The sequence below is a fragment of the Bacillus sp. ok061 genome, from assembly GCF_900108285.1.
Classification (GTDB): domain Bacteria; phylum Bacillota; class Bacilli; order Bacillales; family Bacillaceae_G; genus Bacillus_A; species Bacillus_A thuringiensis_S.
In genome coordinates this window covers 1-57,671 of record NZ_FNUW01000031.1, presented here as the reverse complement: position 1 = coordinate 57,671, position 57,671 = coordinate 1, and the positions used below count along the sequence as shown (strand labels likewise).

Here is a 57,671-nt window from a genome sequence, read left to right as displayed (position 1 = left end):
TAGTTGTAATTCATCTTGAATCGAAAGATTCATAAAAAAACGTCACCCTTTCCTATGATTCTACAGAAAGAATAACGTTTTTTTCGTTTTATAGATACAATTTCTCTTTAGTTTGATGGGCATGGTGTGAAGTGATAATAAAGTTGTTTCTATAGTGTTTAAAGAAATGAAAGTATGATTTTAATGAAATACATGCTATTGATTTCATGTTATTATCTTGCTGTATTTATTTTCTTATTCGTACAACTATCCCCTTATTCACTTTTAATAAATCTTCAACTGTTATTTTCACTAAAGAATTAGGTGAACCTCCTCCAGTAAATACATAAGTCAATTCTGTTACTCTAGGATCAATTAAAAATTCAGCTCGATACCCAAAGGAAGGGACACCTCCTGCTGGATAACCGGTTCCTTCTAATACCTCATTTTCCGTTGCTAACCGTGGTCTTGCTATATTTAATGCCTTACTTACTCTAGATGTACTGGCACGATCTTCCCCTTTTACAATTGCTACAATTAAATTTCCATTCTGATCCATCATACAAATATTTTTTACAAATTCTTCTTTATACGCATTAACAGCTTTAGCTGCTTCCTCAACAGAATGACAAGATTCGTTCAAAATTAAATGTTCCGCATTAATCTTAGTTTCATTTAAATATTCTTTTATTTTTAAATCATATGGACTCATTTCAATTTACTCTCCTTTACTTAACCTTACTAACTACCTATTCGAAAATAATGCTTGTTTCCCTGCATAAAAGGCAAATTAACTCTATAGGGGTACCTCCAATGCCTATTAAGCTAAAATTTTATAGTACCCCCAGTACGAAATTTTGTACTAACTTATAACAAAGAAGCTCATTTTCTCGTTTTGGGGTAATTCTAAATCCTTAAGTTGATGGGCATGTATGGTGAACCCTATTAGTGGTCCTAATCTTATGTATCAAGGTCTTGTTTAGAAATAAATTAACTCCACGTTGGCAATACATGCTATGGATGGTATTAATTATAAGACTTGTTTTACCTTATTCGCCAGATAGTTCCTATAGTATTTATTCTGTTCTTACTTACAAGAATGATGATACATTCATTTCTAGCCGAAACCCTGTAACCAGTATTCTTACAAAAAAACGCATGAAGTAATTCGAATATACAGAAGGAACAAAATTGAATACTAAAGAAGATACAGATACCCCTAGTTCAGAACTAGCTGCTGAGGGAAACAAGGTGCAGATATACAATTATGAAAAGCAGAATGGCAAGAAGGTTTCATTTTATACAATCATTATCTACATTTGGCTTATTGGCGTTATCCTTTTAAGTGTTGCTACCATTTTAAACTAAGACACCAAAGTGGATACTTTCTAATTGAAATTAACACATTAATGATTCACCTAAAATATATTTAATAATCATATTTGTTATAAATTTTGATGTCACAAAATCATTAGGTGAATGGAAGTAACGAATTTCTTGAAATAACTGTATAAAAGTAGGTGTTTTCTTATTTGAAAAAGGTACTATTTTTTAGTTTTTGTTGTATATCTTGTTATGTATAGAAAAGATGAAAAATGAGCTCAAGGAAAGTATACTTATTATAAATAAACAATTCGAAAATGCATGTACATAACCTGTAAAAGAGGCCTTTTCTAAAGTAGTTTTTAAACTATTAGAGAATATGATGCTAATGCATACAACCGCTAAAGAATTAGCTAAATACATAAAAGTTGTGAACAGTCCTGAGGCAACTCCAATATAATTTTGAGGGATTTTGCTTAAAATGGTGTTCGCTAAAGGTGTTGTAGCAAATCCCAGTGCAAGTCCGTAGACAAATAAAAGCACTATATACTCTACAGTAAATAAATTATGCGCATCAATTAAAAGTAATTTAATGAGTATAAATGTACAAATACTCATTATCAGTGCACCAATTTTTAATACCATTAAGCCAAAGTGATTCACTATTTTGGAAGATAAGAGTGAAGTAATGAAGAAACCTAGACCAATCGGCAAGAAAATCAAGCTCATATCTGTCGTATGATAATGTAGGCCAAAGTGTAAAAAGTAGTTAAGGATAAAGAAAAATGAAAACATACTCATATAAATTGTCAGTACTGAACTAATTCCAATTACAAATAACCTATTTTTAAATACAGATAAATCTATAAGCGGTGATTGCTCATTCTTTTGTTTATTTCTTTCAATAAAGATAAAGAAGGTAAACACAAAAAATGATAGGATAAATATACTTATAATCCTAGGATTCCAACCATATTTTTGTACTTCAGATAATGGGTAAATAAATAATAATATACTTATCATTAATGAAATTGCGCCAGTCCAATCAATATGTTTTGAGTGTTCTCCTTTAGATTCAGGAATAATAGGTAGTAGTAAAAGTACTAGGATGCCGAATGGCACATTACATAAGAATACAGTACGCCAACTGCTATTAAATAGGTTCCAGTCGACTAATAATCCACCTAATATTAATCCAAAGGTGAAAGCAATTCCAATGACAGCACCATATAGACCGAAAGCAAGATTCTTTTCTTTTGATGGGAAAATAATTTGAATGATTGATAGAATTTGTGGCTGGATAAAAGCTGCTGACAAACCTTGTATAATTCTAATAGTAATTAAAGATAATGGATGTGAGCTAATTCCACCAATAAAAGCTGTAAGTGTAAACATAAATATACCGATCAATAATATTTTTCTTCTCCCGTATATATCACCAAGTTTACCACCAATTATTAGAGACGATGCCAGTCCAATCGAGTATCCAGAAAATATTAATTGTGCTTGTGAGAAATTAATGTGCAGTTCAGATTGCATAATGGGTAGTGCGATCTGAATCATATAGGTATTCAAAGAGATTAGTAGTGTTGGGAACAAAATAATTGCTAAATAAAACCATCTAAATGAAGAATACGCATTTGTTTTTTTTAAGCGAATCACATTCATAAATGCAGCTCCTTTATATAACTAATTTTTGCTTAATATAAAAACAAAACTTTTTATTTCTAAGTAATCATTTGACTGACAACTAGTCAAATGATTAAATAATGGAAGGAGGCGATAGAAACTATGACTAGAGTAACAAAAAGTGCATCAGACAGACGAAATGAAATATTAGATGTTACAGAATCCCTTTTCAAACAAACAGGTTATGAAAAAACCTCAACAACAGATATTACTCGAACACTAGGAGTAGCACAAGGCACATTGTATTATCATTTCAAATCAAAGGAAGCGTTAGTTAATGCATTAATTAATCGCCAACTAAAAAGTATAAAAAAACAATTTATTGAAGTAATTTATAATGATTCACTTTCTACTTACGAGAAAATTGCATGGGTCTTTGTGTATGAACTTGATGATCCAACAGGGCACATTGAGATTTTCAAATATTTACAACACGATAATAATGCGATTCTTCGTCAAATATTACATATACAGACGATTTGTCAATTTACACCAATTTTAACAGATTTAATTATTAAAGGTAATAAAGAGGGGATTTTTCATGTTGAAAATCCCACACTTACAGCAGAATTTTTCCTTTCAACAATTCACCATTGGGTAGATTCTTCATTATTCAAATGGACTCCAGAAGAGCGAATTGCAAGGGTTGTATCTATTCAACCAACATTTGAACATTTATTTGGTGTTCCAAGTGGGAAATTTGACTTACAACTTTTAAGGGAAACCGTGCAAGCTAAGTTTAGTTATTGAATAGCCTCTTTGTAATTGATATGAATTATCAATTACATTATATTATACATTTATGACTGACAGTCTGTCAAAAATATATGGTATTTGTTACGAAGTGCGATAATCTCTAATGGATTTGCAGCTTATAACGCTTCTGTCATTGATGATGCTCTGGTTAATAAAAATATAAATTATAAAATTTATCAGTTTGATAACTTAATTTCACAGAGTAGCAAAGGATGAACAATTTGAAAGAGCTATTATTCCCTCCAGACCAAAGAGAAATAGAATTACCACAAGACAATGAAAACGATACGTTTTTAAAAGTGGGAGCTGTAGATAGTAAATAAATTTTGAAAAAAAAACCTGTATTAATAATGCAGGACATTTCTTTTCTTATTTTCTTAAAGGAAATGTAACTTTGATTCAAATCTACAGTATTCGGTAAGTTTTTAATGTTTTTTCTTGCAAATCACTTTCTATTTGTTTTAGAATAAAAAAAGACCGAACGGTTTTTTAGGAGGATATTATGCGTAAAGGCGAATTAACTAAACAAAAGATTTTAGAACGTTCCTCTGAACTTTTTAATATTAAAGGGTATAGTGGTTCTTCGATGTCTGATATTATGCGTGAGACAGGATTAGAAAAAGGAGGGATATATCGGCATTTTAAAAGTAAAGATGATTTAGCGATTCAAGCTTTTCAATACGCTACTTCAAAATTGGGAGAGCGTTATATCGAAGAAATAAAAAATGCACCCAATACTATTGAAAAGTTAAAAGCATTCATTTCAGTATTTAAGTCTCTTTTCCATAAAGAACCATTTTCCGGAGGGTGCCCTATCATGAACGTAATGCTAGAAGCAGACGATTATCATCCTCATTTAGCAGAACAAGCAAAGATTGCAATGAATCAATTATTGGGAATTATTGAATGGATTATTACAAATGGAATAGAAAAAGGAGAGTTAAAGCCAGATACTCAAGCGAAACAAATTGCTATAATTTGGATTTCTTCCCTTGAAGGTGCACTTGCTTTATCACGATTGTATCAAGACATGGAGTATATTAATACTGTATCTTCTCAACTTTTTATTGAGTTAAAAAAATCACGGCCACATGAGCCGTGATTTTTACCGCGAATAAGAGACCGAACGGTTTCTTATGGAGAGGGGGGATATCTTTGATTATTAAAAAACTGTGATGTATTTATGCGGAATCATGGTAGAAGAACACACATAATCCAAGTTATTAAAAGGATTTTCTAAAATGATAACTTAACTGTGATATGTAATGAAGGGGGATGGGTATATGAAAGAGGTTGAAACAATCGTAATTGGTTCTGGTCCTGGAGGATATATTGCTGCTGTGCGTGCTGCTCAATTAGGACAAAAAGTAATCATTTTTGAAAAAGATAAGCTTGGAGGAGTTTGTTTAAATATTGGTTGTATTCCGTCTAAAGCTTTAATTACAGCTGCACATCGATACGAATCGATGAAACATTCTGGAGAAATTGGTATTTCAGCAGAAAATATCACAATTGATTTTTCTAAAGTACAAGAGTGGAAAGGGGATATTTTAAAACAATTAAATGAAAATATAAGACTCCTTTTAAAGGCAAACAAAGTAGATGTTGTCAAAGGAGAAGCATACTTTGTTGATACCAATATACTACGTGTAATGGATGGAAATTCCGTTCAAACTTACACATTTAAAAATGCAATTATTGGTACTGGATCTAGACCTGTAGAGATTCCAGGTTTTAATTATACAAAACGAGTAATTGATTCAACTGGTGCATTAAATCTACCTGAATTACCACGAAAATTAGTGATTATTGGTGGTGGAGTTATTGGTGTTGAACTTGGTACTGCATATACTAATTTTGGAACGAAAGTAACTATCCTTGAAGGCAGTTCAGAACTATTGACTGGAAGTTTTGAAAAGCAAATGACTACAATCATATCCAACAAATTAATGAAAAAAGGTACGGGAATTGTGACAAATGCTATTGCAAAAGGTGTGGAAGAAAAAGAAAACGGAGTAATTGTAACATATGAAACGAACGGTGAAGAAAAAAATATTGAAGCTGATTATGTATTAGTAACAGTTGGACGTCGTCCTAACACGGATGGACTTGGTTTGGAAAACGTTGGAGTTAAAATAACTGATCATGGTCTTGTTAAAGTTGATAAACAATGCCGTACAAATGTCTCTAACATTTATGCGATTGGCGATATTATCCCGGGCCCACAATTAGCACATAAAGCCTCATACGAGGGGAAAATTGCTGCAGAAGCAATTGCTGGTCATTCTTCTGAAATAGATTATCTTGGAATTCCTTTAATTGTATTCTCAGAACCGGAGTTAGCTACTGTTGGTTATAATGAGAAACAGGCGAAGGATGAAGGTATTGATATAGTTACTGCTAAATTCTCATTCGCAGTTAATGGTCGTGCACTTGTACTAAATAGTGCTGAAGGTTTCTTAAAGCTTTTAACTCGTAAAGATAATGGCTTAGTGATTGGTGGGCAAATTGTAGGTGTAAATGCGTCTGATATAATTGCGGAGATTGGTCTTGCCATTGAGTCAGGGATGACAGTGGAAGATATCGCCATGACAATCCATGCACATCCAACATTAGGTGAAATTACTATGGAAGCCGCTGAAGCATTACTCTATAAATTAAAAATATAAAGATTTGATAGTTTTGCCGTCTTAGTAATTTTTAATAATAATTTTTTTGTTAAGAAAAACAATTGAGAGGAGAATATGTATGAATCAATTTACTAATTCAACTTTGAAAGGTGAGAACTATAGTGCGATTCAAGTAGGGGAATGGAATGATCTACTCCAGTATAAAAACACTAATCCATTTGATGTTCCTGGAAAAGTGTTTCTCAAAGATATATTACAATGCACAGGGATGGAAGTCTCTCTTAATGTTTTTCCTTCAGGTGTTTCAATGCCTTTCTATCATAAGCATAAGGAAAATGAGGAACTTTATATATTTGTAAAGGGAAAAGGACAATTTAAGATTGATGATGAAATTCTTGAAATAAAAGAAGGTACTGTGATTAGAGTAGCTCAGAAAGGAGAACGAATCTGGCGTAATAATTCAAAGGAGCCCCTTTACTTCATCTGTATTCAAGCCAAGACGAATACAATGGAAGGAAGTAACGTTGATGATGGAATCACTTTAGATAAATCTATTAAATGGTAAAAAATAGGCATGGTTTTAATACAAAGATAAACCTGAGTTTATTTTATCCTCAAGAGATTTATCATTCCATGGGTCGTATAAACGTAAGATAGGTGGGGAAATAAAGTGGAAAATAGTAAATTAATAGTGCACTGTAAACAAGGTAAGTTAGCCGGAACTTTAGAAAATATGGCTTTAGCACTCTATAATATTCCTTACGGTTCTGATCAAGGAAGATTTATGCCAGTTGGAGAACCTGATAAATGGAGTGGATCTAGAGATGCAACTAAACCTGGATCTATATTTCCTCAATCACCTAGTAGACTTGCTAGTATTATGGGTACAAAAAAAGAAGAATGGAATCAAAAGGAAAGTTCCTTCACTTTAAATATCTGGACAAAAGATAAAAATGAAAAACGACCTGTCGTTTTTTGGATTCATGGTGGTGGTTGGGTGACTGGTGGTGGTTCCTTGCCTTGGTATAACGGAAGTGAATTGGCTTCACGCGGAGATGTGGTTGTTGTTACTGTCAATTACCGATTAGGAGCTTTAGGGAATTTATTTCTACCTGGCATATCTGAAGGAAACCTTGCATTAAAAGATTTAATAGCTTCTTTAAATTGGGTAAAGAAAAACATTAAATTTTTTGGTGGGGACCCTGATCAAATCACTATAGCAGGACAATCGGCTGGTGCATGGTATACTGTAGCATTGATGGCCTGCGAAAAGGTAAAAGGTATGTTTAACCGTGCAGCAATATTTAGTTTTCCTGGTGGGATTAAGGCCCTAAATGAAAATTCTTCACTAGAACTATCTAATTTACTATTAGAAAGATTAGGAATTAATGAAAGTACTAAGGAACAAATTTTAGACGTGCCAATTGACAAAATGCTTTCATCGCAAGCAGAGGTTTTTACAATAATACAACGTAGAAACAATGAGTTGGTATCCTCCCCCTTCTTACCCATGGTAGACGGCGTGTTACTAAAAGGAGATATCATTAGTGAAGCGGTTCGAATTTCTGGTGGTAAAGTAAATGTTATAGCTGGTATTACAGCTGAGGAAACATCAGCATTTTTTCATCAGACTGATATGAGGAATAAAGATAACTATTTTGAACTTATAGATACAAGTTCGAATGCGATTTTTGGTTTACCAACCAATTTGTTAATATACAATCTAAATAAAGTCGGTAGTGAAACCTATGGTTTTAAATTTAAATATCCTTCACCTAATTCTAATTTGTTAGCTTGCCATTGTATTGATTTGCCATTTGTATTTGGAAATTTCAAAAAGTGGGATGATTCGCCAATGCTCGAGGATATAAATTTAACAGAAGCTCATAATTTATCAGAACAAGTCCAAGGATACCTACTAAGGTTTTTCAAGAACGGTTCACCTAATGAAAATAATTTATATTGGCCTAAGTATAAAGGCACTCAAAGAAATGTACTTATTTTTGATAAGGAATTAAAGATTGAAGAATCCTTCTAAAAAATTACATTTCAAAAGGTTTTTAAATACTGTCTTGTATAGGGAGACAATGGGAATTAAAGATTTAGAGAGAAAAATTATCTCTCCTTTTTATTAAAACCAAGAGTTGAATAATCACATAGGAATTTAACTTAAATATACGCGAACTCTAGTGGAATTGATAAATGTATTTGCCAACAAAACAAAGAAATACTAATCTTATGAGGAATGGAAAGTGGGCACTCAATAGGGATGTGCCTATTTTTCTTGTCTAATACCTTATCTAAGTCCTTTCACAATTTCATCTCAATACTATATGAAAATTCATTACACGGAATAAAGCAATTAACTTTAATAATCTACCGTTTGTTGCACAAAAGACATTAGGTCCTACTGTTGGCACAACAGATCATAGCATACAACAAAACGACTAATTCATAAAAAGGGGTAGTTAATTATGAAGAGATTATGGGAACAAGATTATCAAATAGCTGAGGCAATGGGGACAGTGTGGACTAATAAGTATGCTGAAGGGTATCCAGGAAAGAGATACTATGGTGGATGTAGACAATGTAGAGAACTTAGCTATTGAGCGGGCAAAGCAATTATTGGGAGTAGATCATGCGAATGTACACCCACACTCCGAGGCACAAGCAAATATGGCCGTCTACACTGCTTGTCTGAAACCTGTTGATACACCATATCCATCAACTTAAAGTATATGTTTATACAAAGGCATATCTTTCTATGTAGTTTTTTATTATCTTTTATAGATATCATAAAAGTAGGCATATCAAATAAAACCTGATGGATTTCAATTTTTTTACTATAACTATGCTACCTGATGAATGGAAGTGGTATACTCATAAACAACACCCAAAACATACTAAAAATACCATGAACGGTCATTATTAATTATCGACAGATAATTAAAAGGAATTGGTGGAAGAAAAAAAGCTGACAAAATGCCAATCTTTTTTGTCTTTAGAGTATAAAACCTTGTTGATGAATTGAAAATTATTAAAATTTATCACACATGAATTATTGAACAATTAGCCTTGAATAAAAGAAGCTTTTAATTAGCTGTGATACCTGACAAACTTGCTCCTCGAGAAGGAAATGCCCGCCGCAAAGAAGATGGGGTTCCACATTGTACAGCTCCTTGCTAAAGGCAACAGCACCATTCAACGTGAAAATAAAATCATTTTTCCCCAGATAACTATCGCTGGGGGCTGCTTCATGCGCAGATACTGCTGCCAAACGGGATATTGCTCTATATTTTTTCGATAATCGTAGGCAAGTTCCAATTGAATTTGAGCATTTCCCAGGCGGTCCAATAAGAGCTGATCCATTAAATAGCTGTCCGAGCTGATCAGATTCTGGGAGCAAGCACCGGTTAGATACTGCTTCTTTGTGAAATCAAAGGTGAGCAGGGCTCCCAATGCTGCTTCAGTTTTGGGATTTCTGTCTTTCCATAACAAGAGAAATGTTATGGAGCGTGTATGTAAATTCATCAGGAGCAGGCAGGCTACTGTTTCCAAAGCCGGGATAATCAGGTGCAATGACATAAAACTGGTCAGACAAAAGAGGAATTAGGTCCCGGAACATATGGGAAGAGCTCGGAAAACCATGGAGCAGCACAATCGCTGGATTTCTGCGGCTTCCTGCTTCCCGGTAAAAAATACGCAGGCTATCAATTGTAGCAATGTGGTAACTTACCATCTATACATCTCCTCTCAGCCTTTAGTGGCCCTATATCTTTTTGTATGCAGATAGGGAGGTATTTAACATTTTTTTCGTTACTCCATTTTTAATTATTTTATCATGTTCTATTGAAACTAGATTCCCGTTAATTGAATAACTCTTTTCAAGAATATGGTCCTTTAGTGGAGTAACTTTATTGCTACTCAACAGTTCCTTAATCCGGCTTTCAGTTCAGATCTTCTTTTCGCTATAAAAACATCCCTTTAGATAAACAGATCCAACGCGGCATTAAAAATATTCTTCAAATCCTGGAACCATAAGTTGGCCGCAGACTTATGGTTCATATCATAGGTCTTTATTTTTCTTAAGTTGATGGGCATGTATGGTGCCCCCTTATAGAGCAAATAAACAAAATTTCAATATTGCCAAGGATGAATATTCACAGACAGCCGAAATTGAGCAGCGGTGTGTACGCATTTTAGCCAACCTTCGGCATTCACCCAGCCCCCTTACGACTATAGGCGTTTCAAAAACTGTTTGTACAATTAGAAACTGCATATATTTTAGGAATTTAAACTATATATTTTTCACATGATAAATTTCGGAATTAAGTAAATTTATTATAGCTTTTAAATCCTCTCTTATTAACGAAAATAAAAAAAGTTCAGCAATGTAAAATTGCTGAACTTTTTTTATTTATTCTTTCCTATTCTTCCCAAGCTATCTTTAATAGTTGTTTCCCCAAGTTGTGTATATAACAAAGCTGTATCTTGACTGGTATGCCCAAGTTGCTGCATGACTTGTAATGAATCCTTTTCTTCCATATATAATTTGTTTGCCAATGTATGTCTTAATTTATGGGGAGACATTCTTTTACCGTAGGCTTTAGTATATTTTTCTACTATATCTTGGATAGCTCTAACCGAAAGTGGCTGAGCAGTATGTTTATACTTCGATAAAAATACATTTTTTAATTCTTTTCCTGGGGCATATTTGTTATCTCTAATTTCCATATATTTTTCAAGATCATTCAATGCAATGGGGGTAATCCATACTGAATCTTCTTTATTTCCTTTGCGGATTACATCAATTAGTCTTTCTTTTAGGTTTATATCCTCCATACGAAGATCCGCTAATTCACTTACACGAATACCACTCCCAAGAAAGAGGGAAAGGATAGTTACATCACGATCTTTATCTCTTAGGAAATAGAACAACTGATGTTTTGTTAAAGATTTTTCATGTTCGTACTTAACGTAATTCAAAAATTCTTGATCGTCATCATTATGAAATATCTTAGATCTCATACGTTTTGCACGGGCATTTAATGTTTCTTTATCTTTATGTATTTCAATTTTGGCCATTACATTTCTATAAAAATAACATTCTCCTTCATCATTCTCTGATAGGGAAGTAAGGTACTTGAATAAAGACTTTAAGGCTGAAATTTTTCTATTAACAGAGGAATTCTGCATGTTTTGTTGTAGTTTTAGAAACCTCATGAAGTTCTCAACATCTTTTTTCTTTAAATTTTCCAAATCAGAGAAGGATATGTCTTTAGTGGGCTTAAATTCAATAATTTGCTCAGATAATAGCCAGTTAAAGAAGACTCTAAAATCATATACATAATTCAGTAGGGTTGAGGGAGAGGCATCATGCAATTCTTTGTACTCCACAAATTCTTCTATGTAAAAGGGCATTTCATTTAGATTTTCGTATAATTTTTTACGATGTACGGATTTTTGACGTTGCTTGCTGTAATCCATAAAAATCACCTCATATATACTATAACAGAAAACAGAAGCGAACACAAGTTCGCGTTAAATTCAATTTTTACACAGACTTATTTACATAATTAAATTATGATATACTGAAATATACTTTAAATTGAATGGAATATTGTAGTTGTTCAAATAAACATTATAGATAACCAAGCGATAAATTTGTACTAGGCTATAAAAACTACATATAAATTTATACCAAAAATGAATACATGAAAACAGTTTAAAAGTCGTTATTAAATATGAATAGGTTAATTTATTTATGATTATCAGGAGTTAATTAGATTAACACAAGAAAAACTTTTATAAATTAAAATGTAGTTCACTATAAAAATTGGTTATGAGTAATTCAGCATCAATATAATCTATATAAAATATGTATTATATTGATGCATGCAAATAAACGAAACCAATGAACCCGACCTTGATATCCCTAGATACCACATTAGATTTTTATATAGATATCTTATTGTTCGTAAAAACGGTATTTCGTGCGAACTTATTTTTGATTAGAAAAAAGAGTAGTACTTTTTGTATGTCGAACAATTAAGATGGCTTCCTGCCATCCCTTGTTCGAAGTCCATTCATCTCCCACCTACTCTACTCCTTCCTCTATGAGCCTTCACGCTCCTTGAGGAAGGAGTCTTCTTGGCTAAAATGATAAATCATACTCAAGCTGAATCTTTACTCCGGCTGTATGGCTGCATCCTCCTGCACCTGGATAAACGAATGAAAAGGGATCTGGCAGTTAAAATGCAGTTGAATCTAGGATACGAATACGCTTGAAAATAGAAGTGTATGGAGAAGAGAGCAGCTTAGCTGAAGATAACTTTTGGTTGAGAAGTTTGGCTAATACTTTCTGTAGAAACTGCACAGCTGCAGCGTTAAATCGTTGATTCAGTCCCGAAGGACTGATACTTCTGTCCATGCTTCTAAACAGCTAGATAACTGAGTTAAAGACGTCGTAGCGATATTTTGATTCATCCATACACATAAAGCGACTAAATCTTTTGCTTGGTATTTACTGGTTCGTTGAACAAAACCAACATCTCTAGCAAAATCTCGTAAGATATTTGGGGATGAGAAGCTTTAAATTTCTTGAGCAAATAATTGGAGTTCACCTTGAATCGAAAGATTCATAAAAAACACCATCCTTTCTGTATGGAGTGAACCCTTAAAATGAGACGAAAAAAAACACCTCTCTAAATCGTAAGTATCAGTTATGATTTTAATGGAGGTGTTTTTCTTATGGGGAAAAAGACGCATTATCCCGCCGAAATAAAGTGGAAAGTAGTTGAAATGAAACACCAAGGATTCAAAAACAAAGAAATTATGGATGCCTTAGGAATTAAACATGTGGCTCAAATTAAAACTTGGATGAAATGGTATCGTGAAGGCGAAACCTATCGGTTTGAACAGTCTATTGGAAGACAATCTGCACATGGAAAAGGCTTAAAAAGGTTAACAGAACTTGAACAAAAAGAATTAGAAATACGTTATTTAAAGGCAAAGATTATATTGCTGGAAAAGTGCTAAGAAATCTTAAGGAGGTGGGAGGAAAAGAAGAAATAATGAAAATGATAAAGGAATGGCAATCAATTTTTACAATTGCAGAACTATGTTCCATATTTAATATTTCACGTGCTACCTATTATGATTGGAAAAAGCAGGAGAAAACAGTAACTAATCATGAAGAAAAAAACCGTAATAGAAATATGTCAACATCATAAATATCGGTATGGATATCGTCGAGTTACAGCTTGTCTACGTGCTCAATTTAACATCGTAATGAATCATAAAAAAGTATTACGTATCATGAAAAAATATAACGTATTATCTCGGGTTAGAAAAAAGAAAAAGATATTTGTGCTTGGTCATGAACCAGTGGTAGCTAAAAATAGAATACAACGGAGATTTAAAGCTACTAATCCTAATGAAAAATGGTTCACTGATATCACGTATTTGATGTTCGGCAATAAGACTCTTTATTTTTCATCTATTATAGATGGGTTTAACAATGAAATTGTAAGTTATAAAATAGGTGAGACACAGGATGTTTCTCTTGTATTAGATACTCTAAAAGAGGCTTTAAGAAAGCGAAATGTGATTGATACGATTTTACATTCGGATCAAGGAAAAGTGTATACATCAAAACAATTTTAAACATATGCCACAGAAAAAGGCATTATCACAAGCATGTCTCGTACAGGAAACTGCCATGATAATGCCCTCATAGAATCCTTTCATTCTCATTTGAAATCCGAAGGATTCTATGCGCAAAATATAAAACAATCGAATAATGCTAGTATAATACAAACTATGGATGAATACATCCACTACTATAATAATGAACAGATTCAGAGGAAATTAGCTAACATGTCACCTATAGCTTATAGGAAACATGTTGTCTAGGTGTTTTTTCTTTGTCTCACCAAATGGGTTCAGATCACCTATGATTCTACAGAAAGGATAGCGTATTTTTTCATGTTAGGGGGTATTTTGTTTTGTTAGCTTGATAGTGATGGGGTCTCGCCACATCGCTATCCCTTTATTAAAATATTCACAGGAAATAACTTCAAATTCTTAGATTGAAATGAACCTCTAGACAATTACACCATATGCTAATTTAAATACTTTCTAGGAAAGCAGGTGAATACTATTCCTTCAGTTGTAGCAAACCTTGTCGTACAAAATAGTGCTGGTTCTTTCAATTTAGGCGATTTTTATAATGTTTCTCCAAAAGAGAATACAAAATCTTATAATAGTTCAGGGGCGTCAAATGTGGGTTTTGTTGTCAATACTTTTAGCGGTGTTAGCGCAACAGATACATTTGATGCTGATGTTGCAGACCAAAACCAAGTTGGAACAGCCTAAATTTATTCATTTACCTCTACCGACCTGAATAAAATTCAATATTCCGTTTATACTATAACTACATCTAGAAACACATCCCTATTTGGAGAATTTAGCTTTTGCTAGCTGCTCTTTTTTATATTAAATTTCAATGTCACTCCTATTACGACATTTTCATATGTTATCTTGTAACCACCTCTTTTCAGACGTGAGCTCGTTCATTTTATTCCTAAAAAACCTTCATGAAATTCTAAGCACTATACACTCCCATAAAGAGCGCTGTTCCAAGGTGCTCTTTTTTCTTTATCTGCATAATTACCATAATCCCGTACATACTATTTAATAAGCTGCTTTCTTAACAACGTTTGTAACCCGGAACATTTTGGTAATGAAGTAGTTGGCTTTTGCTAGCTGCTCTTTATTTGTAAAAAAGCACTCAATTAGCTAGACGAACATATAATATTTTGAGTTCCTTTCTATATAAAATAGTCGTTATAAAATAGGTCTCGTCACGAGAGTACTTTACTAAGTGCTCTTTTTATGTTCCGAATTAATATAAAATGAAATTTTTGTTTAGTTTTCTTTTATGCATGTTATTTTGATATTTGTTTATACTATAGTTGTAACTTTTTGTTACAACATATATCTGTATTGATTAAAACTTCACTTTATCTCATTCACACTTTTTTAAGACAAGCATATAGTATATTGACAATTAAAATTCTTTAAAACTCCTCTTTTAAAGACCTTTACTTAGAGTGCATATATTAATGCACTCTATTTTTTGTAAAATCAATTATCAAATAGCGTTTTTGTTAAATTATTTTCACCTTTTGATTGGCCAAGCATATATTATTGTATGGACATTCTCCATTCATAAAAATCTACCTTTCTTATCAAAGAGCATGCTTATATGCATGCTCTTTGTTATTTATCACTAATTAACGATTTTATTAACAATTTGTCACATTCAAACCAAACAAGCATATATTGTTGTATGACTTTCAACTAATATAGACTATTTTTTTTAGAGCTTACTGATATGTAAGCTCTTTTTTTAAATAAAGATTTTATTCATAATTTTCACATAATCTAAAAACATACATAAGATATATTGCTGACACTGTTCAATTTAATATAAGTCTTGGTCAAAGAGCGCTTTCCTGGGCGCTCTTTTTATGTTTAAATAAGGATTTTATTAAATTACTTTTCTTTGTTTCCGTACGCTAACTTGTCATAACATGTTTCACAATAATGATTGCCGGATTCCGTCTTTACACCAATGATGATTAACTTATCGCACTTTTCACACAATACATCCAAATTTTCACGTTCTCTCATGATTTCCATCTCCCTTTCTATTTAAATAACATTTTATTTATATCTTAATCCAAATATTAAAATTTTAATTTAATTGGCAATGTGTTACAATATCACCGATACTCCTTAAAGAGCTATCATGTTATTAAACAAGAAGTTCTCGATTCTTAGTTCTCAGCCCCTTGGAGCGCACCCTAAGGGGCTAAACCATTATAAAATAAGAATTTTATTAAGTTCCATTAACATTTTTATTTCCTGCGAATATAGTATTATCATCCAAGTGAATACAAAAGTTGCTCTGGACCAGCTTCCTTGTATTCCTTGTGTTCCTGTTATAAAGAATCCGTATATAAACAGCGGGTTCTTTTATTGTTTCTAGATAAAATAACTATTTTGTTTGACTTTTTGACTGTTCAAATGCTTGTTTCTCACAATCTATACACGCTATAATGTCATCAGACTCATCGAATTGATAAATAGATTTCTCTTCAATATTCTTGTTTTGAAAACAAAGATCACAATTGAATTGTCTTTTCTTATCCACGTTTCCCTAAGAATTTAACTATTTCTATCATGTCTTCCCAAGCTGGTGTACCTTGACCAAATTTAATAGTTACTGAATTCATTTCTCATTCCCTTCGTATAGTATATTTAAGCTTAGCTTTTCTTCTACATAAGAGACTTGCAACTAAATACTTGGACGTCTCAAGATATTTCTAGATAATGGTCTTAGCATCATTTGGAACAATTCTGCATTCCCCTGTGGATTTACCACACGAAAAGAGTGTTTCTCAGTGAACACGCGGGGCTCCCTACTCGCAGGCTGAGCAGGCTGAGCCTCGAACCTAGATGTTAGTTAGCTCTAGGGCGGCTTTTGGTTCAGGACTAACTCTCATACACGAGGTTGTTGGTCGGCGTACACACTAGAGATATCTCGAGATGTCGCAAGTTTCAAACTTGTGACCCTATTCCGTTCTAACGTACTAGGGTCTTGGTACAAAATTGAAATTTTTGTGATTTCTTGTGGGACTGGTTCGATAAACATTACGTTATTACAACGAATCCCATTCGCTATAATTTTCCTAAATTCAATCATGATTAGTCCTTTTGACTTTAAATAATCACATGCATCTTTCACTTGTCTTTTGGTAAATCCAAATGTTTCTGCTAGTTGTATATAACTTTTTTGTAACTTATCCGCTTTGAATTTTTGTTTATATCGAATCTCATGGGTTTCTTCATCCCTTAGTTCCGTTGGTTTATACCAATAAAACACTTCACTCAAAACTGATATAGCAACCATGTACGGCTTACCATTATCTAAAGTAAGGTGTTTAAACCACCCTTGATCCATCGTATTGCCACGTAAGTTTATTCTTGCGATTTTCATCACATTGTTGTTCATTCAGTTCACCTTCTTCATTAGACGCTTTCTCTTTCGCATAACGCTATATCGCCTTGAATCTCAATAATTTTGTATCCTGGATAGCGATCAGGAGTTATGTACTCAATCGCCTTTTCTTTTTCTTCTTTTTCGTTTCGCACGCCCTTCCACACCCACGCCGGAAGGACGACTTTTGATTGATTTTTATCTAACATAGGCTTTTCTCCTTAGTTTGCTTGTTTTATTAAATTAACAGCTTGTTCCTGGGGTTTATCAAATACAACTTTTAACGGTTGGAACAACATCGATGACATTTGAAGCACCTCATTTTGTTCATTTGTTAGCACTCCATTCTTGCAATACATTAAAACTACACCGTCTTTCATTTCTACATTCCTCCTTATTTACTGATAGAAAACTTATGGTATAATAGAGGTAGCTAATTTTAGGGAATGTTTTCTCTATATCGCTCGTTGCTATAGAGCATCTTTTATTTTCAATAGCTTACTTTCTGAAAGTCTGTTAAAATTTAGTTACCGATATGTGTAACAACTAGCCTGTGCTTCTGTACGGGCTTTTTTTTTGATGCTTTCACGCATCAGAATACCCAGGAACCTTTCAATAAGGTGGGGGACCGCTATCAAATCCCTGAATTTTCCGACAAGCGAGAGCTTGTCCTATCTTAATTAAGATTTTGGTTGAAACTTAATCCTTTCAGCACTTGTTTTATGCAGTAATGTACTTATCCAAAATTGGTTTATGGTACTTTTCTTCGGCTGCTTTTCACGCTTTTATAGCATCTTCTTTGTCGATGAAACGTCCTAAATGTTTGTGTTTGCCGTTAACGTATATCTGCGCTACCCATTTCTGACTTCTTTCTTCCCAATACAAACCTTTGATTCCTGATTTGTTATTTGAAGACACTTTTGATGTTAAATTAAGTAACTGTGCTTTTTCGCGCGCTAGATACCCGCACGATTGGGTTATTCCGCTATACAAACTGACGGCTATTATTTTTTTGGTATTACCGCAATCACATACACACTTCCAAACTACCTTTCCGCCTTTTGTTCGTTGACCTGTATCTCTAATCGCTGTCAATCGTCCAAATCGTTTACCGGTTAAATCTTTTACTTTTCTCCCCATTGTTTTTTCTCCTTACATTTTTTATACGAAGTTCAAATTTGATTACTTATTTAGCTAGAGTTATAAACTCCTTATGCATTTCCTCAACCTTATCTGCGCTGTTATGTACACCCTTTGCTCTTAAATCCTTTATGATCCACAAGAGGTTCTTTTTTTCGTATTCATCTCGTTGTTGTTTATTCATCGCTTTACCACTTTATTTATCTATAACTCTACTAATTTGGTATAATGTTCCTATAAACCAGGATAGGAGGTGATACCATGGATAAGAAAGAGATCGCTAAAGATTTAACTATTGCCTTTTTCCAAAACAAGTCAGGTTTAATCCGTTCTGTTGATGACGCTGTACTTGTATATGAAAAGTTCTACGAAGCTGTACATAGATCAGCTTCACTTGTTAGTTACACAGATATATTGCCTGAAAATTACATTCGTAATGACAAATAACTTTCTGTAAGAGTCAAGGCTACCACTTCGACTCTTAACTATTAAGAATGATCTGTCTAGCTTCAGCTAAATCTTTGATTACTAACGCTGTTTCCACATCGTTACAAACCTTAGTTAATTCATTAATTCTTTCTAATAATTTTTGAGCTACCTCACCTTTGTGTAATTGATTTGTCATTTTTGTTCCTCCTTTATATACCGTCTGTCTATCCAATCCATTAAACGAATGAACCCGGCAAGTAAAATGAATATAACCAGAATCAATAAACAATGAAAAATCATTCGTAAATGAAAGTGAGTTTTGGCTTTATGATGGGGATGCCATCAGGTACTATCCTTATTTTAATAATTTTATTGGGATTGCTGATGTAAGTTCAGCTAATGAAAAAGAGCCAAGCCGTGTAGTATTTGAGTTTTATAATTTAATAGGTGATTTATCGTATGTAACAAGTGCCACTATCCCTAATAATAGACATTCTGTTTCTCAACCATTTTCAGCTCCGATAAATTCTCTAGAAGCGGATACCTATTCTGTAAAGATCAAAGTTATAAACGCAAAGGTAGATCCAAATAAAATTAAATTTACTCATGTAGAATAATATGATAGTGTTCAAAATGAATATAATATAATTCAACCCAAAATCTAATACAAAAAGATGGTTCAAGTCGGAGGAAGGCACCTTAGGGTGTCTTTTCTTTATATGGCGTCCCACCCACATTTTAACGAAAATATACTCTAAGCAAATTCCGACAAAAAATGAGCCGGATTTTCTACTCTAAGAAAAATCCGGCTCTTATTTTTAGACTTGTTGTAAAGGACGAAGAGATTCTAACGTTGTAGTATCTTTTATATTAAATCGATACTCACCTAAAAAGTTGATATGCTCCCATCCTAGTGGTGAGATATGTTTTAATAGTTCTTCGTTAAAACCATGCGTACTTCTTAACATTTCTACAGCTTTTCTTAAATATACGGTATTGCATATAATGATGGCATTAATGAGAATACTTAATCCACTTGCTCGTTGCAACTGAGCTTGGAGAGCACGTTCACGGAATTCCCCGTATTTCCCAAAAAATATTGCTCTTGCTAGTGAATTCATTGCTTCCCCTTTGCTTAATCCTCGTTGAACTTTTCTACGTAACGTTTTATCTGAAAGATAATCTAAAATAAAGATATTCTTTTCAATTCTACCCATTTCTCTCAATGCCTTTGCTACTTTATTCTGGCGAGTATAAGAACCTAACTTTCCCATAATTAGTGCACCGGACACTTTTCCTTCTCGAATTGAATGGGCTACACATAAAACATCATCATAATTTTCATAGATCAATTTCATATTCACTTGTCCCCGTATAAGACCTTCTATATTTGAAAAATCTTTAGGTGAACCAATTGTATACAATTTAGAACTGGATAAGTCCCTTAATCAGGGTGCAAAACGGAATCCTAACAGGTGAGTTAAGCAAAATACTTGGTCAGTATAGCCGGTTGTATCCGTATAATGCTCTTCAATCATTAAAAAAGATTCATGATGAAGTAACCCATCAATCACATGTATAGCATCTCTTGCATTCGTGTTAATAACTTTTGTGTAAAAGGAAGAAAATTGATCACTTACGAATCTATATATAGTCGCTCCTTTACCAGATCCATAATGTGGATTCGAGCTAGCACTCAAAGAGGATACCCCAATTTGACCGCATTCCGTCCGATGATGAAGTAGTACCGTCACCCCAGTAAGAAGCCAAGGGTAGCCGATGTTGAAAATTAACCAATATTGCTTGTGCACGATTTAATGCATCATCGTACATACGCCACTGACTTGCATTAGCTAACTGATGATAAGAGATATTTGGTGTAGCCTCTTCCATTTTCGTAAGTCCAATATTTGTTCCCATAGCCATAAGTGAAGCAAGAGAAATAATGATTTCTTCCCCTTTAGGTGGTTTGTTTGTGGATGCGTGAATAAATTGTTGCTCGAATCCTGTCCAGTTCGCTACTTCTAGAAGTAGGTCTGTAAGTTTAACCCGAGGTAACATGTGATAGAGTTTGGCACTTAGTTGTTTGGCTTCCTCTCGAGTATCCTTTTCCAAACGCTGGAGGTGTAGGTTTCCCTTGTCAATATCAACTCCATCTAATGAGTGAGCATTGTTAGAGAATGTTTCAATTCGCTTTAATAGAATTTGTGTTCGTTCCGCTATATACTCATCGGCATGTGTAGCAACTGCTAAGTGCGTTCCAATTTCTTTACTATCAATCCAATCTTGAGATGGTACTAAGTATTCATCAAAATCTTTATGCTGCCGGCTTCCCACAATAGAAATATCTCCAAAACGTACATGATTCCGTAGTTGGGTAAATGCAGCTAATTCATAGAAATGTCGATTAATGTTTCCATCTTCGTCGTATATATGTTTTTGCATCTGTTTGAAACAAAAGCTAATGGGGCCCCTTGTGATACTTTACGTTTTCCTGAGTCATTTAGACGTCTAAAGCGTTTAATACAGACTTAGCATAATTTGTAGACTGAAATTCTAAGGCTCTAAGTAATGTAGGAGTATATTTTCGTAGGTAATTGTATCGGCTTTCTAATAAATCAAGATAATCATAAATTATAGGTCGAGACAGTTGTTTAGCTTCCTCTACAGAAGCTACAAATTTACCCCAGGGCATGACTGTTTCTAATACCACAAAAGGATTCACATTTTCTTCTTTAGCTTTAATTAATGCAGTTCCTAAGTCTGCATAATGAAGAATTTTTTCATTTAGCGCTTTTCCGTTTTTTTTTATGGATCTCCTCTTGCTGCTTTCTTCCCTTTAATTGAAGATTCATCATTTGTTTATCATGAATCTCAAAAGCTTAATCAATTAAATCCTGAGTTAAATCAAATAGATAAGCCACCAGCGACCCACTTAGTTTTTTCTTTTGTGAAAAGGTTAAAGATGATGTTAGCGTCTTAAATATGCTTTTCTCTGCTCGTTTACGTGTTTCCCATATTGCTCGTTCTATAATTGCCATCGAAGTAAGTATAATCTTCCAAGTACGGAGTTCTTGAAATGCTGTTTCAATAAGATATGTTGTATTTCCATTATTTAATGCATATGGTTGAAGAAATTCAGATAACTTTCTTATTTAGCACTGCAATCTTACCCGAAGGTACAAGTTTTTTGAAGTAGGAAATAGCAGGTGGTGGAGATTTAGATGATATTTTTTTTGATGTAATGGAAGAGAAATTTTGGTACATGGATGACCTTATTTTTAGGGATATTTTACACGAAAATCGAACTGAAGTGGTACAAAAAGAAGAAATGTACATTGATAATGTTAGAAATGCTACATCATTAGTTGGAATAAAAATCCATGCTGTTGTTTATCAATAAAGAATTTGAGGCAATAAAAAATCTTAATATTTCTCAATATCTATTTTTTCTAGAAATTGTATATTTTAGTTAGGTTACTGTAGTAACCTAACTAAAATATACATTTGAAAAGGGGAATGAACATGGAAACAAAAGCGACAGTAGAGATTGCAAGAGTAAGATCAAGTAAAGAACCACAACCAGGACAAAAAAATCGCTCAAGTGGGAATTTCAGTACTGAAAATCTCCCTGCTGGAACAAAATATTTAAAATGGGAGATTGAAGGCGGCGGAAATCCGGATTTTATTAGTTTTAATGTAATGGAAGATAAGTCCGCTGCAACAGACCCTACTCATTTCTCTGGTGTATTAAGTGGCAATCGAACAAGTGTCGTATCTAAAAGATCTCTTTATATTGCTAATCCTAAGAACGCTACGTCTGAATTTACTGTAATCGTATCTGCTATGGTTAAATAAGTAAGATTGACAAAAAGAAGAGACTAGAAAATATTTCTTAGTCTCTTCTTTTTATAGTTTATTTCAATTAATAATCTAATTTAAATATCATTCCCAACAAACCTTTTATTTTCATTTGTTTAAATGTATACTTTTATTTTTTAGTGTTCTTTTATAAAAGAAAAGACACTCATTTGAGTGCCTTCCTCCGACTTGAACCACGTTCATTTAATACAAATCTATCCGTATTACCCCTTTGGTATACGTTACGTGTAAACACATCCTATAAAACAGAATCGTCTATATACACCAGATTGTTAGTACACAAAATACAAGAGATTTGAGATTAGTATTAGAGTGACGCCCTATCTTCTAAAATAATTGATATGTTACACCTTTGAAAAGAATCTGCTTTATAGAAGGTATCTACAATTGATATTTTACTACGTGTAATATTTATTTTGTGTATTTTTTTCGAATATGTATAATTGCATAAAGTTTATGAGAAAAAGAGAGTATACTTTGGTATTGTGTAATAAAGATATAGCCCACTTACGGAAATAGGTGGGCTATTTTATACTGGTGAGCTTGTTTAAGTAATCTAGAATAGATTCACCTGTATATTGTGAGGGTGCCAGAAGGGTATTAATGATAGCGCCAAACTTTGTTCATATTTCTTTACATCTTCCATAGTTTTAAATATTAACACATCAAAAACTCCTTTATTTAATCAAAATAACGGAAACTTAGAAAAAGTATCCCCCCTTTGGTCAGGTTATTTAAAGCAATTTGGCTCCGTTGCAAAATGGATATTGACCTGCCTTTTGAAGAGGAAGATCAATATGAATTACAGACATCTGGTAATTTTGAAAATAGGATTTCAGCTTTATTAAATGCTTCTTGGGGAAGAAATGAAGTACACACTCCCCTTCAACTCGCTCAATATGTAGAGATCATTGTAAATAAAGGAATAAAATACAAAAAATTACAGAAAGATCAAATCTTTATCCTTCAAGCTTTTGGAACGTATTATGAAACGGAATGAGCAACAATATACAAGAAATTAAAGACTTACCTTTTAACGTTTCTGGTAAAACAGGCACAACAAGCTCCCAAAAAGATAATGGAGAAATCGTCAATCACTCACTTTATATCGCCTATGCTCCTACTCAAAAATCACAAATTGTAATTTCTGTCGTTATTCCTGGTAGAGGCTTCGCTGCAAAAAGTGCAGCTCTTATTGCAGCGAATATATTGAAAACTTGAAGTACTCTTCACAAATAAAAGAAAGCAAATTCACATCTGTGAACCTGCTTCTTTTACCATGTTGCATCTATACTCTTTATTTTCCACATAACCAGTATGACCTTCCATTGTTTGTCTAACCCTAGAATTTATTCAGCATGGAATTGTTGTATCGCTTCATCCACGTATACCCAGCCTTTCCATCCCAAATGAATAGTGTCTTTTAAAAAGTACTTGTCATATTCATGACTAGTAAAATCTGCAACTGGAAATCCCGATTTCTCAACTTGCTCTCTAACTTTCTTATAATAAACATCACGGCGTTCCTTTGGGAACCCTGCGTAATCATACCATGGTCCATTTACAGGAACAGAAATGAAAAGTGGTTTCACGTTCTTTTGCTTAAAAATATCTAAAATTATTTGCAAATCTTCATATTCCGGGGACTCATCATAAGATTCATTTTCCTTATATCCCTTTAGTCCCTGTAATTTCTTTTGAAATTTGTGTTTATAGTAATATGTATTTTCAATTCCAAATGTATTTGATGTAGACCCTACTTTTCCAGATTGCTCAGCATGCTTTCGTGTTTCTTCCCAAGAAAGCGAACGTAGTTCCATATTTTTCTGTTCTTTCCTAGGTTTAATGTTAAACATAGAGTTTATTAAATCTTTATGGTCAAAGATGTTTCGATTTAGATAGGCAATAGGTTTAAATACTGCCGCCTTTATCTTATGAGCTGTATCATTGTATACAATACCCTCTAATGAATTTTTTAATATATGATCTTTATGAACAATATTAAAGTCTAGTAACCGTTTTGCAATTTTCTTTTTCATTTCAGGTTCAATTTCATCATTAAAAACGAAATGATATGTCTGCTGTTTAGAAAAATTACTAGTAAAATTATCTTCTGTTACACCCTGTTGTGTAAACCACTGTGGTGAAAGAATAAATACTGCTTTCTTTCCTTCTAATTGATTCATTGTAGATGAAACGTTTAAAATATGAGCAAGACTTTGCGTTCCACCAGTCCCTATTAAAAATGGTGTAAAACCTTGAGGATTTACCTTAAAATAGTTAGATGGATGATATGCATCCATCCGGGAAAATTCAGATGAACCATACATCGGTAGAAACTTAGAGTTTTCTAACATTTTTTGTTGTAAGAAAACCCCTTGTAACTTTTCTTTTTGTAAAGAGGTCGCAGCATCTTTTACCTTTTCATTGCTAATGAGTGATACTAAATTTCTAGATGGAATGAGCAGTATAACTAAAAAGATGCAACATGCTAAAATCATTGGACCAAATTTATGCTTCATTTCTTAGCTTTCCTTCCTGCAAAAATAATAATATTACTTATACTCCAAATTCTACTAACTAGTTCCTGCATATCTATTAATAATGTTATTCCTTGTTTATGACACTCCACCACTTTTATTCTTCTCCTTTAAATAAATAGAAAATATCCTGTTCTATTTATTATTTATATACCTCTTTTTCTCTCTTTAAAAATTTATCGTTTAACAATATCAGAGTTACATATTCTTAATTTAACTAATCTTATAAATTTGGTTTCCTTAATGAAAGAACCTTTGAAAAGGTTTTTTTTCTATAAATCTTTAAGTTCCTCTCTATTTTGCTTGTAATAAATCTAGCGTATGAGAAAGCAAACTTTTATCTCCTACCTTTCCATGTCCTGGTACAACCGATTTTATATTTCTATATCGACTCATTACATTTCCAACTGACCCTACCCATACATCTACAAATGCATCTACAACATTTCCTAAATCTTTCGCATCTGTTGATTTTACTAAACACCCGCCAAATAGAATTTTATATTGTGGTAACCACACTGTAATATTATCCTCTGTATGCCCTTTTCCTGGATAAAATGTTTCTACTTTTATATTTCCAAACTTCATATTTGTCATGTCCTTTAAATCCGCAATTGGTTCTTCATAACCATTTTTCTTTGCTAGTGTAGCTGTTAGAGCTGTACTATGTACCTGAATCCCTTTTTCTTTTAATGTTTTAATTCCTCCAATTCGGTCTACATGAGCATGCGTTATAATTGCATCTGTTATCGGTTTATGAAATTTCTTTTCAATCTTCTCTATTAATTCTTTTGTAAGCTTGTCATCCCAAGAAGAATCAATAAGCACTATCCCTTTTGAGGTGTTTAGAACTAAGCCATTTGAAGGTACTGCTTCCCCATTAAAATAAACCATTTCTGTATGGACCCATACATGGGAATTTAACTGAGAGATTGAAATAGCACCTTCTTGATTTTTAATTATCTTTTGCTCAACTTTCTCTGCAGCTTGCGCTGGGAATGCCGCACTAGCAAATTGACTTACTCCTAATAAACTTACACATAGCCCTACTTTTAACATCATTTTCTTTTTCATTTTTATCATCCCTTTCTTGACATCTTACTTCTTTAAAAAAGCTATTACGCTTAATAGACAATACATAAAATAAAATTGTTCCTGTATTTACAAAAAAAGTAAGAACTTTTAAGATAAGATAGATTCTTACTAGGTGTTGGCTTGGAATAAAATTTGATTAAAAATGATTTAAGAAAATCCTGAAGTATCAAAACTGAATGAATCTCGATTTATTATGTTACTCCATCATAAAAAATAGAATCATTATTAAAAGTTATATGCTGTATAGGTATGTGAACGATTCGGGGTATGAAGAGCCATCCTTTAAATTAATTCCATGTATAAGGGCTACATAGCTAATGTTCACTATAAAACCCAACCTAAGATCGATTATGTTGGGTTTTATGTAATTGTCTTTATATAATTTCATTGGAAATTAAACATTATTTATAAAATCTATTAAATTGCCTATAACAGACGTTCAAATTACATTTTTTGAAGTGTGGTCCTTGAAACCTAGAATCATTCACGTACCCCTAGCAGATGACAGTACTCTCTCTTACGAAAGTAATCCTGTATCTTTTGCTTTTTGCACGGCTTCTTCTCGATTTTTGACTTCTAGCTTGTCATAAAGAGTAGAGGCATAATTTCTAACTGTGCCATTTGATAAGTAAAGTTTCGAAGCAATTGTTTTATAACGGATTCCTTGAGACAAAAGATTCAAAACCTCTAACTCGCGTTTCGTTAACCCATACTCTTTTCCATCTGACTTCAATCCGACTGACTCTTCCTCATCATTTCCATCCCACATCTTATGGAACAAATCTTGGTCAATCATCGTGCCTCCCCGATAGATGAGGCGAATCGATTCAGCTAGTTCACGAGAATCTATGGATTTCAGCAAATAACCGTCAGCTCCATTTCGTATGATTTCCTTCGCCCTTTTGGTATCCTGAAACGTTGAAAGAATGAGGACACGAATGTCTGGCCATTTTCCCTTAATTATTTTGGTCGCACGAATCCCATTCAGATTGGACATCTCTAAATCCATTAATACTAAATCTGGTTTCAGTCTTTCACACAATTCTACAGCCTGTTCTCCATCTTCAGCCATTCCCACTACTTGCAAGCCATCCTGTCCATCCAAAATTGTATGAAGACTTTCTCGAATAAAAGAATGATCATCGACAATACACAAGCGGATTGGTTCATTGGACAATTGTACAAGTCTCGGTAACACACATGAAATTAACGTCCCTTCTCCTTTTTTAGAGTAAACAATAACTCTCCCTTGTAACTGACTCACGCGCTCTTTCATCGCAGTTAATCCGAAGCCATCCTTCCATTCCTCTACCCCGCAGCCATTATCCTGCACATCCAATCTTATCTGTTGCGGCTCAAAATGAAGTGACACAATGATTTCAGTGGAGTGTCCATGGCGAACCGCATTTGTTAATGATTCCTGCAAGCTCCGGTACATTGTCAGTTTTGATTGCTTGGAGACCATATACTCTTCCCCTATTATTCGAGTACGTACATTTACTTTTGCATGCTTCTCAAATTCCTCTGTTAATTGTTGTAATGTGACAGTTAAGGAAAGCGATTCTTGTGGTAAGTCCATCTGATGCAAATACATTCTTACTTCTTCCATACTGTTACGGGCCAATTGTAATAATGAGTCGAGCTTTCGCTCTCCTTCTTTAGTCTTTAATTCCGAACGTAATGTTTCCATCCCCATAATAATTGAGGTATAAGAATGCCCCATCGTATCATGTAAATCTTTTGAGATCCTGTCACGTTCCTCCAATAAAGTAATCCGCTCAACTTGAGATACGTACTGTTCCAATACATGCTTTTGGTTCCGAATCGTTTCACTTTGACGGTAATTGACAACTAGTAAACGAAAGGAAGAACCCACAGCAAAAGCCAGACCAATTTGTAGAATAATTACCCATACATCTATTCCACGGGAAAATATTGCAATGAGCAACGGAAATAAAACAATTGTGATAGAAGCCGACCAGCGGTATGATTTATGAGCACTATTTGCCGCAATCATAAAAGTAGGCATTAAAAAAGCAAGGTACGCTGACGGAAATAATAAAGTTAAGTAGAAGCATACTCCGCCAAATAAAATTATCTCAGTAAATAGATAATAGCGATAACTGAACATTAAACAAATCCATGGTATTGAAAATGAAGTGACTTCCCAAAGGATAATGATCCAAAGCGGTATAGTCAAATGGTCTCGGTGTTGGATAGTCGTTACCATCAATGATAGCCAAATGATAAAACGTATACAAAGTAATATCCAATCATACCAAAGCCATAGTTTCAAGGTCTTAAACAAATTATCACCCCTTAATAGCTTTAAACATGGAACGCGTGTACATTCCAATTGTTCGAACTAAGCTGTTTCCAATACAAATACATATCCAGATGAGAATACACCCAACAATCATGACAAAAATAGCCTTCTGCCATGAATTCACAACAATTCCCAATAAGTATATATCAAAATATTGAAAAAGCAATGGTGTTAAAGTAAATGCAAACGGAGCTACGTACAATATAACGGCACATATAAGGCTAATCACTCCAACAAAAGATTTTTGCATGAGCCAAAAAATAGCTCTCCAATTGCTACTATTAAGAATTGCCTCTATCGCTTTAATCCATTTATCCCCTTCATTTTTTGTCATTGGCAAGATTGGCTCTATCGATATACCCGTATAAACTTTCGTCTGAATACGTTCATACTGGACAAACGTGCGAGTTGTTTGCAGCACCCATGCCAACAAAGGAATACCTATAAAGATAACCGTCAGCACCAATGCAAATGTCATACTGACCAAATAAAAGAAAAAATAAAATAATCCAGATCCAAAGGTAAACAACAAAAAGTAGAAATCTTGCAAGCCTTTTTGAACAGATTCTTTTGTCATTAGATTCTCTCCTCTATTTTCTTTTCTTTGCTAATACCCTATGAGTCGCCCTTCGATTCTAACTTTTCATCTGTCACACACAGTAGTGTCAAAATGTCATAACTTGTAGGTCGTGGGTATAAAACTAGCCGTACTCCGCTCTATTTTTTATGTGATGCATGAATATGACGAAAGGTCACTAGTTACTATGACTTGCTACTTGCTATACTCGGTTCATATACTAACGAGCTGACAACTCGTTGTGCAAACAAGAAATCTTCAATCTCATAAAGGAGGGTACAAAAATGAAAAAAGCAATCAACAAACTGGGGCTCGTAGCAATTCTGCTCACTTCTACAAGCATGATTTCTGCATGTTCCCAACAATCATTAGAAATTGGAAAATCAAAGTCATCGACACTTGCAACCAATATCAAAATGACGAAAGCACCTAATAACAAAAAAGAAGTAGAATCTTTTGCTGATCCGTTATTCAAAGATAAAATGAAGAAGTACAATGTGAACGGTTCAAGTTTTGTCGTCGTCCATGATGGAAAGGTCGTCGTCAATAAAGGTTATGGTTATGCAGATAAAGAAAAGAAGATTCCCGTCAATAAGGACACGGTCTTTCAAATCGCTTCAGTCTCGAAAACTTTTACCGCCTTGGCCGTGATGCAACAAGTTGATAAAGGAAAGCTTAAACTAGATCAAGATGTACAACAATATCTCGGTGGATTGAAAATCCCCAATAAAACAGGAAAACCCCTCACCCTATTTGATATGTTGACCTATACCAGCGGCGTAGACCTGCCCGATATCACAACGCTAATCGGGCCTGAATATGTAAATCAAAATATATCTATTAGGGAATTTCTACCTAAACATATGCCGACAGTGGTACGGCCGCCCGGTGAAGCTTATACGTATGACAACTTTGCATTTTTACTCGCAGGATTTGCAGTGGAGAATGTTACAGGTACATCTTTCTCACGATATATGGAAAAGAATATTTTCAAACCATTAGGCATGAAGTCTACAAGTGTGCGCTTTACGCCTGACCTTCTCAAAAGAATGGCTACACATTACGGTCCCACTGGCGATCCTCATCCAATAAATGGGCACGCTCCAACTGATGGACCACAAGGAAGCATTTTGTCCACCGGGGAAGACATGTCAAAGTACATGATTATGCAGCTACAGAATGGAAAGTTTGAAGGTAAAGAAATCGCAAGTAAAAAAAGCATGGATATGATGCATACCTACCAAGTTTTCGCAGATAAGACGATTCCTATTGCGACAGTTGGATTTGAAACATATTTCAATGACCTTGCCAACGGTCAACATGTCGTATTAAAGGGCGGGAATATGCCAGGACATTCTTCATTGATGGTTTTGATACCTGAACAAAAAACCGCATTCTTCATGTCTTACAATAATGATTCTATGATGAGTCGAGAAGTGTATGAAGCGTTCATGGACCATTATTTCCCTGCTCCCAAGGCGGAGAAAACAGTATATTTATCGTTAGAGGAAAAAGAATCCAAAAAATACTTGGGCATGTACCAAAACACACGTGCGTTTGCGATCCGTACCCACTTTACCTATGAAAATGGAACGTTGGTCATGGAAGATGAAACAGCTGGCAAACAGGTCCTGAAAATGATTCACCCTTTGTTGTTTGAGGATCCAGAAGGAAATAAGATTGCTTTCCAAAAAAATGCGGCCGGAGAAATCGCATATTTTTATTACACCAGTCCTAAAGGCCTAGGCATTGTTGCTCAATCTCAGAAAATCAATATCAAACCACCTTTTCCAGACGTCCCGCAAAAGAGTAACTATAGAAGCCATATCGACAATCTTCATGCTTTAAACATCATGGATGCTAAAGCAGATAATCTATTCGATCCGATGGGCACGATGACACAAGGAGAATTTACGGATGCCTTGCTGTTAGCACATGGAAGGAGCATTTTCCCGGGTCAAGCCGAAGGGATTAAGAAGCAATTTATAGCAGGCATACCAGGATATGACCGTGCGAATCTGATTAGCAGACAAGTTGCAGCAACCATTATTCAAAACTTGAAGCAGCTTCAACCTGACCCAGCCAATCATGTGAAATTGCTCGACACTGCGGATGCCTGGGCGGTCCAGTCCATTCAATCCCTTGCCTCACAAGGAATCATAGACCCTGATACTACCATCAACGCTGACGGATCTTTTACCTTCCGTCCGAAGGATCTGTTACTGCGTCAAGAAGCAAGCGCCTTGCTCGATTTGGCTTTTGGCTATTATGCACTGCCTATTAAACAGAAGTAAGCATTCATCCAAACATGAATTATGGAAAATGTTTAGGGGGAGTATCCCATCAGCATAAAGATAGAGTAAAATTGTATCCATAAAACGAAAAAATAGTCCGTTCTTTCTGTAGAATTATAGGAAAGAATGGCGTTTTTTGTCTGCCTATTTCAGTGTCTGATGAGCTACAAGTGGGCCGTACCAGTCTTCTTACAACCGGGGGCAAAATGGCATTTCCTATAGTAGAGATGCTACTTTGCTTCTTCATATTCTTTCATTATTTTATAAAATGTGTTTTTCTTTAATTCTAACATTGTCATAAACATAATAGCTGTTATTTCTCCGTTCTTCCATTTTGAATGAGTTTCTTCTATTATACTTATTTGTTGTTTGCTTAAGGTCAAAAGGTTCACTTGAGGACGTCCTAAATGCTTTCCTTGAGATTTAGCTACCGCAATACCTTCCGTCTTTTTACGTTCTTGATCTGCAACATAGGAAAGCAAAGATAAGAATTGGTCTTCCATTAATCTTCCCATATCACCCATCTCGCGAAATTTACGACTATCAAACAGAGTTTCATTTTCTAAAACCACAATATCAGCTTGTAATTCCCTTGTGATGTATTTCCACTCAGAAATTACTTCATCGTAGTTACACCTCATACGATCTAGGGCATCTATATAGACAATATCACCTTGACTTAATATTTTTCTTAACAATTGATATTGCGGGCGATCAAAATTTCGTCCACTTGCTTTATCGACAAAAATGCGTCGAGCTTCCACTCCTCGTTCCATCATCTTATGTAACTGACGTTGTTCATTTTGTTCTTTTGTACTTACACGTATATACCCATAAATATTTTCCATTTTTAGTATTAACCTTACATTTTTTACCTCAATTATACCATTTTTTCTTATAAAGATATTCGTTAAAAATAAACGTTTATAAAAATATTTATACCACCTTTATAAACTTGATATTCCAATGTTTAATAGATATAGACCTACCGTTTAAAAAGGTATACCTTTTTAAACGATTAAAGAATTTCAAATTAATAAAGTAATCTTTAAGACCACCTTTATGTTTTCGCATTCACCAATAATAAGTATTATGTAGATTTTATCAATACCTAAATTCCTTTAAAAAATATATATTTTAGTAAATGATGCTTATTGGAAAAGGGGCTATGAATATGAAGATAAAAAAGAGACTATTGGTAACAACTATATATCCAGGTCAGTTATTTAGTACTGCAACTTTACCCGAAGGCACGAGTTTTTTGAAATGGGAATTAGCAGGTAGTGGTGATTTAGATGATATTCTTTTTGACGTAATGGAAGATAAATTCTGGGACATAGATGACCTTATTTTTAGTGATGTTTTACACGAAAATCGAACTGAAGTAGTACAAAAGAAAGAACTGTACATTGATAATGTTCGGAATGCTACATCATTAGTTGGCATAAACATATATGCTTTAATTTATGAATAAAGACGCCGTAACATTTCTCAATACCCATTTTTTTCTACAAGTTGTATATTTTAGTTAGGTTGCTGTAGTAACCTAACTAAAATATACATTTATTATGAAAAGGGGAATGGATATGGAAACCAAAGCGACAGTAGAGATTGCAAGAGTAAGATCAAGTAAAGGACCACAACCAGGACAGAAAAATCGTTCAAGTGGTAACTTTAGTACTGAAAATCTCCCTGCAGGAACAAAATATTTAAAATGGGAGATTGAAGGTGGCGGGAACCCGGATTTTATTAGTTTTAATGTAATGGAAGATAAGTCTGCTGCACCAGACCCTACTCATTTCTCTGGTGTATTAAGTGGCAATCGAACAAGTGTCGTATCTAAAAGATCTCTTTATATTGCCAATCCTAAGAATGCTACCTCTGAATTTACTGTAATCGTATCTGCCATGGTTCAATAAGTAAAATCAAAAAAGAGACTACAAAATATTTTTTTAGTCTCTTTTTTATCTGTTACTTCGTAGTTCTTTCTATTTAACTTGTTTAGACAGAATAAGATTTTTTGATACTTTTGGGGGAATAAAGTTTCTTATGTAGACGGACACGGGAACCTATTACATAAAGAATACTCCTGTGATTTTCTCAATATAGGTGTATCTTATGATTAATTAAGAAAATTAGAATTTATGTTACACCTGTATGAGGAAAGTTTTTTTGATTTAATAGGGAAAAATACTATAGGGAGGAACAAAACATGTCTTGGAAAAAGAAATTAGGCGAGTGGTTTCAGCCGCTCTTGGTTTATCTTTAATCGGTGGGGGGACATATGCTTATTTTAGTGATCAGGTTGTGACAAATAACGGATTAGCCGCGGGGACATTAGATCTTGCTATGCAGCCTACCACTTCTCTTAATTTAGATAATTTAAAACCTGGGGATAAAATTTTAAAGAAATTCAATTAAAAAAATAGTGGTACGTTAGATATTAAAGATGTTCTAATGAAAGTAGATTATACCGTGAACGATTTAAAACGAGATAATCAGGAAGACGATTTCGGTAAACATATTAAAGTACAATTTCTTTTGGATTTGGATCCAGCTAAAAGTCCTGTATATAAAACAACCCTTGCAGAATTAAAATTACAAAATCCGGAAGTCACGTTTCTTAAAATATTCCTTGCAAAATGTGCAGATACGGGTGGATTAAAGGCGGGTAAGATGGATTGGTTCTGGATAAAGTTTATCTTTGAAGATAATAATATGGACCAGGATATGTTCCAGGGAGATAGTATTGCGATGAAAACGGAGTTCCAAGCGAATCAAACAGAAGGACAAGAAAGACAAGAAAGATAATATTGCAAGGCCCCATATGGAAAATCTAAGACTTCTAAGATCTAACATTTTAGAAGTCTTACTTTGAAGTGGTACAGTAAAACTGGAACACAGTATAGATATAAATTATTCTATATGAGAGGTGTTTCAGATGAAAAAACAGTATGATGAAATGTTTAAAAAACAATGTGTAGAATTGGTGGTTAAAGAAGGGCGCACAATTTCCAGTATTCAAAGAGAATTTGATTTAGGTAACGGGACCCTAAATGCATGGATAAAGAAATATTCTTCCCCATTTTTGGATAATGAGAAATCTGATATGGAAGAACTGCGTTCTTTACGAAGAGAAATCCAGGCTTTAAAAAAAAAATAAATTTCTAAAAAAGGCGGCAACCTTCTTTGCCAGCAACCAAAACTAACACGCTTTCAATTTATCAGACAATATCATCAACTATTTGGAGTGCGCTGGCTTTGCCATCGATTACAAGTTTCTGTTAGTGGTTTTTACGACTATTTCCACCGCAAGCCCACTGAAAGTCAGAAAAAACGTAAAAAGACCGCGGCTTATATTGTTATGCAATTTAAACGTTTAAAATGTAGAATGGGCTATCGAAAACTGTTCCGTTACCTTGTAAACAAAGGCGTTATGGTGCTTTTATTTCAAGTAAGACAAGCTTTATGCGAAGCTGGATTAAAGTCAAAAGTTGTTACGTATTATAAGAAAAGAAAGCACGAACATCATACCTTTCCAAATGTACTAGCGCGCTCATTTCAACCAGGAAAGAAAGAAGTTCCAGCTGTTGTATGTGATATCACAGAGTTTCGTTTAGTGAATGGGCTGAAAGTATATTTTTGTGCAGCATTAGATATCGGCACCCGACGGGTGCTGGGTGATTCGTTGGATACTCACCAAGATGCTCAATTGGTAAAAGATACAATTCAGCAAGTTAAACATGCTTATGGAGGTCAAAAGAGGATCTTATTTCATAGTGATCAAGGATCTCAGTTTAGCAGTTATAAGGTTACTGATTTTTGTAATCAACAAAAGATTCAACAAAGTATGTCCCGCAAGGGAAACTGTTGGGATAATGCCGTGATGGAATCGTTTTTTAGCATCTTTAAACGCGAATGCTTACATGGAGAAGAACTGATTTCTCTCGCTCAAGTAAAACAATTAGTGGCTGAATTTATTTATATGTACTATCATTCCATTCGCCCTCACTCATCATTAAATGGCTTGACTCCATATCAATATTCAAAATCAATTGCGTAATCTAATTGATGTTCCAGTTTTTCTTGACCAGGTCAAAAGGTGTTAATCCTAGCATCTCCGATTGCATGTCTTGGTATGAACCTAACATGTATTTGGTCTGATAGTTGCGCTTACCTAAATTCATGTGTACTTCCCATTTAACCGCACTAAATCTATTTTTACTTTGCCTTTGCTTCTCTAATCGAATAACAGCACGTCTACGAACCATTTTCATTACGTTCCCTCATTTCAGTGCAGTTGCGATAGGTAAGACTTTGAAGTTATCTCCATCTTTTCCCCCGCTTAACACTGTACGTACGACTTTCATCGCATACAGCGTCCCATCTTATTCTTCTATACTAAAGCAACTAGATTACAAACAATGTTGTACTCACCAACGTATTCATTCCCCTTTCTTACGAAAGATCACATCATCTTAATCGATCCTGTGAGTTACATCTAATTAATTTAATTTTCAAAGAACAAGACTAGGGACTATCCCTCCACATTCGTTACATGCTTCGTTGGTACTGTTCCCCCACCTTCACAAGAATGAAGCAATTTCGGTTCGTTAGAACCTTATATGCACCTGTCTGCTAGTAGGCTTTGATGACAGTTTCTTGCTTACCACGTTCCAATTGACTTAGCTATACATATATCATTAGGTGCTTGCTTTAAGCCTGTTATCTTTACACCTTCATCGTTAGATGTTCCGAATTTCATATCATTTACTCTTACTTTTCGGTAGATAACGTCGTCATTGACGACATACACATTTCTAATGTATTAAGCGTTTAGACCCGTACATTCGCAAGTTCGCCAGTCCATGTGGACATTCTCACCATAGATATTTTGTAGCATCCCGACCTATCCATCACCATATGATTTTTCACTTAGTTTTTGTTCAGCCGACTTCACCTAGCTACATACAACTTGTGACTACTATCACGCCTTGCATGTAGGAGTATCAGATAAGTAGTTTCAGCTCAACCTGACGGCTTTCATTCCTACTTTCAGTCAATCAGTTGTTGTTATCAAATTGATAACCCTCCTATTTCGTGTTTGTACACTTATGAGGAAACGTGTCGCACAAATAACGCTTTTGTTAAGTTTCTAATCTTTGTATTCCGTTACAATAACCTAAGCAACACCTATATCTTTTTTCACTAAATCTTCTAGGAACTCAAACGCTTCAAATTCTCCTTCATCCGCTCTTATATCTTCAAATTTCTCTTTTTGTTTTTCATTTCGTTCCCCTCATTTCTTATAAAATTGAAATTGTATTAATATCCACTTGCTTGACGTTCAAAGTTTCCCTTATTTTTCTCTTTATAGGGGTCACCATACATGCCCATAAACTTAAGAATTTTATAGCACCCCAAAACAAAAAGTCATGAGCTAATGAATTGACCCCCAATTGTTAGACACAGTTTAACAATTGGAGGTGCATTTTTTATGGATAAATTTTCTTCAACAGAAAAAATCCAAACAGTAAAACGATATTTAGATGGTACAGAAAGCGGAAAAACAATTGCTAAATCTATAGAAGTTACTCCTAGCTTACTTCGTGAGTGGATTAGACGATATGAATCTTCAGGTTAAAATGCTTTTAAAAAACGCTATACATCCTACTCTACCCAGTATAAACTAAACGTACTTAATTATATGAATGAACACGGGACATCTATCAGAGAAACAGCGGTACTTTTCAATATTCCGTCTTATGAAACACTTCAGAAATGGAAAATAGCTTATGAAACAGGAGGATTGGATGCCCTACATTCAAAGAAAAAGGGGCGTCCAACCATGAAAGATAAAAAAACAAAACCAGTAGTAGAGGACTCAATAGAAGCACTACAAGCGGAAAATGAGCGTTTACGTATGGAAAATGCATATTTAAAAAAGTTGAATACCTTAGTTCAAAACAAGAAATAATCACCAAACAAGACAAAGCCCAAGTAATCTACGAGTTAAGGCATGAATTTCCTGTCAAAGAGTTACTTCAACTCGCAAACATTCCACGTAGTACGTACTATTACTGGATCAAACGGTTCAATCGTCCTGATTCAAATGCGGAGGTAAAAGAACTGATTCAAGCTATTTATGATGAACATGGTGGGTGTTATGGGTATCGGCTTATTCGTGATGAACTGATGAATTGTGGACAAAAAATAAATCATAAAAAAGTGTATCGCCTTATGAAAGAAATAGGGTTAAAATACCTTGTTCGTATGAAAAAATATCGCTCTTACAAAGGGACAGTTGGGAAAATTGCGCCGAATATTTTAAATCGTAACTTCCAAGCCGACAAACCAAATGAAAAGTGGGTTACAGATATTACGGAGTTTAAGTTGTTTGGGGAGAAGTTATACCTATCACCAATGTTAGATTTATTTAATGGTGAAATTATCACGTATACAATTGGTTCAAGACCGACCTATTCCCTTGTTTCAACAATGTTAGACCAAGCCATTGAACGTGTAACAGATCAAGACAAACTCCTCATTCATTCTGATCAAGGGTGGCACTATCAAATGAAACAATACCGTCATTCTCTTAAGCAATGTGGCATAACACAAAGTATGTCTCGCAAAGGAAACTGTTATGACAATGCCGTTATTGAAAATTTTTTCGGTATCATGAAATCGGAATTTCTGTATCGAAAAGAATTTGAAAGTATAACACATTTCAAACAAGAATTAGCAAAATATATAGACTACTATAATCATAAAAGAATTAAGGCAAAATTAAAGGGTATGAGCCCGGTACAATTCCGGGCTCATACCCTAGAGACTACCTAATGAAACGACCTGTCTAACTTTCGGGGGTCACTTCAAAACGAGCAAATGACTTTTTATATGCTATATCACAAATAATCTGGGAACACTTTACAGCCCTTTTCTTGCTCCATATCATGGCCAAAGAAAATAATCGGATTTTCTTTCTTAACAACATCTTTTAAACGTTTTATTGAAGATAAAGCTAAATCCGAGTCAAATCCAGCAAACGGTACTTCATCTTCAAAGTTTTCTTTCGTATATGATGCATCAATAGTTAGCAACACTGGACCAGATTTTTCCGTCTCAATTAATAATGACTGATGCCCTGGCGTATGTCCCGGTGTATATATTAATTGCACACCTGGCACTACTTCATAATCCCCTTCAATGATTTTATAGTTTAAATTCGGCAATATACATTCTTTCAAATATTCCTCTCTGTAGAGTGCTACCTCATATTCAGCACGCTGTACAATAATTGGTGTATTTGTAAAAACGCCATTTCCTCCTGCATGATCAAAATGCAAGTGTGAACTAATGATATAAAGAAGATCTTCTGGCTCATATCCGGCACGCTTTAAAATATTTGCGATCCTATCGTTCTCATTCATTTTAGGTAAAACTTGCCCTTCAACAAATGTACCTTTAAAAAAATTCTCATTATTAAGAGCACTTTCTGGCATACCTGTATCTACTAAAATAAGTCCCTCTTCTGTCTCCAAAAGATAACACCAAACAGGTAAGTTTAGTAGTTTACCCGGTGTAAGTGTACTATTAACTGAAGAATGATCTAACATACAACGACCTGCTGGGAGGAAATAAAGCTTCTTTACTGTCATTATGTATCCACCTTTACAAATAATTTAGGATAAAACAATACAATATAATATTTCGCTTATTAGAAATAAACTCCTTCTCACCTTTCATTATTTCAACCATTATTTTTTCAATTGTTCACAACTTTTCATTACAAATTCAGTGATACTGGAAAGCCTATGCAGGAATTCAGTCCGCCTTTAGGCATAGGATAAAAGTGTCAACTTTCCGTAGAAAAGTTAACGTCAAGTAACTCCAAAATATATAATAAAGGTTGATTTTAGAGTTACTTTTCCACATTGGAATATCTTGTCTTATTCCCCTTTTTCGGTGGATGGGCAAAAACACCCTAATTCTAGAAATTCATTAGTTTCCATAAAACCAAACTTCTTATACACTGGTCTACCCATTTTTGAAGCCCCAAGCCATATTTGTGAGATACCTGAAATCTTAACTTCATCAACTAATTTAGTTAACAGCTTTGTTGCGATTCCTTGCCCACGATAATTTTCATTAGTATACATATTTGTGATATAAGCCTTTTTTCCAGTCTTATTGGTGTAACAAGGTGGAAATTCATAAAAAATTACTGCACCACAAGCTATAGTTTCTTCATTATCTTCCACTAGCCATTGAATTAAAGTACCTTCACTTAGTTTATTTTTAAAGAAAGCATATAGTTCTCTACCAATATCTATATTAGGTTCTATCCCCTCATCAACTAATTGCTTTTTTCTTAACTCGACCAATTTATCAATATCATCGATATTTGCTTTGCGATATTTCAACTTTTCACAACTCCTTTATAAAATTACAACTGACCAGCCCCATAGCATAATTAATTCTCATCATTTTACCATTGGTTCTTATTAAACTAAACTGCCATTAAGTTATTTGGGGTATTTGCTCTTCTTTGCTTAATGGGGTCACCATATCATCCAAATGTTTTCCATCACACCAGAAAAACTTAAGGTGTGATTCGCTAGATTTTAAATTATTTTGTAACTCATGACTATTAACCGCAAATACTTGATTTACCTCGCAATGTAATTCTCCATTTTTCTCCCATTTGTGTCCAACTAATCCAAGAAAATTATTTACTGTGCATTTAATGCCTAATTCTTCTTGAATCTCTCTTATCAATGCATCTTTTGCACTCTCTCCAAATTTAATATGACCGCCTGGTAAAAAAGTATTTGTATATCCTCTAGCTTGTCCTTGCGGTTTATCAAAAACCACTTTTAATGCTTGAAATAACATTGATGACATTTGCAGCATCTTGTTTTGTTCGTTTGTTAACGCTACTGGATATAGCACTCCACCCTTGCAATACATTAGAACTACACCTCCTTTCATTTCCACATTCTTCCCTTTACTAGGAAAAATTGATATGATATGATAACAGCTCATAATCTTTCGACTTTTCGAAAAACGCCCCGTCTCCCAACTGGGCGTTTTTCATTTTTAATAACCAAACGGTCTTAGGGATAAGGCTGTTTTTTATTTGGTTTTGATAATTTCTAACTATCCTGTTAAAATGTAATCACCGTTGTTTTACAACCGGCTTGTGCTTCTGTACGGGCTTTTTTTGATGCTAGTTTTAGCTAGCGGATGCATTTTGTATGCACCCTTTGAATATCCAGGAACAGATGCATTAGTGGTGGCACCTGCCACTTTAGTTTTTTATTAACATAACATTCAGATAATTTATAATTTGTCTTATATGTTAATTTTTGGTATTATTAGTTTGTAAGGTCGCCAATTCGACCTTACCCTTAAAAAATGAGTCTTGAGCTTCACACTCAAGGCTCATTTTTATTTAGGTTGAGTGATATACTTTTACCAACGGTGTTTCTATGTCGTTACAACCCTTAGTTAATTCATTGATTCTTTCTAAATAAAGCCTGCGCCAATTCAATTTTGTTTGTCATCTTTGCTCCTCCTTCATAATCCGTTTATCTATCCGCTCCATTAGAGGTAGAACCCCACCTCCATCAACTTAAGGTATATTTTTATACAAAACACAGTCTTTTCACGTAGTATTTTATTATTGTTTATAGATGTTATAAAAGTAGGCATATTAAATAAACCCTGACGGGTTTGAATTTTTTTACCATGCTACCTGATGAGTAGAAGTGATATACTCATAGACAACACCTAAAATATCAAAGACTGTCTTTTTCTCGTATCGATGAGAGATTTTCGTTCGTTGCGCTGTAGGAGGTTAAGCAGACGAAGTAGAAACTTTGATAGCTCTTGGGTGTTTTTGTGTAATGCTTAGTGAAAAATTGAAAAATAATCTTTAATTATGTACATCGTTTTATATTCACTTAGCTCTTTCTGTTTCTTACGTAACAGGAATTCCCTCATCTTAAACATTGTCAAAAAAGGGGTTTTTGCCCATCCCCTCGAAGGGATGAGCAAAGAAATCCAACTTTAAAATATGCATTTTAAATCTTCTACAATCGTATTGACATATGTTAGATGGAGATAAATTGTATTTTTGAAAGGAATTAGTTATAAGGGAAAATTATTGCGCTAAGAACAAATCTTGTTTACAAATTTTTTTAAACTGACCCAACTTTACTAGTTGCCGATTTTCTAGTCCAGAGATCTTATTTGAAGAATCTGAGACATCCACAATAATGGTATTAGTTAATACATTAACTACCGAACCAATTAGTGTTACTGACGAATCATGACGATAACGGAATTGTACAGAATCACCAATTTTTACATTTACAGATTTTTTATTCATCAAATAGTTCCTCCTCAATTATATAGGTTGAAAGATATTAGAATTAAAACCCAAAATATATTCCAGAGATTATATATGTAGCTACAACCATAAAAATAGATATTTCAAATGTACCGAAGAAGCAAATTTTTGAGGTAATACAATTATCTATAAACCATTTACAAGTGACATTATATCGCTTATTTAAATTGGTTTTTTATAATAATTTTCTTTTTTAGTTAAATATGATAAAATATTCTTGCTGTGATGAGTTTTTAGGTAGCTAATTGTAATCTAGAATCAGCCTTTCTTTTATAATGTATCTGGAAAAGCCCTTACTTACTTGGCGGTGGTGGGGGCTTTTTTATGTCTATTTTTAATGGGTATTTCTTGTGGTTTATAGATCCCTAATCCTTTTGAAATCCGTATACTTCAGTCATAACCCCTTTAGTCAGAAGCCATATATTTCCTGACTTCTTGACTAACCCTAATTCTACGTAATTTTTTAATTTACCGCGTACACAAGGCAATCTCACGGTACCTTTTTCCAATCCCCACTTCTGTTCGGCTTCACTTGCTGTAAAAACATTGAAAAGTGGGGAGTTTAAAAAACTTTTTCTACAGAATTCTTCTTATCGGTCATTATATTCCCCCTCTCCAATCACGAAAACGTGATTTTCTGTATTTCTATACTATCAAGTTTTCGTGATTAATCAATAATATTTCTGAAAATTATTTCTGTTAATTTCGACAAAAAAGCACATAACCTAAATAGATTATGTGCGTAATAAAAATTTTCTTTTTAAGAAATGCTTATATACTTGGAATTGGTTAATTAGTGGATTTATATGCTAGGGGTATAGACCATATAGATATATCTATTTGATATATCTATATGGGGTCACCTACCCCGAAAAGAAAATTGTACGTTTAGACATGAAATTGACACATTTCGATTAGTTCTCTGTACGTTAAGGAATTAGTTTGTATATTTGAGGAGATGTACAAGAAGGTGTAAACATAAGGTAATCCAATATATTTCCATTCAGATATGATAGAATGGAAATATATCCGAAACGGAGGAACAAAAAATGAACTCAAACACAAAACAGTTTATTTATGATATCCAGCAAAGAAAGAACAATTATATAGAAAATGTATTAATAGCAATACAACACCCTAAAAAAGAGCAATCTGAACACGTCATTCAAAATATAGTAGAAAAGATGGATATGATGATTAGTCTAGTTACTACGTACATGAGGATTGAAACGGGATCTACTGAAGAATTAAAAGAACTGCAGAAAGAAATTATTCATGCTCAAGCATATATCCAAAAACGAAAATTTGAAGAAACACAGAGATAAAACCCTGTGTTTTTATTTGGTCGTCTATGAAACCAATTTGTTATAAATCAAATTAGATGTAATTTGATCATTGTTTTGGCATAACCCATACAATTTGTTGAATGCGTACAATATATGGTACTGTATCTTCAATAAGCAAATGATCTGGTTTCACATCCTTTAGCTCTCCCCTTACATTGCCTCTTACAGTTTCAATAACCACATGTTTACCAATTATCGATTGTAATGTCTGATATACGTAGGGATTAGGTACACTTACCCTATTTTGTTCACTAAAATCATTTCCCTCTAAATAACTCATTCTATAAGACTCCTTTCTAACTTACATTCTTTCTCTTAATATATGATGTAAATCTTTTAAATATGCTAGAAGGATAATTCATTATAGGAACGAAACTAACATTTTAATAAGGTTCCTTTTGCTAGTTAATAGGTGATGGTATAAGGATATTTTGAATGTACATTCAGCTTGTTCTTTTCAAAATATGTATTATTTTAAATATGCCCTTTATTAGCATACTGCTCATACTTTTTTTGAGATTCTTTCGTAATACGTGCGTTCAGTAAAATCGCTACCAACAAAAACACTCCATATTCCCCCCCTGTAGCTCCTATGATAATTACACTACTACAAACAAGTACAATTAATAGGAGCAACGAAACTAAAGAAATCCGTTCATAGTTCTTTGACATCTTCTCGTATTTTATGCGTTGTTTCCTTGCATACATCTAAATTCCTCCTTAAAATTATCAATTTTCCTATAAAATAAATCTCGCCCTTAAAAAGAAAACAATCTATCGGTTCAAATAATTAGTTTTTTTAAGCAACTAATTTATATAACATAAAAAGAAACCCTACCAATATTAAGCTTACCACTATGATAATCCCGATCCTCTCCTTCCTTTTAACCCCAATACATTAGATGAAAGTTATTTATATCCCATATTAGCTGCAGCAAACAAAAAGGATCATCCCTTTTCGTAAAGGATCATCCTTTTCTTCATTCAACAATTTTTAGATATTCTTGATTAATTAAAATAACAGCCGGTCCATCTACAACAATTCCACCAACTTCAATTTTTTCATAAGGCTCAATCTTAATAGAAGTAATCCCTTTCCGCTTCTTTAACTCGTTACTTAATTCTTGCGTTGGCATGCGTTTCATATCTTCACTCCTTCTGCTTGTTTCATGTAATCTTATTATGTGAAATAAATTGTAAAAATGGGTTCTAGTTCTAGAACTCCCATCAATTTGTATCGTTGACCATATATTTAGATGTTACCAACTCGAGTATCTCTCTTATGAAAAGTAGATAAGCAATTACTATTCACTGTCTCAGTAAATGTAAAAATTCTTACAGATAGAGATGAGATTGATTGTTTTTTCTTCTAGAAATAATGACTTAGATATATATACCTAAAACAATGAAAGCCCTACCTCTCTTTCATCCTTACGGCTCCTTGTCCGTGCCAGTGTGAATCAGGATTGCAAAAATCAAGTGACTATTTGATCGAGTTATTTAATGAAACTTCGAACGTTCGTAAAAGAAATTTAAAAATAAAAATAGATTAGATTGAAGTAATAACAAAAGAGGTTTCTACTCTAAAAGTGAGTTGAAGAAGTTGAATGTCTTTGAAATGATTTACTTTTAATACTCATCATATTCCCGAAAAATTCAGGATATTTCCGGGAGATGTCATACATTATCTATAATGAACCTTAACAAAAACTTTTTATTTGATTTTCAGTGATCCCTTTAATTAATCCTAGTTCACTAATCAAAAATTCATGTGCGTTATCCAACATTTTTTTGTCGCTTGTATTCAGTGCTTTTTCTTTCTTCATACGCATTAAATCACGTACAACTTCAGCACCTTCTTGTATTTCACCCGTTTTTATTTTGTCCGTGTTCACTTTATGCCTTTGTTTCCACGGCAGTAATCTATCTGATTCTCCATGCTGGAAAATGTATATAATGTGTTTTAATGCAAGTATATCAGTAACTGGTCGTATACTCGAACTCAATATTTTTCCCGTAGGAATCATGACTTGCATATTACGGATTGACATTTTTATCACATAATACTGTTGTTTTTTCCCTGAGAATTCTTTTTCTTCTATGGCTTCAATTATACCTGCTCCGTGCATTGGATAAACAATGTTATCGCCAATTTGAAACATATAATCCACCTCCATATATGGTAACCTTCTTAACCTTAACATATATTCTATTTTTTATCAAATATTTTATAATATCATAAAATCATTTTTATCGTCAATTACTTTTCAACAAAAATTAAATAAAATAGAAAACACCCCCAAAAACAATAGGGGGTGTGTCAGATTTCCCATAAAGAGAAGGGGAATTTCCCCGCTTATATTCTGAAATCTCTACTCATTAACGTAGATCAGTTTTCCCTTGAAAACGACCAAATCGATCCCGTATTTTTTTCAATCTTGTGTGGTATTCCAAAATCTCAATTCTTGCTTTTTCAGCTAAAGGTGCAATGGGTCGTAAGTCTTTTAACCCCCAATACTCAACCACTACATCAAGTACTTGATCAAAATATTGTAGTGGTCCATAATTCGCTTCTTTTGCAATCACAGCCATTCTATTTTCAAAATCAGGCATGACAGCACCTGGCATTTTAAAATTCCTAATCACATTGGCAATATGGTAACAATAATTTGGTTCCAATTCTAAATGTATTCGAATAACGTCTCGATAAAACGCATAATGAAGTGTTTCATCTTTTGCAAGACGGCGTAATAATGTAGCAAGATCCGGATCATGCTTATTTGCAACCTTAGCGACATTATTGTAAAACACCATCGTTGCAAGTTCTTGTAGCGTCGTATACGTCATGGCTTCAATTGGTGTATGAAAATCAGGCTCAAATCCACCCTCAACGACTGACTTTCTTAATTCATGTATTCGCTTAGGATTCACACTTCGAGTGAGTAGTAAATATGTCTCCAATAAATTCGAATGTTGATCCTCTTCTGAGGTCCAAGTATGAATGAAGTCTGTAATAACAGAAAGAGATCCTTTAAAAGTCGCAGATAAATACGTTGTAAACCATGGCAAATTCACTTCTGTTAATAAAGCTGTTTCAATAGCCGTAATTACGCCAGAAGGAAGAGTAACTTGACTTTCATCCCAAGGAACTCTTTTAAAGTCCATTCCCTTATCCCATGGTAAAAACTCATGATAACCCCAGTCTATCTTCTGCGCTCTTATTTTATGTTGTTCATACAGTTCTTTTAAACGTGGTTCTAATCGGAAATCCAAATCATTTGTTAGCATATATAAGTGCCCCCTTTTCTTATCATAGATAGTCATCCTATTTTTACATTCATTTTTATCCTTAAAAATTTTCTACAAATAAATATTACTTTCCTTTTTTTAAGTCCAACATAATAAATTTGTAAAAAAACTCCTTAAGAGCGCTATGTTTTTATAGGATTTTTTTATTATAAAGGGGACCGTTACATCTATTTTCTTTTTTTATAAAATAGATACTGAGGCATACAATATGTTAGTTAGCCTAAATAAAGAAACTAACCTCAGTAAATACAGAATAACATTCATGGATGAAGATACTCGTCATGTTATAAATCTTCGTGAGTGTAAAAAGGTGCATGCTTATAAAGAATCGTTTTATAATAAAGATAGATAGTGTTTTATACACACTAACAACTTATTTAGATGTAAATCCAATATATTAGATTAAGCACTTGAAAACCAAATACAGTGGATGAGATAGCCTTACACGACAAATCCCAACTAGAACAATGTACATTGGCTATGTATGGTGGGTTAGACCAAATTTTGTTATACAACAAAAAAGGGAAGAGGCGATAAACATGCAGTCAACGGAAGCGCATATGAAGGAAAAACAACGTAGAGAAAAAATAGAAATTATATTTAGCCACAGGGTAAAAGGAGAAAGTTATTTTCACGGCTCTTCCTATCAATGGAAAAACATTGTATATCAAAATTATAATAGAATACAACAAAAAGAGTTGGAAGTTGAACAACTCATTTCAAAAATGGAAAAAGCAGGGGTTCGCTTTACGCAGCACCGTTCACTCATATACTATCCCGTCATTGATTTTGTAAAATATATAGCCAAGATTTATAAGGAACCCCTCGAAATACAGTAATCATATTTAAAGGAAACCTTTATAAAAGGTTTATTTTCAATACTCTTCGGTTTTGTTATAATATCAACCATAACGTATTATATTCGTTTGTATATTTTCATATTTTGGGGATTTTATTACACAAAAAGACAACTCTTAATTGGTGTTGTCTTTTATTTTTTTCGATATACACAATACTATTCTGATACAAAAACATCAAGGTTCTTACAACCAAAGAAAAAGTAGGATTTCTAATAAGAGAGATCCTACTTTATTTCCTCATATTCCTTCATTATTTTATGAAACGTATTTTCTTTAGCTCTAACATTTGCATAAACATAGTAGCTGTTATTTCGCCACTTTTCCATTTAGAATAAGTTTCTTCTATATATATGCATTTGTTGTTTGCTTAGGGTTGAAAGGTTCACCTGAGGACGTCCTAAATTAGCTACAGCAATCCCCTCTGCTCGTCACTGATTGATTTTTTTACGCTCTTGATCTGCAACATAGGAAAGCAAAGATAAAAATTGATCTTCAATCAACCGACCCATGTCACACATTTCACGAAACTTACGGCTATCGAATAAAGTTTCATTTTCTAACAGGGGTATGTATAGCAATGGAACAGGATAAAACAACAAGCATTAGCGGACATCAAGTCATTCAAAATAGCTATTTTATGTCCACTAATATATGAAATAACCCTTAAAATAAATGTCCGCTAGTGTTTGCTGCGTGATTTTGTTCCATTGCTACACATACCCCATATACGGCAATGATTATCATAAAGAAATAATGACCTTAATATCTTTTCTTTACCTTGACATTTATTACAAAAAATGTTATTATTAAAATTAATTATTTTTGTTCGGTGTAAAGGATTTGTAACTTTTCACCTTTATGATCACTGAGAGCAAGGATAGTATTACATTGTGTGTGTTTACACACTAGGAGGCAATACAAATGGAAAAAGGTAATGTAAAATGGTTTAATGGTGAAAAAGGATTCGGATTCATCGAACGTGAAGGTGGAGACGATGTATTCGTTCATTTCTCAGCGATTCAAGGCGAAGGTTACAAAACTTTAGAAGAAGGTCAAGCAGTGACTTTTGATTTGGAGCAAGGTCAACGTGGACCTCAAGCTTCAAACGTACGTAAAGCTGCTTAATTTTACAAAGCGGGGAAGGCAGGCTCTTTTATGGGAGTCTGCTTTTCTTTTTTCTGTGAAACAAAGCCCCCCCCACTCGTAAAGGACATGAAAACAGTAAATCAAATGGTTAACCAAGTCTAGCATATAATTACGGATTATCCTAATTTAATTTTTGAGTTACTCAACTTCTAAGCCTTTTTTCTAGCATAAAAGTACCCCCTAAATGAAAATTCTCTTTCTCTACAGTTAGTTATTTTGAGAAGTCAGCTCATTTTTTGTTTTTGGGGTGTTTACATTCCTTAAGTTGATGGGCATGGGTTCACTCATACACTATCCCGTCATTAATTTGTTAAATATATAGCTAAGGTTTATAAGGAAACCATTGAAATACAATAACCATGATTATATTTTAAAAATAAATAATTATATTCAAAGAAAACCTTTACAAAAAGTTTATTTTTGAACATTGTTAACAAAATCCCAAAAGCTCATTCAAATATTTTTTTATTCAAAATACTATTCGTTTTTGTTATAATAATAACCATAACGTATTATATTCGTTTTTATATCTTCAGATTTTTTAAAATTTATTACACAAAAAGACAGCTCTTAATTAGAGTTGTCTTTTATTTTTCTTGATATATAATACTGTTCTGGTGCAAAAACCCCAGGATTCTTACAGCCAGGGAAAAGTTGGATTTTTCATAGGAAAGATGCTACTTTTCCCTCTCATATTCCTTCATTATTTTATAAAACGTATTTTTCTTTAGCTCTAACATTTCCATAAATATAATAGCTGTTATTCCCCATTTTTCCATTTAGAATAAGTTTCTTCTATATTAATTATGATAATAGATGGTTTTAATGCTACTGTTAGTTCAACCTTACTTATTTTGCGGTCTATGACAACTACCCTGTCACTACCCCATTTAGTAAGATAGAAGATTTAGAGAAAGCTAAGAAGTACTATGATGAGCCAGGGAACTCAGCTCCAATACTATTCTTTCCTATATACGCTAAAGGCGATTTCCTTTCACAGATAAATAGTGATATAAAAAATAAAGAGTTTAATACATATAAAGAAGTTATGGATAAAACCATTAAGCAGGCTATTGAATGCACTTTCATTTTGTGGAAAATATGATAAAATTGTATTTGGATAGAAGTCCAATACATATTATTAAAAGTAAAGTGGTTTAAGCCGGAGGAAGACACCTTAAGGTGTCTTTTCTTTATGAAAAAATCCCCACACAAGGTGCAGGGATTTTTATGCTACGAATATATAAAACTGACTATTTAATATATAGTGAAGTACGCCACGTATCTCTTGGATAGTTTATTGATGTCTTTTGATATTCAAAAGTCCCTTCTTGATGATTTGATGCATCCCATTTATATTCCCAACCTATAATAGGATTACCACCAATTATTTGTGAACCAATACTTTTCACATCAAATCCATTCATTTTCGCAAAAGGAAACTGGCCATACCCTATTTCTTTTGTGTAAACATATAAGTAACTTCCCCCATGATCTTTAGTTGTACTAAAACTATTAGGATTAATGTATTCAACCCCACCCAATTGTGACTCTACTTTCACTACACTTAAAGAAGTTAGAGGTGCCGCTGGTCCTGCAGATGTCTCCGATGCCATTCCTAAACCAACTACCGATGCCATTGCTAATGATGATATCCCTAATATAACTTTTTTAAACATATAAACATCCCCTTCTTTTATATAGGTACAAGTTTGATATTAACAGAATTTTATAAGAATAATCGTTTTTTTGAAAATGTTAACCAATTATACTTTTTTAGATATGTAATTTAGCATATTGATTGACATGTATGATAATATATCCGTTGCTTTCAATATAAAAAACTCCTTAATGGGATAAAGTCCCATCTCCATCAAGCTAAGGTTTTGAAGTACCCCCTAAATGAAAATTCTCTTTCTCTACAGTTAGTTATCTTGAGAAATCAGCTCATTTTTTTGTTTTTTGGGTGTATACATTTCTTAAATTGAAGGACATGTATGGTGAGGCCTTATATAGGATTTTTAATCAAACTTTTTACAAACGGTACAACTTACCTTTAAAATCACACTAATATAAATTAAAAGTAAACTGTCTAAAAAAGGGGAAATATTTTAAGGAGTTGATATTTAAAGGACTAAATAAAAAACTTTGCGATATTTTTCGCAAAGTTTTTGTAATAATACGTATTACAATAGGTACATCTAAAGATTCTTCTAGGATAGCGTTTAGAAATCCAGTTAAAATCTCTTCGTTTCCCTTCGTCCCGAATAACTGTTTAAAAGCGAAATCAATACGTAAATTTACTAATTTTGTGGACATGGGTTTCCTCTCCCTGTCTTTCTATTCTTCTTACTATTTTATAATGTAATTCTTTATATAAGCAAATTCATCTTTTTCAGTTTATTTACTTTTTCGTATGTATCGGTAAAGCGTAGCCTGACTAATACCTGTCATGTTTACAATTTCTTGTATGCTATATTCTTTAGAATCATATAACTTTAATGCCCGTTGAATGAAGCTATCCTTAACACGAGGACGTCCACCGACTCTTCCCCTCGCTCTTGCACTTTCAAGTCCCTCTTGAGTACGTTGAGAAATTAAGTCTCTTTCAAACTGGCTGAATGCTTGAAATACTGTTAACATCAATTTTCCTTGAGGTGTATTAGTATCAAATTGCTCTTTGATACTAATTAGCTTAACTCCCTTATTCTCAAAAAAATCAACAAGTTCAATTAAATCTTTGGTACTTCTTCCTAATCTAGAAAAGCTTTCAACAACTAATGTATCACCTGGTCTAATTTTATCTTTTAATCGAGTAAGCTCTGGACGATCACTTTTCGTACCTGTTACTTTTTCAGTTAAAATTTCAGTACAGTTATAATTTTGAAGCATGTCTAGTTGACGAATCAAATCTTGTTGTTGAGTACTTACCCTTGCGTAGCCATAAATGTATGAATTCATGAAATCACCTAACCTTTACAAGATAATTTTATCATAAAGGGGGGGTAAAGTTAATATGATTTTGATAATAGTTTTGATAACGTAGTTAAGCGATTTGTAAAGATTAAATTTTGTTCGTTTTATAATTATCAAAAACCGTCGTTTTTGAAACACCAATAAATAATAAATCTAATAATTATGTACTTTGTAATAGGTAAGAGTTTATGATAAAAATAGGGAATATCCCCAAAAAACAAACGAGGGGCGTTGATTAAGATTTTTTTTAAAGACTTTAACTACAAAAATGAAGGTGATTATTTATATCCAGTTGAATATTATCAATTTCGCCAAGCAAGCACACATAATACATTCAAAGTTGAACTATTATGTTTTGATGATCGTTATGATTTCCATTTAACAATTGATAATGAAGCTATCCCTTCAAATTATAGACTTGTAACAAGCATCTCCTTTGAAATTTATGAAGAATTTGGATTTGATCCTTATGATTTTAGTTCTAAACACGCTACTCTACAAAGGGCAATTGATATGGCAAGTGCAATTGCAAAGAAATATTGTGAAAATCCAATTAATCAATAATAAGTAAAGACCGGATATTATATCCGGTCTTTTTTGTATTTGCTGTATGTTAAGATGATTTTTCTGTTAAATTATCACAATTATTACTGCGTATTTTAAATTTGAGGTTAAGGACTCAAATATGGAGAATACTGAGACAACTCTTTCAAAACTTTATTAGGGGAAAGTTTTAAAAAACGTCCTTATAACAACACTTACATAAATGTAATATATAGTAAATTGATAAAATTAAGATTTACTATTCTTAATTTCAAATAAATTTAATCCTCGCCATACTAATTTGGTTAGATATCCAGTACTTCATGAAACATTAATAGAAATTGAAATTACTCTTCGTCTATCTCGTATTCATTAATATATTAACAATTGGATGTATCTGTTCATGACATACCTGATATGTTTTCACTGTTCCTTTATTAATACTTCTCACAATACGAGCTCTTTTCAATTTTGCAAGGTGTTGAGAAGTGGTAGCTTGGGGAATTTTCAACATATGATATAGTTCGGTCACAGTACAACCACCTCTTCGTATCAGTTCCTGAAGTAATTGAAGTCGGACAGGGTGTGCAATATTTCTAAGTACATCCGCTTGTTCTTCATATATATGAAAATCATTCATTTTGGTTTATCCTCCATATTTTTTCTCTTTCCTTTTAAATGTCTCTGCATATTTTTGAAATGTTGTTCTTTTTTTGCCATTAAAATATCCCTTCAAGTATAGTGTAACATTCCACATTAAGAATGTAGTCTTTTTACACTGTCTACTTAAAAGGGATAATACCAACTAATATTACCTTACTTGCACCAGCTTTAAGCAATAAATTTCTCACGGTTTCAAATAATAACTTTTAGTATGTATTATAATTATTTTTTATGAAAACCTTGTGTAATTCGATCTAATATAATTGCAATTACTACAATAGCAAGGCCTGCTTCAAAGCCCATACCTATATTAACTTGTGTAACCGACCGATAGACGTCTACGCCAAGACCTGGTGCACCGACAAGAGATGCAGTGACAACCATTGATAGAGAAAGCATAATACTCTGATTTACACCAGCCATGATTGTTCCAGTTGCAAGTGGAAGCTGTACTTTGAATAGTTTCTGTGACGATGTTGAACCAAAGGCATTAGCTGCTTCAATTAAATCTTCTGGTACTTGCCTAATACCTAACTCAGTAAAGCGAATAGTAGGTGGCATTGCAAAAATAACAGATGCAATAATACCTGGTACTACTCCAACACCAAAGAATGTAATTGCCGGAATAAGATAAACAAATGCAGGCATTGTTTGCATAAAATCAAGAGTTGGTTTTAAAAATTTGGAAAACCTTTCGTTCTGAGATGCCAAAATCCCAATTGGTATACCTATAATGATAGAGATAATAACAGACGTCAAGACAAGAGCTAGTGTTTGCATGGTCTGTTCCCAATAGTTAACGTTAAGGATAAACAGAAATCCAATTAAAGAAAATACTATAAGTGAAATTTTACGGGAGGTATACCAAACTAATAGGCATGTGATTGCAATAAAAATAATGGCTGGGATAAATATTAATAGATTTGTTAATAAATCAACAAATCCTCCGATAATAAAAGAAAATCCTTTGAAAAACCCTTCGAAATGCTGATACAAACTTGTAACAAGTGTATCAACCCATTCTCCTAAAGGAATACGCGGAATACTATTCATTATCATTCACCTCTTCCTCTACATTTCCTGCTAAAGCTTGAATAATACTTTCACGCTTTATTATCCCTCGTAATCTATGTTTATCATCTAGAACAGGAAGAGGTAACTTTGCCTTAACCATTTTTATATACATTTCTTCTAATAGAGTATCTAAATAAACAGGAGGAATGTCTGTTACTAATAAATCCGCTATTGGAACCTGTCTTTTAACAGCTTTACTAGCATTATCAGCAGTTAAGACACCTAAAAACTCATGTTTCTTATTCACTACATATACGCTAGAAACACTAGCATTTTTCATAATTTGGAGTGCAACACGTGGACCGCGATCAATTAATAAGGTTTCCGGTCTTTTCATAATGGATTCAGAGGTTAAAACTTTTCCTAAATTTACATCAGCAACAAATTGCTCTACAAATTCATTTGCAGGACTCACCATAATTTCTTCTGGTGTTCCAATTTGAACAATTTCTCCGTCTTTCATTAAAGCAATACGATCACCAATTCGGAGTGCTTCATCTAGATCGTGTGTAATAAAAATAATCGTTTTTTTCATTTTATCCTGCAGTTCTAATAATTCATTTTGCATTTCTTTTCGAATAATCGGATCTAAAGCACTAAATGATTCATCCATCAGTAGGACATCAGGATTATTTGTTAGTGCTCTTGCGATACCAACACGCTGCTGCATACCACCGCTAAGTTGTTCCGGATAACTATCTTTATTGTTTTCTAGACCTACTAATTTTAGAGATTCTAACGCTTTTGTTTCTCGTTCTTCTTTTGATACTTTTTGTATTTCTAAACCATATGCAACATTTTGTAAAACCGTTCGATGAGGGAATAAGGCGAATTTTTGAAATACCATACTCATTTTGTTTCTTCTTACTTTTCGAAGAGATTCTTTTCCCATTGTTGCGATATCTTCACCATCAATATATATATGGCCAGAAGTCGGTTTGATTAACTGATTTAACATACGAACAAGTGTAGATTTCCCACTACCGGATAATCCCATAATGACAAATATTTCACCAGCATAAACATCGAATTTTGCCTGGTTCACGCCAATATTCATACCAGTTTCTTTTAATATATCAGCTTTGCTTTTTCCCTCTTCTAGTAAAGCGATTCCTTTAGAAGGATTCTTTCCAAATACTTTTGTAACGTTTTCAACACGTAATTTCGTTTCTTTCATTCTTTCACTCCTTTTCTTTGACTCTATACAAATACTGTAACTATTTTTAAACCAAATAGTACATTACAATAGTTCATCAAAGACTTTTTTTTATTTTTTTGTTAAGCTATTAATAGTTAGTTTATATTATTGATAGTTATAATTATAAAATATTTATTTATAATTATAAAGTATTTAGCTTTACTGAAATAATTTTCTGCGTTAATTAAAGAAGAAATATCTAATCATAGAGACTAGGAGGAGCTTGATGAAGAAAAAAATATGGCTTCTGTGCATACTATTATTAATTAGTATAATTACTACTTCTTGTAGTGGCGCGAACAGTAATGCAAAGGGAAAAATTAAAATTGGTGTAACGAGTTGGAAAGAAAACATAGCTACCGCAAATATGTGGAAAGTATTACTTGAGCAAAAAGGTTATAAAGTTGAATTGTTATATTTAGAAAAGGCAGCCATTTGGACCGGGGTAGCACGAGGAGATGTGGACGCCAACTTAGAGGTCTGGCTACCAATTACTGATAAGCCATTATATGAAAAATATAAGGATGATGTTGTAATAAAGTCAGCGTGGTATAAAGGTACTGGTCTTGGTTTAGTTGTTCCTTCATACATGACAGATATCAATAGTATTGAGGATTTGAATGCAAATAAAGATAAATTTAACAACAAAATCATTGGTATTGAACCTGGTAGCAGTTTAATGGGCTTAACAGATAAAGCGATACACAAATATGGGATAGAGCTAAATCTTGTTCAATCTTCAGAAGCCGCTATGATGAGTGAATTAAAAAAAGCATATAGTCAAAAGAAACCCATTGCAGTAACATTATGGAATCCACATTGGGCTTTTTCAGAGTTTGATCTTAAATATTTAAAAGATCCTAAAAAGGTGTATGGAGAAAAAGATGATATTTATTACTCTGTTCGTAAAGGATTTGAAAAAGATTATCCAGAGCTTATAAAGTATTTTGATAACTGGAACATGACCGATGAGCAACTCGGAACGTTGATGACCATGATTAATGAATCGAATGACCCTGAACAGGCCGCTGAAAAATGGATAAAAAAGAATAAAAAATTAGTAGATGCATGGATGAAAAAGTAATCATTTATGTGGTACGGCAACCATTCCTTCTTTTTGGAACCACTCGTAAATACAAAGAAAGAGAAGTGATGTTTTCATATAATCATTTCTCTTTCTTTTGATTAGCCTGCCTTTTCAGTTGGAGGAAGCGATATTCCCGAATGTATCTATGCCATTTATTTCCTGCGTAGTTCAGATAATACAATAAATATCCCCATGCAATTGTTGCAGTTCAAACTTTTGTATCCCACTACGTCTAGATAAAGATGCAATGACTCACGTTGATTTCCAAAGTGAGAAACCTTTATATCATTTGAACTTGTTTTATCTAAACTATATGGGGTATTACCACACAGCCATCAACTTAAGGATTTAGACTATTCTTAAACTTAAAAGCACGTTACTATTCTCTTATGTTAATGAGAAAGGGTGACGTGCTTTTTATGAATATGCATCAAAAACAAGAGTTGTCTTTATTTGCTGAAGAGTTATATCGCTATATGTCTCCTGCTACACTTAATTGATTAGCAATAGAAGCAGGCGGAATGAAACGAAAACGTAAGTGCCATGGGCACCATTTTTTATCTTTGTGTGTATGGTTAAATAAACAAATCGCTACTACCTCTCTTACTCAACTTTGTAGTCAATTAGAAACTTCAACAGGAATTTTATTAAGTCCTGAGGGACTTAATGGGCGATTTAACTCGGCTTCTGTAGCCTTCTTCTTTCGAACTGTATTTACTACACTGCTACAAGCTAAAATTGGGATTATCTACAATTTCTCATTCTCTTTCTGCTTACTTTGAGCGGATTCGCATCCTTGATTCTACAACCTTTCAAGTTCCAGATCGATTCGCAGCTACTTATCCTGGTGCCGGAGGCTGTAGTCATACAGCTGGTGTGAAAATTCAATTAGAGTATGACTTGTTGAGTGGAGAGTTTTCTGATGTGAAAATTGAACCAGGAAAACGCAGTGATCAGGCGTATGGTGCGACTCGAATGGGTATGGCACAAAAGAATGAACTATATATTCGTGACTTAGGATATTTTCGTTTACAAGACTTTAAATCGATCCAAGATAAGGAAGGGTATTATTTATCGCGTCTTAAATTACCAACTAAAATATATAGAAAAGAATTCGAAACAGTGGTATTTAAAACAAAACCTGCTCAACTGAGGCCAGTATATATACAAATTCATTTGGAAGACATCATGAACCAATTACAACCTGGCCAAGTGTATGAATTACATGATGTATATGTAGGGAGCAAAGACAAACTACCCACTCGCATTGTGGTTTATAAATGTACGGAGGAGCAAAAACAGAAACGCTTACGTGATCGAGCTATTC

General features: G+C 33.6%; 48 protein-coding genes and 20 pseudogenes (1 of these 68 running past the window's edge). 27 read left to right on the top strand and 41 right to left on the bottom strand.

Features of this window, described 5'->3' with window-relative positions; genetic code table 11:
• Positions 1-33, bottom strand: a pseudogene (locus C4S65_RS27980) (IS4 family transposase) (it extends 1,116 nt beyond the left edge of the window).
• Between the two features lie 193 nt (positions 34-226).
• Positions 227-691 carry a YbaK/EbsC family protein gene (locus C4S65_RS27975; RefSeq protein WP_001992140.1) on the bottom strand — a complete coding sequence of 155 codons (465 nt, stop codon included), beginning with the start codon at positions 689-691 and terminating at the stop codon, positions 227-229.
• A gap of 227 nt (positions 692-918) precedes the next feature.
• Between C4S65_RS27975 and C4S65_RS27970 the strand changes: the two are divergent.
• Positions 919-1,335 (top strand): annotated as a pseudogene (locus C4S65_RS27970) (M56 family metallopeptidase); the annotation flags it as partial.
• Positions 1,336-1,530: 195 nt separating this feature from the next.
• On the opposite strand, the gene C4S65_RS27965 reads toward C4S65_RS27970, so the two are convergent.
• On the bottom strand, positions 1,531-2,970 hold the full coding sequence (locus C4S65_RS27965) for an MFS transporter (RefSeq protein WP_103945686.1): 1,440 nt from the start codon (positions 2,968-2,970) through the stop codon (positions 1,531-1,533).
• 123 nt (positions 2,971-3,093) lie between these two features.
• Here C4S65_RS27965 and C4S65_RS27960 point away from each other — a divergent pair, with 123 nt between their 5' ends.
• The 6 genes and pseudogenes from C4S65_RS27960 to C4S65_RS35435 all read left to right on the top strand — a co-directional run.
• Positions 3,094-3,741, top strand: coding sequence for a TetR/AcrR family transcriptional regulator (locus C4S65_RS27960; protein WP_103945685.1), 648 nt, complete (start codon positions 3,094-3,096; stop codon positions 3,739-3,741).
• A 508-nt stretch (positions 3,742-4,249) separates the two neighbouring features.
• Complete coding sequence (locus tag C4S65_RS27955) at positions 4,250-4,849, top strand: TetR/AcrR family transcriptional regulator (protein ID WP_103945684.1); 600 nt, start codon at positions 4,250-4,252, stop codon at positions 4,847-4,849.
• A 181-nt stretch (positions 4,850-5,030) separates the two neighbouring features.
• Positions 5,031-6,416: a dihydrolipoyl dehydrogenase gene (gene lpdA, locus C4S65_RS27950; RefSeq protein WP_258043893.1), complete on the top strand. Its 1,386-nt coding sequence runs from the start codon at positions 5,031-5,033 to the stop codon at positions 6,414-6,416.
• A gap of 79 nt (positions 6,417-6,495) precedes the next feature.
• Positions 6,496-6,942 (top strand): cupin domain-containing protein, encoded by a 447-nt coding sequence (locus tag C4S65_RS27945; protein ID WP_103945682.1) that lies wholly within the window; start codon positions 6,496-6,498, stop codon positions 6,940-6,942.
• 105 nt (positions 6,943-7,047) lie between these two features.
• On the top strand, positions 7,048-8,415 hold the full coding sequence (locus C4S65_RS27940; RefSeq protein ID WP_103945681.1) for a carboxylesterase family protein: 1,368 nt from the start codon (positions 7,048-7,050) through the stop codon (positions 8,413-8,415).
• A gap of 463 nt (positions 8,416-8,878) precedes the next feature.
• Positions 8,879-9,092: pseudogene (locus tag C4S65_RS35435) on the top strand (serine hydroxymethyltransferase); the annotation flags it as partial.
• Between the two features lie 343 nt (positions 9,093-9,435).
• On the opposite strand, the gene C4S65_RS35430 reads toward C4S65_RS35435, so the two are convergent.
• The 4 genes and pseudogenes from C4S65_RS35430 to C4S65_RS27915 form a co-directional block, all read right to left on the bottom strand.
• Positions 9,436-9,654 (bottom strand): hypothetical protein, encoded by a 219-nt coding sequence (locus C4S65_RS35430; protein ID WP_258043892.1) that lies wholly within the window; start codon positions 9,652-9,654, stop codon positions 9,436-9,438.
• A gap of 189 nt (positions 9,655-9,843) precedes the next feature.
• The gene (locus tag C4S65_RS35425) at positions 9,844-10,116 is read right to left on the bottom strand and encodes an alpha/beta fold hydrolase (protein WP_258043891.1); all 273 of its coding nucleotides are present in this window, start codon (positions 10,114-10,116) and stop codon (positions 9,844-9,846) included.
• Between the two features lie 674 nt (positions 10,117-10,790).
• Positions 10,791-11,864 carry a tyrosine recombinase XerS gene (xerS, locus tag C4S65_RS27920; protein WP_103945679.1) on the bottom strand — a complete coding sequence of 358 codons (1,074 nt, stop codon included), beginning with the start codon at positions 11,862-11,864 and terminating at the stop codon, positions 10,791-10,793.
• A gap of 676 nt (positions 11,865-12,540) precedes the next feature.
• A pseudogene (locus C4S65_RS27915) lies at positions 12,541-13,019 on the bottom strand (IS4 family transposase); the annotation flags it as partial.
• 108 nt (positions 13,020-13,127) lie between these two features.
• Between C4S65_RS27915 and C4S65_RS27910 the strand changes: the two are divergent.
• Together C4S65_RS27910 and C4S65_RS27905 are read left to right on the top strand one after the other, a co-directional pair.
• Positions 13,128-14,291: pseudogene (locus C4S65_RS27910) on the top strand (IS3 family transposase).
• Positions 14,292-14,537: 246 nt separating this feature from the next.
• Entirely contained in the window at positions 14,538-14,753 is a 216-nt protein-coding gene (locus C4S65_RS27905) for a spore germination protein (RefSeq protein ID WP_103945693.1), read from the top strand.
• A gap of 1,182 nt (positions 14,754-15,935) precedes the next feature.
• Here C4S65_RS27905 and C4S65_RS34705 read toward each other — a convergent pair.
• The 7 genes and pseudogenes from C4S65_RS34705 to C4S65_RS34690 form a co-directional block, all read right to left on the bottom strand.
• Positions 15,936-16,073, bottom strand: coding sequence for a hypothetical protein (locus tag C4S65_RS34705; protein WP_103945678.1), 138 nt, complete (start codon positions 16,071-16,073; stop codon positions 15,936-15,938).
• A gap of 367 nt (positions 16,074-16,440) precedes the next feature.
• Positions 16,441-16,678: pseudogene (locus tag C4S65_RS27895) on the bottom strand (hypothetical protein).
• 335 nt (positions 16,679-17,013) lie between these two features.
• A pseudogene (locus C4S65_RS27890) lies at positions 17,014-17,457 on the bottom strand (DNA replication protein DnaD); the annotation flags it as partial.
• A 17-nt stretch (positions 17,458-17,474) separates the two neighbouring features.
• On the bottom strand, positions 17,475-17,651 hold the full coding sequence (locus tag C4S65_RS34700; protein ID WP_181032155.1) for a hypothetical protein: 177 nt from the start codon (positions 17,649-17,651) through the stop codon (positions 17,475-17,477).
• Positions 17,652-17,663: 12 nt separating this feature from the next.
• The gene (locus C4S65_RS34695) at positions 17,664-17,822 is read right to left on the bottom strand and encodes a hypothetical protein (protein ID WP_181032154.1); all 159 of its coding nucleotides are present in this window, start codon (positions 17,820-17,822) and stop codon (positions 17,664-17,666) included.
• Positions 17,823-18,219: 397 nt separating this feature from the next.
• Complete coding sequence (locus C4S65_RS27885) at positions 18,220-18,582, bottom strand: AP2 domain-containing protein (RefSeq protein WP_103945677.1); 363 nt, start codon at positions 18,580-18,582, stop codon at positions 18,220-18,222.
• A 46-nt stretch (positions 18,583-18,628) separates the two neighbouring features.
• Positions 18,629-18,766 carry a hypothetical protein gene (locus C4S65_RS34690; protein ID WP_181032153.1) on the bottom strand — a complete coding sequence of 46 codons (138 nt, stop codon included), beginning with the start codon at positions 18,764-18,766 and terminating at the stop codon, positions 18,629-18,631.
• Between the two features lie 77 nt (positions 18,767-18,843).
• Here C4S65_RS34690 and C4S65_RS27880 point away from each other — a divergent pair, with 77 nt between their 5' ends.
• Complete coding sequence (locus C4S65_RS27880; RefSeq protein ID WP_103945676.1) at positions 18,844-19,029, top strand: hypothetical protein; 186 nt, start codon at positions 18,844-18,846, stop codon at positions 19,027-19,029.
• 34 nt (positions 19,030-19,063) lie between these two features.
• On the opposite strand, the gene C4S65_RS34685 is transcribed toward C4S65_RS27880, so the two are convergent.
• On the bottom strand, positions 19,064-19,207 hold the full coding sequence (locus C4S65_RS34685) for a hypothetical protein (RefSeq protein WP_181032152.1): 144 nt from the start codon (positions 19,205-19,207) through the stop codon (positions 19,064-19,066).
• 622 nt (positions 19,208-19,829) lie between these two features.
• Positions 19,830-22,163 (bottom strand): annotated as a pseudogene (locus C4S65_RS27870) (Tn3 family transposase); the annotation flags it as partial.
• Between C4S65_RS27870 and C4S65_RS27865 the strand changes: the two are divergent.
• From C4S65_RS27865 to C4S65_RS27855, 3 genes and pseudogenes are all read left to right on the top strand, one after another.
• Positions 22,136-22,414: pseudogene (locus C4S65_RS27865) on the top strand (hypothetical protein). The pseudogenes C4S65_RS27870 and C4S65_RS27865 sit on opposite strands and share 28 nt — an antisense overlap.
• A 122-nt stretch (positions 22,415-22,536) precedes the next feature.
• A complete protein-coding gene (locus tag C4S65_RS27860) occupies positions 22,537-22,869 on the top strand; it encodes a DeoR family transcriptional regulator (protein WP_103945675.1) in 333 nt (110 codons plus the stop codon).
• Positions 22,870-23,567: 698 nt separating this feature from the next.
• Positions 23,568-24,114 (top strand): annotated as a pseudogene (locus tag C4S65_RS27855) (penicillin-binding transpeptidase domain-containing protein); the annotation flags it as partial.
• A gap of 128 nt (positions 24,115-24,242) precedes the next feature.
• Here the strand turns inward: C4S65_RS27855 and dltD are convergent.
• From dltD to C4S65_RS27835, 4 genes are all read right to left on the bottom strand, one after another.
• Entirely contained in the window at positions 24,243-25,415 is a 1,173-nt protein-coding gene (gene dltD / locus C4S65_RS27850; protein ID WP_103945674.1) for a D-alanyl-lipoteichoic acid biosynthesis protein DltD, read from the bottom strand.
• A 312-nt stretch (positions 25,416-25,727) separates the two neighbouring features.
• Complete coding sequence (gene bla, locus C4S65_RS27845; protein ID WP_103945673.1) at positions 25,728-26,507, bottom strand: subclass B1 metallo-beta-lactamase; 780 nt, start codon at positions 26,505-26,507, stop codon at positions 25,728-25,730.
• Positions 26,508-27,045: 538 nt separating this feature from the next.
• Positions 27,046-28,836 (bottom strand): hybrid sensor histidine kinase/response regulator transcription factor, encoded by a 1,791-nt coding sequence (locus tag C4S65_RS27840; RefSeq protein WP_103945672.1) that lies wholly within the window; start codon positions 28,834-28,836, stop codon positions 27,046-27,048.
• Between the two features lie 4 nt (positions 28,837-28,840).
• Positions 28,841-29,431: a sensor domain-containing protein gene (locus C4S65_RS27835; protein WP_103945671.1), complete on the bottom strand. Its 591-nt coding sequence runs from the start codon at positions 29,429-29,431 to the stop codon at positions 28,841-28,843.
• Positions 29,432-29,715: 284 nt separating this feature from the next.
• Here C4S65_RS27835 and C4S65_RS27830 point away from each other — a divergent pair, with 284 nt between their 5' ends.
• Positions 29,716-31,725 (top strand): serine hydrolase, encoded by a 2,010-nt coding sequence (locus tag C4S65_RS27830; protein WP_103945670.1) that lies wholly within the window; start codon positions 29,716-29,718, stop codon positions 31,723-31,725.
• Positions 31,726-31,955: 230 nt separating this feature from the next.
• Here C4S65_RS27830 and C4S65_RS27825 read toward each other — a convergent pair whose 3' ends face one another.
• The gene (locus C4S65_RS27825) at positions 31,956-32,573 is read right to left on the bottom strand and encodes a recombinase family protein (protein WP_103945669.1); all 618 of its coding nucleotides are present in this window, start codon (positions 32,571-32,573) and stop codon (positions 31,956-31,958) included.
• A gap of 326 nt (positions 32,574-32,899) precedes the next feature.
• Here C4S65_RS27825 and C4S65_RS27820 point away from each other — a divergent pair, with 326 nt between their 5' ends.
• The 5 genes and pseudogenes from C4S65_RS27820 to C4S65_RS27800 all read left to right on the top strand — a co-directional run bounded on the left by C4S65_RS27820 (position 32,900) and on the right by C4S65_RS27800 (position 35,788).
• A complete protein-coding gene (locus C4S65_RS27820; protein WP_103945668.1) occupies positions 32,900-33,199 on the top strand; it encodes a hypothetical protein in 300 nt (99 codons plus the stop codon).
• Positions 33,200-33,311: 112 nt separating this feature from the next.
• The gene (locus tag C4S65_RS27815) at positions 33,312-33,644 is read left to right on the top strand and encodes a DeoR family transcriptional regulator (protein ID WP_103945667.1); all 333 of its coding nucleotides are present in this window, start codon (positions 33,312-33,314) and stop codon (positions 33,642-33,644) included.
• Between the two features lie 293 nt (positions 33,645-33,937).
• Positions 33,938-34,536, top strand: a pseudogene (locus C4S65_RS27810) (TasA family protein).
• 130 nt (positions 34,537-34,666) lie between these two features.
• On the top strand, positions 34,667-34,888 hold the full coding sequence (locus C4S65_RS27805; RefSeq protein ID WP_103945666.1) for a transposase: 222 nt from the start codon (positions 34,667-34,669) through the stop codon (positions 34,886-34,888).
• Complete coding sequence (locus C4S65_RS27800; protein WP_142391593.1) at positions 34,889-35,788, top strand: IS3 family transposase; 900 nt, start codon at positions 34,889-34,891, stop codon at positions 35,786-35,788. It begins immediately after the preceding gene.
• 1 nt (position 35,789) lies between these two features.
• Here C4S65_RS27800 and C4S65_RS27795 read toward each other — a convergent pair whose 3' ends face one another.
• The gene (locus tag C4S65_RS27795) at positions 35,790-36,002 is read right to left on the bottom strand and encodes a hypothetical protein (RefSeq protein WP_103945664.1); all 213 of its coding nucleotides are present in this window, start codon (positions 36,000-36,002) and stop codon (positions 35,790-35,792) included.
• A 1,220-nt stretch (positions 36,003-37,222) separates the two neighbouring features.
• On the opposite strand from C4S65_RS27795, the pseudogene C4S65_RS27780 reads away from it, so the two are divergent.
• Positions 37,223-38,568 (top strand): annotated as a pseudogene (locus C4S65_RS27780) (IS3 family transposase).
• 65 nt (positions 38,569-38,633) lie between these two features.
• On the opposite strand, the gene aiiA reads toward C4S65_RS27780, so the two are convergent.
• The 6 genes and pseudogenes from aiiA to C4S65_RS34930 form a co-directional block, all read right to left on the bottom strand.
• The gene (gene aiiA / locus C4S65_RS27775; protein ID WP_103945660.1) at positions 38,634-39,386 is read right to left on the bottom strand and encodes an N-acyl homoserine lactonase AiiA; all 753 of its coding nucleotides are present in this window, start codon (positions 39,384-39,386) and stop codon (positions 38,634-38,636) included.
• 291 nt (positions 39,387-39,677) lie between these two features.
• Positions 39,678-40,151, bottom strand: a complete 474-nt coding sequence (locus C4S65_RS27770) for a GNAT family N-acetyltransferase (protein ID WP_103945659.1) — start codon at positions 40,149-40,151, stop codon at positions 39,678-39,680.
• A gap of 97 nt (positions 40,152-40,248) precedes the next feature.
• Positions 40,249-40,719: an NUDIX domain-containing protein gene (locus tag C4S65_RS27765; RefSeq protein WP_258043890.1), complete on the bottom strand. Its 471-nt coding sequence runs from the start codon at positions 40,717-40,719 to the stop codon at positions 40,249-40,251.
• A gap of 754 nt (positions 40,720-41,473) precedes the next feature.
• Positions 41,474-41,823: pseudogene (locus tag C4S65_RS27760) on the bottom strand (IS4 family transposase); the annotation flags it as partial.
• Positions 41,824-41,893: 70 nt separating this feature from the next.
• Positions 41,894-42,121 carry a methyltransferase gene (locus tag C4S65_RS27755; RefSeq protein ID WP_103945658.1) on the bottom strand — a complete coding sequence of 76 codons (228 nt, stop codon included), beginning with the start codon at positions 42,119-42,121 and terminating at the stop codon, positions 41,894-41,896.
• Between the two features lie 386 nt (positions 42,122-42,507).
• Positions 42,508-42,684: pseudogene (locus C4S65_RS34930) on the bottom strand (helix-turn-helix domain-containing protein); the annotation flags it as partial.
• Positions 42,685-43,191: 507 nt separating this feature from the next.
• On the opposite strand from C4S65_RS34930, the gene C4S65_RS27740 reads away from it, so the two are divergent.
• Positions 43,192-43,467 (top strand): hypothetical protein, encoded by a 276-nt coding sequence (locus C4S65_RS27740; protein ID WP_103945657.1) that lies wholly within the window; start codon positions 43,192-43,194, stop codon positions 43,465-43,467.
• Between the two features lie 67 nt (positions 43,468-43,534).
• Here the strand turns inward: C4S65_RS27740 and C4S65_RS27735 are convergent, their stop codons facing one another.
• The 5 genes from C4S65_RS27735 to C4S65_RS27715 form a co-directional block, all read right to left on the bottom strand.
• Positions 43,535-43,768, bottom strand: a complete 234-nt coding sequence (locus C4S65_RS27735) for a YuzF family protein (protein WP_103945656.1) — start codon at positions 43,766-43,768, stop codon at positions 43,535-43,537.
• A 194-nt stretch (positions 43,769-43,962) separates the two neighbouring features.
• The gene (locus tag C4S65_RS27730) at positions 43,963-44,196 is read right to left on the bottom strand and encodes a hypothetical protein (protein WP_103945655.1); all 234 of its coding nucleotides are present in this window, start codon (positions 44,194-44,196) and stop codon (positions 43,963-43,965) included.
• Between the two features lie 272 nt (positions 44,197-44,468).
• A complete protein-coding gene (locus C4S65_RS27725) occupies positions 44,469-44,633 on the bottom strand; it encodes a BC1881 family protein (protein WP_000827566.1) in 165 nt (54 codons plus the stop codon).
• Positions 44,634-45,188: 555 nt separating this feature from the next.
• The gene (locus C4S65_RS27720; protein WP_181032151.1) at positions 45,189-45,650 is read right to left on the bottom strand and encodes a CarD family transcriptional regulator; all 462 of its coding nucleotides are present in this window, start codon (positions 45,648-45,650) and stop codon (positions 45,189-45,191) included.
• Between the two features lie 217 nt (positions 45,651-45,867).
• On the bottom strand, positions 45,868-46,776 hold the full coding sequence (locus C4S65_RS27715; RefSeq protein WP_103945653.1) for an acyl-ACP desaturase: 909 nt from the start codon (positions 46,774-46,776) through the stop codon (positions 45,868-45,870).
• Between the two features lie 560 nt (positions 46,777-47,336).
• Between C4S65_RS27715 and C4S65_RS27710 the strand changes: the two genes are divergently transcribed.
• The gene (locus C4S65_RS27710; protein ID WP_103945652.1) at positions 47,337-47,636 is read left to right on the top strand and encodes a hypothetical protein; all 300 of its coding nucleotides are present in this window, start codon (positions 47,337-47,339) and stop codon (positions 47,634-47,636) included.
• A 245-nt stretch (positions 47,637-47,881) separates the two neighbouring features.
• Here the strand turns inward: C4S65_RS27710 and C4S65_RS35420 are convergent.
• Positions 47,882-48,220: pseudogene (locus C4S65_RS35420) on the bottom strand (recombinase family protein); the annotation flags it as partial.
• A 358-nt stretch (positions 48,221-48,578) separates the two neighbouring features.
• On the opposite strand from C4S65_RS35420, the gene C4S65_RS27700 reads away from it, so the two are divergent.
• Positions 48,579-48,782 carry a cold-shock protein gene (locus C4S65_RS27700; protein WP_044784723.1) on the top strand — a complete coding sequence of 68 codons (204 nt, stop codon included), beginning with the start codon at positions 48,579-48,581 and terminating at the stop codon, positions 48,780-48,782.
• A gap of 698 nt (positions 48,783-49,480) precedes the next feature.
• On the opposite strand, the pseudogene C4S65_RS35415 reads toward C4S65_RS27700, so the two are convergent.
• Positions 49,481-49,602: pseudogene (locus C4S65_RS35415) on the bottom strand (recombinase family protein); the annotation flags it as partial.
• A gap of 90 nt (positions 49,603-49,692) precedes the next feature.
• Here C4S65_RS35415 and C4S65_RS35410 point away from each other — a divergent pair.
• Positions 49,693-49,908 (top strand): annotated as a pseudogene (locus C4S65_RS35410) (stress protein); the annotation flags it as partial.
• A gap of 148 nt (positions 49,909-50,056) precedes the next feature.
• Here C4S65_RS35410 and C4S65_RS27685 read toward each other — a convergent pair.
• The 3 genes and pseudogenes from C4S65_RS27685 to C4S65_RS27675 all read right to left on the bottom strand — a co-directional run.
• The gene (locus tag C4S65_RS27685) at positions 50,057-50,482 is read right to left on the bottom strand and encodes a DUF4879 domain-containing protein (RefSeq protein ID WP_103945651.1); all 426 of its coding nucleotides are present in this window, start codon (positions 50,480-50,482) and stop codon (positions 50,057-50,059) included.
• Positions 50,483-50,993: 511 nt separating this feature from the next.
• Positions 50,994-51,122: pseudogene (locus C4S65_RS27680) on the bottom strand (PD-(D/E)XK nuclease family transposase); the annotation flags it as partial.
• Between the two features lie 84 nt (positions 51,123-51,206).
• Positions 51,207-51,764: pseudogene (locus C4S65_RS27675) on the bottom strand (recombinase family protein); the annotation flags it as partial.
• A gap of 246 nt (positions 51,765-52,010) precedes the next feature.
• Here C4S65_RS27675 and C4S65_RS27670 point away from each other — a divergent pair.
• Complete coding sequence (locus tag C4S65_RS27670; protein WP_181032150.1) at positions 52,011-52,343, top strand: hypothetical protein; 333 nt, start codon at positions 52,011-52,013, stop codon at positions 52,341-52,343.
• 337 nt (positions 52,344-52,680) lie between these two features.
• Here C4S65_RS27670 and C4S65_RS27665 read toward each other — a convergent pair whose 3' ends face one another.
• From C4S65_RS27665 to C4S65_RS27650, 3 genes are all read right to left on the bottom strand, one after another.
• Positions 52,681-52,962, bottom strand: a complete 282-nt coding sequence (locus C4S65_RS27665) for a metalloregulator ArsR/SmtB family transcription factor (RefSeq protein WP_103945649.1) — start codon at positions 52,960-52,962, stop codon at positions 52,681-52,683.
• 245 nt (positions 52,963-53,207) lie between these two features.
• On the bottom strand, positions 53,208-54,038 hold the full coding sequence (locus C4S65_RS27655; protein WP_103945648.1) for a proline/glycine betaine ABC transporter permease: 831 nt from the start codon (positions 54,036-54,038) through the stop codon (positions 53,208-53,210).
• A complete protein-coding gene (locus C4S65_RS27650) occupies positions 54,031-55,236 on the bottom strand; it encodes a glycine betaine/L-proline ABC transporter ATP-binding protein (protein ID WP_103945647.1) in 1,206 nt (401 codons plus the stop codon). Before C4S65_RS27650 ends, C4S65_RS27655 begins: the two co-directional genes overlap by 8 nt.
• Positions 55,237-55,483: 247 nt before the next feature.
• On the opposite strand from C4S65_RS27650, the gene C4S65_RS27645 reads away from it, so the two are divergent.
• Both C4S65_RS27645 and C4S65_RS27640 read left to right on the top strand, forming a co-directional pair.
• The gene (locus C4S65_RS27645) at positions 55,484-56,341 is read left to right on the top strand and encodes a glycine betaine ABC transporter substrate-binding protein (protein WP_103945646.1); all 858 of its coding nucleotides are present in this window, start codon (positions 55,484-55,486) and stop codon (positions 56,339-56,341) included.
• Between the two features lie 422 nt (positions 56,342-56,763).
• A pseudogene (locus tag C4S65_RS27640) lies at positions 56,764-57,671 on the top strand (IS4 family transposase); the annotation flags it as partial.

What these genes read in the sequence shown, in the direction of transcription:
- C4S65_RS27965 (WP_103945686.1), bottom strand. Translation starts at nt 2,970, where the DNA reads ATGAATGTGATTCGCTTAAAAAAAACAAATGCGTATTCTTCATTTAGA.
- C4S65_RS34705 (WP_103945678.1), bottom strand. Translation starts at nt 16,073, where the DNA reads ATGAGAGAACGTGAAAATTTGGATGTATTGTGTGAAAAGTGCGATAAG.
- C4S65_RS27655 (WP_103945648.1), bottom strand. Translation starts at nt 54,038, where the DNA reads ATGAATAGTATTCCGCGTATTCCTTTAGGAGAATGGGTTGATACACTT.
- bla (WP_103945673.1), bottom strand. Translation starts at nt 26,507, where the DNA reads ATGAAAAAGAAAATGATGTTAAAAGTAGGGCTATGTGTAAGTTTATTA.
- C4S65_RS27825 (WP_103945669.1), bottom strand. Translation starts at nt 32,573, where the DNA reads ATGGAAAATATTTATGGGTATATACGTGTAAGTACAAAAGAACAAAAT.
- C4S65_RS27715 (WP_103945653.1), bottom strand. Translation starts at nt 46,776, where the DNA reads ATGCTAACAAATGATTTGGATTTCCGATTAGAACCACGTTTAAAAGAA.
- C4S65_RS27860 (WP_103945675.1), top strand. Translation starts at nt 22,537, where the DNA reads ATGGAAACAAAAGCGACAGTAGAGATTGCAAGAGTAAGATCAAGTAAA.
- C4S65_RS27720 (WP_181032151.1), bottom strand. Translation starts at nt 45,650, where the DNA reads ATGTTTCAAATTGGCGATAACATTGTTTATCCAATGCACGGAGCAGGT.
- dltD (WP_103945674.1), bottom strand. Translation starts at nt 25,415, where the DNA reads ATGAAGCATAAATTTGGTCCAATGATTTTAGCATGTTGCATCTTTTTA.
- C4S65_RS34700 (WP_181032155.1), bottom strand. Translation starts at nt 17,651, where the DNA reads ATGTTAGATAAAAATCAATCAAAAGTCGTCCTTCCGGCGTGGGTGTGG.
- C4S65_RS27700 (WP_044784723.1), top strand. Translation starts at nt 48,579, where the DNA reads ATGGAAAAAGGTAATGTAAAATGGTTTAATGGTGAAAAAGGATTCGGA.
- C4S65_RS27755 (WP_103945658.1), bottom strand. Translation starts at nt 42,121, where the DNA reads ATGAATAAAAAATCTGTAAATGTAAAAATTGGTGATTCTGTACAATTC.
- C4S65_RS27645 (WP_103945646.1), top strand. Translation starts at nt 55,484, where the DNA reads ATGAAGAAAAAAATATGGCTTCTGTGCATACTATTATTAATTAGTATA.
- C4S65_RS27820 (WP_103945668.1), top strand. Translation starts at nt 32,900, where the DNA reads ATGAAGATAAAAAAGAGACTATTGGTAACAACTATATATCCAGGTCAG.
- C4S65_RS27960 (WP_103945685.1), top strand. Translation starts at nt 3,094, where the DNA reads ATGACTAGAGTAACAAAAAGTGCATCAGACAGACGAAATGAAATATTA.
- C4S65_RS34685 (WP_181032152.1), bottom strand. Translation starts at nt 19,207, where the DNA reads ATGACAAATCAATTACACAAAGGTGAGGTAGCTCAAAAATTATTAGAA.
- C4S65_RS27735 (WP_103945656.1), bottom strand. Translation starts at nt 43,768, where the DNA reads ATGAGTTATTTAGAGGGAAATGATTTTAGTGAACAAAATAGGGTAAGT.
- C4S65_RS27650 (WP_103945647.1), bottom strand. Translation starts at nt 55,236, where the DNA reads ATGAAAGAAACGAAATTACGTGTTGAAAACGTTACAAAAGTATTTGGA.
- C4S65_RS27665 (WP_103945649.1), bottom strand. Translation starts at nt 52,962, where the DNA reads ATGAATGATTTTCATATATATGAAGAACAAGCGGATGTACTTAGAAAT.
- C4S65_RS27765 (WP_258043890.1), bottom strand. Translation starts at nt 40,719, where the DNA reads ATGAAAGGAGGTGTAGTTCTAATGTATTGCAAGGGTGGAGTGCTATAT.
- C4S65_RS27730 (WP_103945655.1), bottom strand. Translation starts at nt 44,196, where the DNA reads ATGTATGCAAGGAAACAACGCATAAAATACGAGAAGATGTCAAAGAAC.
- C4S65_RS27945 (WP_103945682.1), top strand. Translation starts at nt 6,496, where the DNA reads ATGAATCAATTTACTAATTCAACTTTGAAAGGTGAGAACTATAGTGCG.
- C4S65_RS34695 (WP_181032154.1), bottom strand. Translation starts at nt 17,822, where the DNA reads ATGAAAGACGGTGTAGTTTTAATGTATTGCAAGAATGGAGTGCTAACA.
- aiiA (WP_103945660.1), bottom strand. Translation starts at nt 39,386, where the DNA reads ATGACAGTAAAGAAGCTTTATTTCCTCCCAGCAGGTCGTTGTATGTTA.
- C4S65_RS27740 (WP_103945657.1), top strand. Translation starts at nt 43,192, where the DNA reads ATGAACTCAAACACAAAACAGTTTATTTATGATATCCAGCAAAGAAAG.
- lpdA (WP_258043893.1), top strand. Translation starts at nt 5,031, where the DNA reads ATGAAAGAGGTTGAAACAATCGTAATTGGTTCTGGTCCTGGAGGATAT.
- C4S65_RS27815 (WP_103945667.1), top strand. Translation starts at nt 33,312, where the DNA reads ATGGAAACCAAAGCGACAGTAGAGATTGCAAGAGTAAGATCAAGTAAA.
- C4S65_RS27975 (WP_001992140.1), bottom strand. Translation starts at nt 691, where the DNA reads ATGAGTCCATATGATTTAAAAATAAAAGAATATTTAAATGAAACTAAG.
- C4S65_RS34690 (WP_181032153.1), bottom strand. Translation starts at nt 18,766, where the DNA reads ATGAATAAACAACAACGAGATGAATACGAAAAAAAGAACCTCTTGTGG.
- C4S65_RS27805 (WP_103945666.1), top strand. Translation starts at nt 34,667, where the DNA reads ATGAAAAAACAGTATGATGAAATGTTTAAAAAACAATGTGTAGAATTG.
- C4S65_RS27685 (WP_103945651.1), bottom strand. Translation starts at nt 50,482, where the DNA reads ATGTTTAAAAAAGTTATATTAGGGATATCATCATTAGCAATGGCATCG.
- C4S65_RS27725 (WP_000827566.1), bottom strand. Translation starts at nt 44,633, where the DNA reads ATGAAACGCATGCCAACGCAAGAATTAAGTAACGAGTTAAAGAAGCGG.
- C4S65_RS27955 (WP_103945684.1), top strand. Translation starts at nt 4,250, where the DNA reads ATGCGTAAAGGCGAATTAACTAAACAAAAGATTTTAGAACGTTCCTCT.
- C4S65_RS27835 (WP_103945671.1), bottom strand. Translation starts at nt 29,431, where the DNA reads ATGACAAAAGAATCTGTTCAAAAAGGCTTGCAAGATTTCTACTTTTTG.
- C4S65_RS27795 (WP_103945664.1), bottom strand. Translation starts at nt 36,002, where the DNA reads ATGAAAATGGTTCGTAGACGTGCTGTTATTCGATTAGAGAAGCAAAGG.
- C4S65_RS27885 (WP_103945677.1), bottom strand. Translation starts at nt 18,582, where the DNA reads ATGGGGAGAAAAGTAAAAGATTTAACCGGTAAACGATTTGGACGATTG.
- C4S65_RS27830 (WP_103945670.1), top strand. Translation starts at nt 29,716, where the DNA reads ATGAAAAAAGCAATCAACAAACTGGGGCTCGTAGCAATTCTGCTCACT.
- C4S65_RS27880 (WP_103945676.1), top strand. Translation starts at nt 18,844, where the DNA reads ATGGATAAGAAAGAGATCGCTAAAGATTTAACTATTGCCTTTTTCCAA.
- C4S65_RS35425 (WP_258043891.1), bottom strand. Translation starts at nt 10,116, where the DNA reads ATGGTAAGTTACCACATTGCTACAATTGATAGCCTGCGTATTTTTTAC.
- xerS (WP_103945679.1), bottom strand. Translation starts at nt 11,864, where the DNA reads ATGGATTACAGCAAGCAACGTCAAAAATCCGTACATCGTAAAAAATTA.
- C4S65_RS27710 (WP_103945652.1), top strand. Translation starts at nt 47,337, where the DNA reads ATGCAGTCAACGGAAGCGCATATGAAGGAAAAACAACGTAGAGAAAAA.